Here is a 57671-nt window from a genome sequence, read left to right as displayed (position 1 = left end):
CGCTCGCGAGTTTGGCCTTGACGGTGAATCTCATGTCAGTCTCGTTGGTTCGAATTGGGGTGCTTACGTGTGATCACGCTTCGCTCTTTCGGATTCAGGCGGCGCAGAACGCATCCGGGACGGTGTCGCGGACTTCTGGAACCTCGTCGTTGGCCATCAACTTGGCGAGGTCGAAGATCACGACGAACTTCTCCCCCTTGCGGCCGATTCCAGCCGCATAGTCGGACTGCCATTTTCCGCCGACTTCCGGGATCGGCTCGATCGCCTGTTCATCGATGTCGGTAACCTCGAACACGCAGTCGGCGACAAAGCCGACGCCGACCAGACGGTCCTTCATCGGCACGTCGAGGATGATGATACGCGTCGCCTCGGTCGCGGCCACGTTCGGCAGGCCGAGCTTGGTCCTGAGGTCGACGATCGGATAGCCGCTGCCGCGCACGTCGATCATGCCGAGCAGGAAGCTCGGCGCATGCGGCAGGCGCGAGATCGGCCGCATGTCGAGGATCTCCCGGACATTGCGAATGCTGATGCCGAACGTCTCGCCGGCGAGCCCGAGCGTCAGGTATTGCGAGGTTGCGGCCATGATGCGTCCATTCGATCAAGAGGTTCGAGAGAGGCCCGTTCGGACCGTTTAGCGTTGAAACTCCGCGTCGCGGTCGTCGTCGGCGTCGTCCATTTCAAAGGCAAAGCCGCCACCGCCGACCTTCAGGGCGCGAGCCGGCCTGACAGCCGGCCTCCTGGCGCCGCCATCGGCTGCGGCCATCTTCGCCGCCTTGGCGCGAAGCCGACCGACGGCATGCTCGATCTCCTGCGGAGCAGCCTTGGCCTTCCCGCCTTCCTCGATTCGGAAGAACGAGATCGTCGACTGCAGCTGCTCGGCCTGCGACGCCAGTTCCTCCGACGTTGAAGATACCTGCTCGGACGCGCTGGCATTCTGCTGGCCGACCTTGTCAAGCTGCTGGATCGCCTGGTTGATCTGAGCCGCGCCGACGTCCTGCTCGCGGCAGGCGGCCGTGATCTCCTGGACCAGTTCAGCCGTCTTCTTGATGTCGGGAACGAGTTTGGACAACATGCCGCCCGCTTCCTGGGCGACCTTCACGCTTTCAGTCGAGAGAGTGCCGATCTCGGCGGCTGCCGCCTGGCTGCGTTCGGCGAGCTTGCGCACCTCCGAGGCCACCACGGCGAAGCCCTTGCCGTGCTCGCCGGCGCGAGCGGCCTCTACCGCCGCGTTGAGGGCGAGCAGGTCGGTTTGCCGCGCAATTTCCTGCACGATGGTGATCTTCTCCGCGATGGTCTGCATCGCCTGAACGGCCCGCCCGACGGCCGCGCCGCTCGCCTCTGCGTCCTTGGCCGATTGTGCGGCGATCCGCTCGGTCTGATTGGCATTGTCCGCGTTCTGCTTCACGTTCGAAGCCATCTCCTCCATCGAGGACGAAGCTTCCTCGGCGGATGAGGCCTGCTCGGTTGCTCCCTGCGAGAGCTGTTCGGCACTTGCGGACAGCTCCTGGCTCCCGGCCGAGACGTTCTGAGCCGCGGTCAAGGCTTCGGACACGATCTGCCGGAGCCTCTGCACCATGGTTTCCAGCGCGACGCCGAGCTTGTCCTTGTCAGAAATCCGCTTGGCTTCGACCGTGAGATTGCCGCGCGCGATCTCGTTGGCGACCTCCGCACTGGCATTCAGGCTCGCGATCATGCGTTCGAGCGCAAGTCCCAAAGTGTCCTTGTCGGACAGACGCTTGGCTTCGACGGCCAGATTGCCTTGCGCGACCTCGTTGGCGATCGCCGCCGTCGCGTTGAGGTTCGCAGTCATTGCGTTCAGCGACTTGATGAGATCGCCGACCTCGTCGTTGCTCTTGACCTCGACATTCTGGCTGAGGTCGCCCATCGCGACCGCGTTGGCAAGACCCACTGCGCCGCCAAGCGCACGACTGATCGAGATCGAAATCCACAAAGCAGCCCCGATCGCGATCACCAGCGACACGCCGATCAGCGTCATCAGCATGAACTGTGCCTTCTGCCCCTCCTCTTGCGCGTGGACGGCCTGATCGCTCATCTGTGTCTTCGTATTCTCGACGTAAGCGCTCATCGACTCCAGCGCATCCGCGACGACCTTGCGGCCCTCGTTCATCGAGCGCTCCGTCGCCTTCGCCTTATCCGTCCTTGCCAGCCGGATCGTCTCGTCCTGGTACGCGTTCATCTTGGCGTAGGTTGCGGCGAAGTTGTCGAGCAGCTTTCTACCGGCTTCGCTCGCCAGAGCGTGCACTTCGTCCCGCGTCTTCGTCGCGTGCTCACGACGCTTGGCGGCGTCTGCGGCAAACTGTTCTACATCGGCGCCGGTCGCCAGGATGGCGTTCTTCTCGGCCCGAAGCTGGAGCAGAATGTCCCTCTCGATCTGGGTGGCCTTTTCCATGCGCTTGGCGCGAAGGACCATGCTGTCGGCCGTCGCCATCATATCACCGAATTTCATGTAGGCGACGCCACCGGCAATCATGGACAGGACGATGACGAGGCCGAAAGCACTGGCGAGCTTTGCCTTGACGGTGAATCTCATGTTTCAAGTCCCTTGAGTTCGACCTGGTCTGATTTTGGAAGGAACGCGAGCGCGACTGCCCGCGTCCCGGAGGAGCGTCTATCGCTGAAACTCGGCGTCCCGATCGTCGCCGACCTCATCCATATCGAAAGCGAAACCACCGCCACCGGCGACCTTCAACGCTCGTGCCGGCTTGGCAACGGGCGCCCTGCCGCGGCGATCAGCGGCCGCCATCTTCGCAGCCTTGGCGCGAAGTTGACCAACGGCCCGGTCGACCTCCTGAGGAGCAGCCTTCGAATTGCGCGCGGCGTCATCGATACGGAAGAAGGAGATCGTCGATTGCAACTGCTCGGCCTGCGAGGCCAGTTCCTCCGAAGTCGAGGAGACCTGCTCGGATGCACTGGCATTCTGCTGGCCGACCTTGTCGAGTTGCTGGATGGCCTGATTGATCTGGGCCGAGCCGACATCCTGCTCGCGGCACGCGGCGGTGATCTCCTGAACGAGTTCCGCCGTCTTCTTGATGTCGGGCACCAGCTTGGACAGCATTTCACCCGCTTCCTGCGCGACCTTCACCGTCTCGGTCGACAACGTGCCGATCTCGGCGGCGGCCGCCTGGCTCCGCTCGGCGAGCTTGCGTACCTCGGACGCGACCACCGCGAAACCCTTGCCGTGCTCGCCGGCTCGCGCCGCTTCCACGGCCGCGTTCAGTGCAAGCAGGTCGGTCTGCCGCGCGATCTCCTGCACGATCGTGATCTTTTCGGCGATGGTCTGCATCGCGTGAACGGCACGGCCGACGGCACTACCGCTGGACTCGGCATCACGCGCCGACTGTGCGGCAATCTTTTCGGTCTGGTTGGCATTATCGGCATTCTGCTTCACGTTGGAGGCCATTTCCTCCATGGAGGACGAGGCTTCTTCTGCCGAGGACGCCTGCTCCGTAGCGCCCTGCGACAGCTGCTCGGCGCTGGCGGACAGCTCCTGACTGCCGGCAGATACGTTCTGAGCAGCAGTGAGTGCCTCCGACACGACTTGTCGGAGCTTCTCAACCATCGCATTCAGCGAACGAACGAGGTCGCCGATTTCGTCATTGCTCTTGACCGAGATTGTCTGGCTCAGATCGCCGTTTGCGACGGCTCCGGCAAGGTTGACCGCGCGGGACAGTCCACGGCTGATGCTAAGGGCCATCATGATCGCGGACGTCGCACCAACCAGGAGTGACAATCCGATGACGCTGACCAGAAGAATCTTGGCCTGACCTGCCTCCTGCGCGGATGCCGCCGACATTTCCGCCATCTGCTTCTTCACCAGGCTGATATACTCGCCCGATGTGGAGATTGCCTCGGCCGCATTTGCTCTTCCTTCGACCGCGGCCATCGCCGACGCCTTTATGTTGCCGCCTTCTTTCACGATCTCGACCACGCGGGAGACGACATTGAAGAGACGATCCGTGTAGCTGACAATGTTCGTCGACGACAAGCCGACCGCGGACATGGGAGCGGCGCCCTGCTTGAGTGCGACCTTGAGTGCCTCTTGCTCGTCCGCGATCGCCTTGATCGCGGCATTGAGCTCCTCCATGCTCGACGCCGAGAACGACAGGGCGACCTGCCGTTGTAGACGCACTCCTTCCAGCCTGATGGCATAGATAGCTAGAAGCGCGTTGCTCTTCTCGGGCGAAGCCGTCAAACGATTCAATTCGGCAAGAGAGGCATCGAGAACGTCGTTCCACTGCTTCAGAACCGGCGCTCCATCAGAGGTCCACAATTGGGCGCCCCGATAGTTGGAGTTCTTCAATGCCAGGCTGAGCATAGCGTCCTCGCCGGCATTCATCTTGTCGTAGGCCGCCGAGAATTTGTCCAGCATATGCTTGCCGGCATCCGACGCCGTGGCCTTGATCTCGCTGAGAAGCCGGGTCGCCTCGGAGCGATGCTTCTTGATTTCGTCGACCAGCTTGAGCATCTCCGCATCGCTTGCCGCGAGTATGATGTCTCGCTCAGCCCTGGTCTGATAGAGTACGTTGTTCTGCAGCTCTCCGGCCTTATCTATGCGCGCGGCGCGCACGACGAAATCCGCGGAAACCTCGACTTGTTGCGCGAGCTTCAGATATGCCAGTCCGCCCGTGACTCCTGACAACAGAATGATCACGCCGAACGCACACGCCAGCTTTGCCTTGATAGTGAACCGCATATCGAGCCCCCAAGCCCCCACAGTCTTTCACAGACCGACTTCAATTCAGAATGCGTTCCATGTTCGGAACGATGACGAACTCTTCACGCCACTTCGCGATGAAGCGAATGAACTCCGGCTTCCAGTGCATCCCGACTCGCGGTGTCTGCTGCACGTCGGCTTGCGAGATCTCTGTGACCTCGTAGACCTTGTCCGCGGTTACGCCAACCAGAACCGGCTCCCCGTCGAGATCGAGCTCGATGACAACGATGCGTGTATCGGCAGAATCATCCAGCTGCGGCATCCCGAAGCGGATACGCAAGTCCGCGAGCGGAATGACATTGCCGCGCACGTTGATCACGCTTGGAACGAATGCGCGCGCGCCCGCGACCTTGGTCACGGGAACGGGATCGATGATTTCGCGCACGAGGCCCGCATCGAGCGCGAACTTTTCCTCTCCGAGACCGATCATCACGACCTGCATCGCGCCGGACTGATGCTCGCCCGCCACCCCCTCGTTCATCATGCCGCCTCGCTGATGTGCTGTTTTTCGACCTGGGACTGCGCCAGCGTGACCAGCTGCGCAACGTCGAGGATCAGCGCCGCCGTGCCGTCGCCCAGGATCGTCGCGCCCGAGAAGATCGTGACGTCCGAATGCAGCTTGGACAGCGACTTGATCACCGTCTGGTGATTGCCAATGATCTGGTCGACGACTAGGCCGACCCGGGTTTCGCCTGTGGAGATGATGATCGTCTTCTGGTGCCGGTCGGGTGCGCCCGACGAGGACATGATCTCGCGCAGACGCAGGAAGGGCACGAGATTGCCGCGCACGTTGAGGAAGTTGCGGCCGCGCGAACGCTCGTCCTCCGCGGTCAGCTCGACGCACTCCTCCACCGCCGAGAGCGGAATGATGTAGCGGCCTTCGCCGACCCGGATCAACAGACCCTCGATGATCGCGAGCGTCAGCGGCAGGCGTAGCGTCACGGTGGTACCCTGGCCCGGCCTGGTCGACAGGTCGATAGAGCCGCGCATGTTCTCGATGGTGCGTTTGACTACGTCCATGCCCACGCCGCGGCCCGACAGCGCCGAGATCGTCTGCGCGGTCGAGAAGCCCGGGTGGAAGAGGAACTGGTGGATCTCGTGATCGCTGAGCACGGCACCGGCCGCGATCAATCCCTGCTCTTCCGCCTTCGCACGGATGCGCGCCGTGTTGAGGCCACCGCCATTGTCCTTCACGGTGACGAGCACCTGCGCGCCGGAATGGACGGCGGCGAGCTCGATGCGGCCCTGCTCGGTCTTGCCGTTGGCAGCGCGCGTGGCGGTGTCTTCGATGCCGTGGTCGATGGCATTGCGGATGAGGTGCACCAGCGGATCAGCCAGGCACTCGATCATGGTCTTGTCGAGCTCGGTATCCTCGCCCGAGGTGACGAATTCGACGGGCTTGGAGAGATCCCGCGACAGATCGTGCACGAGGCGACGGAAGCGGCCGAACAGCGAGCCGATCGGCACCATGCGCGCACCCATCGTGGTGTCGCGCAGAGAAGAAGCAAGACGCTCGATTTCCTCAGCGATCAGCTTGATCGAGAGGTCGGAGCCGGAGGCCGCGAGCTGGGTCAATCGCGCCTGGGCGATCACGAGCTCGCCGACGCGGTCCATCAGCTCGTCGAGGCGCTCGGCCTGGACGCGGACCGTGGCGATACCCCGCTCCTGCTTGGCGTCCTCACGGCGGGCGGGCGGCGCTTCACGCTTGATCTCGGCTTTCGGCTCGGTTGCAGCTTCGGCCTTGTGCTCTGCTTTTGCGGGCTGCTCGGCAACGGGCGCGGGAGCCGCCTCCGCCACCACCGCGGCCGTCTCGGCCGGCGGCGCGGGCTCTTCGTCGAGAAGCTGGAGCAACGGAGCCGGCGCGGGCGCTTCGACCTGCTCCAGCGGCGACAGCGTCAGCCTCATCTCGTCCTGAACGAACATGAAGACGTCGTCGATCGCGTCCTTGTCGCAGGCCGCGTGCAGCTTGACGTCCCATTTCAGATAGCAATCCTCTGGCTCCATCTCATCGAGAAACGGGACGCCGTCGGTGACAGGCACCACGAAGCAGGGACCGAGCTTGCAGAGATCTTCCAGCAGATCGAGCGGATTGGAGCCGTTGCGCAGGATATGGGATTCGAATTCCAGATAAAGGTGCCAGCCGGCCCGCTTGCTCTCCACTGGCGCCAGCGGCGGCGCCCCGGCGATCTCGACGACCGGAACGGCGGGCGTGTCGGCCGAGACGAAGCGCTTGAGATCGTCGAGGATGGCTTCGCCGATAATGTCGTCGGTCGACTGCGGATCCTCGATCAACGCTCGGATATAGTCCTTGGCGGCAAGCGCGACCGAGATCAGCTCCTGCGTCGGCTTGATCTCGCCCTTGCGAACGCGATCGAAGGCGGTCTCGAATTCGTGGGTGAACGAGGCGACCTTCTCGAAGCCGAACATGGCGCCCGAGCCCTTGATCGTATGCAGGGCACGAAAGGCGGAATCGACCAGTTCGCGGTCATCGGGACGTAGACCGAGATCGAGCAGCGATCCTTCAAGAACCTCGAAAAGTTCGCTGGCTTCCTGACGAAAGATCTCGGTCGGATCCATCACACTCATGCGCGCACCAGCTTGCCGACCACGGCCAGCAATTGCTCGGGTTTGAAGGGCTTGGTGATCCAGCCGGTGGCGCCGGCGCTCTTGGCTTCCTGCTTCACCGTGTCATTGGATTCGGTGGTCAGGAATACGATGGGCATTCCGACAGCGTTCGGCAGCTTGCGCAGCGCGCGGATCAACTCCAGCCCGTTCATGACCGGCATGTTGAGGTCGGTGATCACGAGGTCCAGCTTGCCGGCTTGCGCCTTGGCCAGCCCTTGGGCGCCATCACCGGCCTCGATCACGTTGTGACCGGCCGGCTCGAGCACGACCTTGATCATCTGCCGGATGCTGGGCGAATCGTCGACGGTGAGAATCGTGGCCATCAGGTGCCATCTTTCTTTTGCGGGAAGTGCTGATCGATCATCGCTTCGCTGGCAAAGCCGGCGCGGCGAAGGGTGTTGCGCAGAGATTGCGAGAAGGAGGTCAGGACCACGGGGCGGCCCTGGGCCTCGCCGGTCTTGGCGGTCGACAGCAGAAGCTGGATCGAGGTCACATCGGCCTTGTCCACGTTCGAGCAGTCGATCTCAAGCCGCTCCTGGCGGCCGAACGCCTCGCGAATGAGGTCATAGACGCTGCGAATGGCGGCGATGCTGCAATCAGCGGGCAACCGCAACGACCATTTTGGCTCCGTGGAATTGAGCGACATCGCTGCATTCGCCTTTGCTAAAACTTCGCTACACGTTTGACGCGAATCGAGTGAGCAAAACCCTAACGCGGCGGTCCGTACAACTACGGGTCACATCCTCAGGGATTTCGCGCAACTTCATGCCGCGGGCACAACCTGCCGAAATTTCAGGCGACGCCTCCGCGCCGGCACTGTTTCCGCGCATTTGCTTCGCGTTAAATTCGCCCGGGTTATGGCTGGGTCTCGTGTCTTTGGCAGTGAAGAGAGCCCCCGCCACCAATGCTGACCCAAGCGCTGCTGGTTGATGACAGCCGCTCCGTCCTCAACTTCCTGAAACGTCATATCGAGGCAGAAGGTCTGGTCGAGGCCACCGCCTTCCTCGATCCCGTGGAGGCGCTGGCTTGCGCGCGGGGGCGCGTCTTCGATCTGGTGCTGGTGGATTACGAGATGCCGCATATGGACGGCATCAGCTTCATTCGCAGCTTCCGCAGGCTTCCCGGCTGCGCCGACATCCCGATCGCGATGGTCACCTCGCGCCAGACCGACGACATCAAGATGGAAGCGCTGCAGGCCGGTGCAACCGATTTCCTGCCGAAGAAGCCACAAAGCCTCGAAATGACGGTGCGCCTGCGGAATTTGATTCAGCTTGGTGCAGCCGTGCGCAAGCTCAACGACCGCGCCGCGCACCTGGCCAGCGAAGTCGCAGCAGCAACGCGAAAGCTCGGCGAGCGCGAAGAGGAGATCATCCTGCGGCTCGCGCTCGCGGTCGAATACCGCGACAATGATACCGGCGAGCACACCCTGAGAGTCGCGCGCTACAGCCGCGTGATCGCCGAACAGCTCGGCCTGCCCGCCCGGCTTTGCCGCGACATCTATCTCGCCGCGCCTCTGCACGACGTCGGCAAGGTCGCCATCCCCGACAATATCCTGCTCAAGCCAGGCAGGCTCACCGAGGACGAGATGGCGGTGATCCGGACGCATGCCGCGATCGGCGAACGAATACTGGCCGATTCCAGCTGCGAGCTGATCCGGCTCGGTGCGCAAATTGCCGCGAGCCATCACGAGCGCTGGGACGGCGCGGGCTATCCGAACGGCCTCAAGGCGGAGGCCATCCCGGTCGCCGCCCGCGTGGTCGCCGTCGCGGACGTCTTCGACGCCCTGACGACGCGGCGGCCATATAAGGAGCCGATGGCGATCGAGATGGCGCGCAACTACCTGATTGAGAATCAGGGCAAGCAGTTCGACCCGGCCTGCGTCCAGGCGTTCCTGTCGCGCTGGGACGAGGTGGTCGGGATCGCCGCCGGTGAGACGCCTCTTCAGAAAAGCGGGGCCCCTCTCGTTCCTGATATAGAGAGTGCGGCCGAGAGCCGCCCGGTGGAGGATCATTCGGCCGAGGCAGCCCCGACCGCCTGACATGACGAACCGACCAACTTCTTGCCCCGGCTCCATTTTCTCTGGTCGCCGGTTTGAACCTGTTCCTGCTAAAGTGGCACCAACAACTAAGAGTGATTCTGGTCACACTTGCTTGGGGCACCCTGCTGTAAGCATCGAACCGGGACGGGCCGGTAGTGCATCGTCGAATTGGATGAGAATTCCCATGAGAAGCCTGATCGGCGCCGTCCTCGGTGCCTTCTGCCTTGCGGCCCCCGCGCTGGCGGAGACTCCTGCCGCGATCGTCGAGGACGTCCAAGGAAAGGTCGACGGCATCGCCTTCATGGACTATGTGGCAGCGGGAAAGATCATCAAGCTCGGGCCCAAGGCCAGCATCACGCTCAGCTACCTCAAATCATGCGAGCGCGAGACGATCAGCGAAGGCGTTGTTCTGGTCGGCACTGAGCAGAGCACCGTGCAGCTGGGCGAGGTCAAGCGGGAGAAGGTGCCCTGCGATACCAATGCGGCAAAGCTGTCGGAACGCCAGGCGAACCAGAGCGCCGCAACGACCTTCCGCAACGTGCGGTCGGACGCCAAGGGCCCCCCGTCCAAGCTGCCGACGCTCTACGGCGTCGCCCCGCTGGTGCAGGCGAAGAGCGGGAGCACGCTGGTCATCGAGCGCACCGACGGCAAGGAACCCACGATCACCGTGCCGCTGAGGAGCGAAACCATGGTCCGTGGCAAGTTCTACGACTTTGCCAAAGCCGGGAAGTCGCTGACCCCAGGAGGAAGCTATCTCGCCATCCTCGGCGCCAAGCGCTACGCCTTCCAGATCGATGCCAGCGCCACCTCTTCGCCGACGCCGATCGTCGGCCGCCTGCTGCGGCTCGAATAGGCGGCCCAGCAACGGGAGATGCGGCGGATCGGCAGGCGCGACATCGTTGCGGCATACCTGACTGCGCTCATCGCGGGCGCAGTCTTCACATCGCCGCCGCTTCAGGCGCTGCAAGGCCTCTCTCTCGACCTCCTCACGGCGCTGCGCGGCAAGACCATTGGCGACCGCCGTGATCCCGCCGCCTCGCCGGTCGTCGTAGTGGCGATCGATGGGGAGACTTACGCGACGCCACCCTTCAAGGGATCGCCGACGCAAACCTGGACACGTGAGATTGGGCGCGTGCTCGGCAGCATCAGTGAGGGCGGCGCCAAGGTGATCGGCTACGACGTCATCTTCCCAAGCTCGATCGAGCTGTCCGAGATTCCGTTTGGCGACGGGCCGCTCGGCTCGCGCATGAGGGGATTCGATCGGGACTACCTGATCGCGCTCCGACAAATCTCCGACAGCGGCAAGCTCGTGCTCGGCGAGGTCCTGAGCAACGACCACCCGGAGCGGCCCTACCAGGCGCAACGGGTGGCGGTGCGAAACAACATCCGCGCCCTCAACGTCCACACCGATGCGGACGATGTCATCCGGCGGATGCCGCTCACCTTCTCCATCGACGGCAAGCCGGTGCCGGCGATGGCCGTCGAACTCGCCGCGCGCGCACTCGGCGCGAAGGTCGAGGTGGCGCCATCCGGTAAGGCCGAGCTGGCCGGCTATGCGATCCCGGGCGTCGTGCCGAACACGCTGACGCTGAATTTTCGAAGCCTTAGCCGCGACGTTCCGACCTACTCCTTCGCCGATCTGCGAGCCTGCGTCGAAAAAGGCGACCACGACTTCTTTCGCCGTGCCTTCGAGGGCAAGGTCGTTCTGCTCGGCACCGTCCTCAACTTCGAGGACCGCAAGCTCACCTCGATGCGTCTCTCCGGCGGATATGACGGGACCCCGGCGCCGCGCTGTGCCATCCCCTCACCTGCAGGCGCCGCGCAGAAGGCCCGCAGCGACGTGGCCGGCGTGTTCGTTCACGCCGCTGCGGTCCGAAATCTGATCGAGCGGGACGCCGTGACCGAGCTCGGCTTCCCCGGGCGGTCCCTTCTCACGATCGCATTCGCTGCCGTCGTCGCGATCGCAGCCTGCATGCTCGCGCCCGGCGCCGCACTGATGGCCTGGTTCGGCCTCACGCTCGTCTACGGGGCCGTCACCGTCAGCGCCTTCGTGCACGCCTTGGCGCTGCCGCTGGCCGAGCCGGCTCTGGCCGGCCTTGCCGCGCTCGCGATCATGATCGGCTACCGCTTCGTGCTGGCCGATCGCGACGAGCGTTTTCTGCGCAAGAGCTTTGCCCTCTACCTCGCGCCCGAGGTCATCGAGACCATGGTCGCCTCCGGCAAGATGCCGGCGCTCGGCGGCGAGATGCGCAACGTCACCATGTTCTTCTCCGACCTCAGCGGTTTCTCGTCCATTGCCGAGACCATGACCCCGGGCGAGCTGGTGACGCTGATGAACGAATATCTGTCCGCCATGACCGACATCATCGAGAATCATGGCGGCTACGTCGACAAGTACATCGGCGATTCCATCGTCGCCATGTTCGGCGCGCCGGCCGACGATCCCGCGCACGCGCGCAACGCGGTTCGCGCCGCGCTGAAATGCCACGAGAAACTGGCTGAGCTCAACGCAGCCCATCCCGCCTTCGCCGGCCACGACATATCGCATCGCATCGGACTGAACAGCGGCGAGGCCGTGGTCGGCAATATCGGCTCGCGGCGCCGCTTCAACTACACCGTGATGAGCGATACCGTGAACGTCGCCTCGCGGCTGGAGGGGGCCAACAAATATTACGGCACAGCCATCATGGCCTCTGAGAGCACCAAGGCGCAGACCGGCGACACCTTCGCCTGGCGCGAGCTCGACGCGATCAGGGTTCAGGGACGCGGCGAAGCAATCAGGGTGTTCGAGCCGCTGGCGGAGAGCGGTGCGGAGAGCACCGAGCAGACGAAGGCAGCTGCCGCGTATGCGGAAGGTCTTGCCTGCTGGCGAGCCAGAGAGTTTGCGAAGGCGGTGAATACGTTCGAGCGGCTGGCGGAGTCCGATCCAGCCTCGGCAATGTTCGCCAAGCGAGCGAAGGCGCTAGCCGAGACGCCGCCGCCGCCGGACTGGACGCCGGTCAATACGCTGGAAGGAAAGTAGCCGCCCCCTTGCCCTCCCTTGGAGGGTACGCGGGGCGACCGCCTAGAACGGCAGCCCCACGTAATTCTCCGCAAGCAGGCGCTGCGCCGTCTCGGACGAGAGCAGATAGTCCAGCTCCGTCTGCTGGAGCCGATCCTCGTAGTCGAGCCGGTCGGGAAAGCTGTGCAGCAGCATCGTCATCCACCAGGAGAAGCGTTGCGCTTTCCAGATCCGCGCGAGCGCCTTGGCGGAGTAGCCTTTGAGACCGGAATCGTCGCCGCCCTGATAATGCGCGAGCAAGGCGTGGTAGAGATAGTAGATGTCGGAAGCGGCGCTGTTCAGCCCGCGGGCCCCGGTCGGCGGCACGATGTGCGCGGCATCGCCTGCAAGGAACAGGCGGCCATAACTCATCGGCTCGGCGACGAAGCTGCGCAAAGGCGCGATGCTCTTCTCGATCGAGGGTCCCGTAATCAGGCGGCCGGCGACCTCCTCCGGCAGGCGGCGCTTCAGCTCGGCCCAGAACGCATCGTCGCTCCAATCCTCCACCTTGTCCGTCAGTGGCACCTGGATGTAGTAGCGGCTGAGCACCTGCGAGCGCAGGGAGCACAGCGCAAAGCCGCGCTCGTGCTTCACATAGATCAGCTCGGGCGATACCGGCTTGGTTCGCGACAGCACCCCCAGCCAGCCGAACGGATAGACCTTCTCGTATTCGCGCAGCACGTCCTTCGGGATCGACTTGCGGCTGACACCGTGAAAGCCGTCTGCGCCGACGATGTAGTCGCAATCGATGCGGATCGTTTCGCCGTTCGAGCGGTAGGTGACGTAGGGACGATCCGATGTCAGATGATGCGGCGTTACGTCCTCGGCATTGTGCACGACCTTGCCGCCGAGCCGGTCGCGCGCCTCGTACAGGTCGCGCGTCAGCTCGGTCTGGCCATAGACCAGCACCGAATTGCCGCCTGAGTGCTTGTGCAGATCGATCTTGGAGAGCACGCCGTCATGGGCGATCTCGAACCCGCGGTGGATCTCCCCCTCGCGGTCCATCCGCTCGCCGCACCGCGCCTCGCGCATCAGCTTGGCAAAGCCGTGCTCGAGCACGCCGGCGCGGATGCGGGCGAGCACGTGATCGCGGCTGTATTTCTCCAGCACGATCGTGTCGATGCCCTTGAGATGCAGCAGCTGGGACAGCAGCAACCCGGACGGCCCGCCGCCGATGATACAGACCTGAACTTTCATTATTGCGTCCTCCCGTCGGCACTTTTTTGCAGACTTTGCGCTGCAGACGGATGGAGGGTTTCGCCTTTGTCTTGTACTATTCGAACATGAGAAGCACAGCCCCTGCCCCGGCGATCCGGGTGTACAATTTGTTCGGCGAGTCCGGCGACCTGCCCGACGTCGTGCACTGCGAGACCATCGCATCCCGTTCGGTGCTGCACGACTGGACGCTGGCCGTGCATCGTCATGCCCGGCTGCACCAGGTCTTGCTGATCGAGCGCGGCGGCGGCGAAGCGACGCTCGACGGGCGCGTGGTGCCCTTGAGGCCGATGCAAATCGTCAACGTACCTGTCGGCCACGTTCACGGCTTCCGTTTCGTACCGGACACTCAGGGCTGGGTGTTGACCATCGCCGCCGAGATCCTGGATGAGGCGCTGCTCGCGGCCGAGGGCTTGCGCGGCGCATTGTCACGATCCGCCGTGGTGCGCGGCACGCCGCAGATCCGCGCCACGATGAAGCAGATCTTCGCCGAGCACGCCGCGCGCGATTTCGGCCGTGCCCATGTGCTCCGCGCCTTGTCCTCGGCCATGATCGGGCTCGTGGCGCGCGCGCTCTCAGGGGAGAGCGGCGGCAACGGCACTGCCGAATCCAGCCTGTTCCGCCGCTTCGAGGCGCTGCTGGAGCAGCATCATCTGGAGCGCTGGAGCGTCGCCGACTATGCCAAGGCGCTGTCGGTGACGTCGACGCATCTCAACCGGATCACGCGAAGGGCGACCGGCGATACCGCCTCGCATTTGATCCTCAACCGGCTGATCCGCGAGGCGCGGCGCAACCTCGTCTACACCAACCTGCCGATCTCGACGATCGCCTACGCGCTCGGCTTCGAGGACCCCGCCTATTTCAGCCGGGTCTATGCCGCAGCCACGGGCCTATCGCCGCGCGCCTTCCGCGCGCAGCTCCATGGCGAAGAGGCGTGAGGCTTCACACGTCGAAGAACACCGTCTCCTCCGGCCCCTGCAAATTGATCGTGAAGGCGTACACGACCTTGCCGGCGCGCTCGCTGCGCGTTGCGATCAAGGTCTTGCGGCGCACCGGCTGTTCGATCAGGTTGAGCACGGGGTCGGCGGCGTTGGCGGCCTCTTCATCCGAGAAGTAGAGCCGCGTGTTGAGGCCGATGTTGATGCCGCGCGCGACGATCCAGACATTGATATGCGGTGCGCATTTGCGGCCCGCCTTGTCGGTGATCGCGCCGGGCTTGATGGTCTCGAAGGTGACGAGGCCGCTGTCGAAGTCGGACCCGGCGCGGCCCCAGCCGCGAAAGCCCTCATCGAGTGCGCCCGCCGAACGGTCCGCCGGATGGTTGTAGCGACCGGCCGCATTGGCCTGCCATATCTCGAGCAGAACGTCGCGCAGCGGCGTGCCGGTGCCGTCGAGCACCTTGCCCTCCAGCGTGATGCGCTCGCCCTTGCTGTTGGGCGTCACCAGCACATTGGAGAAATTCCTCTCGAAGATGTCGAAGCCGGCCATGGCCGGGATCAGGCCGATATGGACGTAGGGCCCGGCGGTCTGCGAGGCTGTTTCCTTGAGATAATTGAGCGGCTGCGGCATGGCTCAGTTCCCCGCGGTGCGATTTTCGAAATAGGTGGAGCGCTGGCCGCGCAGCACAATGTCGAAGCGGTAGGCGAGCGAATCGAACGGGCTGGAGGCGTTGAGGTCGAGCGGCGCCACCAGGCGGCCGAGCGCATCCTTGTCCGGGATCGTCGTCAGAATCGGGCAGATTGGAATCAGGGGGTCACCTTCGAAGTACATCTGCGTGATCAGCCGTTGCGCGAAGCCGGAGCCGAACACCGAGAAGTGGATATGGGCCGGGCGCCAGCTGTTGACATAGTTGCGCCAGGGATAGGGCCCCGGCTTCACGGTGCGGAAATAATAGTAGCCGGTTTCGTCAGTGAGCGCGCGTCCGCAGCCCCCGAAATTCGGATCGATCGGCGCCAGATAGGTGTCCTTTTTGTGCCGGTAGCGGCCGCCGGCATTGGCCTGCCAGAACTCGACCAGCGTGTTCGGCACCCCGCGGCCGGTTTCGTCCAGCACGCGGCCATGCACGATGATCCGCTCGCCGATGGGGTCGCCGTCCTTGGCGTAGTTGCGGATCAGATCGTTGTCGAGCGGGCCGAGATCATTGTGCCCGAACACCGGCCCGGTGATCTCCGAAACCGAGTTTTCCAGCGACAGCAGCGACTGGCGCGGCGAGCGCAGCACCGAGGATTTGTAACCGGGCGCATGCGCCGGCGGATGGATGGAACGATCGCGCTGGAAGAAGCCGCCATCGCCGAGCGGGGGCGTAAAAGGCTCGGGGCTGTTGAGGCGGGGATCCCGCAAGGCTGCTGGCGCCTGGGCGTTCATCGACGTTGTCTCTCCCTGGGAGCCCGGAGGCGGGCGTGGTTATCGGGAGATGATGGGACCCTCTATTCTCAAGGTAAATAGATGAATTATAATGAATCACATGAAGGAAATCGATCATTTGGCCCTCGACGGACATGCCCTCGAGCTATTCCTCGCCGTGCTGGAGGAGGGATCGGTGACGGCAGCCGCGACACGTCTGGGGCTGACGCAGTCGGCGGTCAGCCACGGGTTGAACAAGCTGCGGCGGATTGCCGGCGATCCGCTGTTCGCTAAATCCGGCCGCGGCATCGTCGCCACGGCGCATGCCCAGGCCCTCGCGACGAAGGCGCGCGCGCTGATCGACGAGATGCGCAGCTTTGCCGGCGGCGTCAGCTTCGCGCCGGCGCAGGCCCAGCTGTCGCTGACGATCGCCGCCAATGATTTCCAGCGCGACCTGCTGCTGCCGCGCTTCTTCGACCACGTCGCCGCGCAAGTGAGGAGCCTGAACCTGCGCGTGATCCCCTCGCAATCGCCTTCACCTGCGATGCTGCGCGAGAACCGCTGCGATCTGCTGATCACTCCGCTGCCGCCGTCCGGCGTCGACATCGTGCAGAAGCGGCTGCTGAGGGATCATTACGTGTGCTACTACGATGCAAAGGCCCGTTCGGCACCGGCCAGCCGCAGCGCCTATCTCGCGGCACGTCACGTCACGGTGGTCTATACCGACAACGAACGGCTCGATTTCGACCGCCGGCTGGCAGCAAACGGGCTTCATCGCGATATCGCGATCTCGGTGCCGAGCTTCTCCGGCGTACCGTCCTTCCTGCGGGGGTCGCAGATGCTTGCGAGCATGCCGAGCCTGCTCGCAGCCGGCGTGATGCGCGGGTTTGCGCAAGCGCCGATCCCGCTGGCGTCTCGCACGCGGACCCTGGCCGAGCTGCCGATGTTCATGGTCTGGCACCAGCGTTATCAGAAGGACCCGGCCCACCGATGGATCAGGAGCCAGCTGGAGGCCGTCGCGGCGACGGCCGCCAAGCCGTGATAGCCGGTGCCGCGTTCGACAAGACCGCCCCTCCGCAAACCCACTGGTTGCGGGACGGCCCCCGCGCTAAAATCCCTTCATGACAGTGACCGACATTGCGAGCCGGACCTACAATCACAGCTGGCGGCTGGATCCCATCATCCGCAGCCTGCTTGATACCGACTTCTACAAGCTATTGATGTTACAAATGATTCGGGAAGACTACCCGGATCAGCAGGTGACCTTTTCGGTCATCAACCGCTCGCGCCATGTACGTCTCGCCGAGATCATCGACGAGGGTGAGCTGCGCGCTCAGCTCGATCACGCCCGCACCATCCGCTTCACCAAGAAAGAGCTGATCTGGCTGGCCGGTAACACCTTCTACGGCAAGACCCACATGTTCTCGGCGGACTTCATCCGCTGGCTGGCGGAGTTCCGCCTGCCCGAGTACGAGCTGCGCAAGGTCGAGGGCCAGTACGAGCTGCATTTCCACGGTCCCTGGACCCACACCACGATGTGGGAGATTCCGGCGCTTGCGATCATCAACGAGCTGCGCTCGCGCGCGGCAATGAAGGGCCGCGGCCGCTTCGAACTCGACGTGCTCTATGCCCGCGCCAAGGCCAAGCTGTGGACCAAGGTGGAACGGCTGCGCAAGCTCGAGAATTTGCGGCTCTCCGACTTCGGCACGCGCCGCCGTCACGGCTTTCTCTGGCAGCGCTGGTGCGTCGAGGCGGTGAAGGAAGGCCTGGGTCCGTCCTTCATCGGCACATCCAACGTGCTGCTCGCGATGGACAACGATCTCGAAGCCATCGGCACCAACGCGCACGAACTGCCGATGGTCGCTGCCGCGCTCGCCAGGGACGACGAGGAACTGCGCTGGGCGCCCTACCGCATCCTCGACCAGTGGCGCCAGACCTATGGCGGCAATCTCCTGATCGCACTGCCCGACGCCTTCGGCACCAAAGCCTTCCTGCGCGATGCGCCGGAATGGGTTGCCGACTGGACCGGCTTCCGTCCCGACAGCGCGCCGCCGATCCAGGCAGGCGAAGAGATCATCGCCTGGTGGCAGAGGAAGGGCCGCAACCCCAAGGACAAGCTGCTGGTCTTTTCCGACGCGATGGACGTCGGCTCGATCGAGGAGACCTATCACCACTTCGCCGGCCGCGTGCGGCTCTCCTTCGGCTGGGGCACCAACCTCACCAACGACTTCGTCGGCTGCACGCCGGATGGCTCGTTCAACCTCGATCCGATCTCGCTGGTCTGCAAGGTCTCGTCGGTCGATGGCCATCCGGCCGTCAAGCTCTCCGACAATCCGGAGAAGGCGACCGGCCTTCCATCGGAGATCGAGCGTTACCTGCGCGTGTTCGGCGACGCGGGTCGCGTGCGCAAGCCGGTGATGGTGTAGCACCCCACCAATTCTCTCGATCGAGGCAGCCGCGCACAGGGGATGCGCGGTATCGGATCGTCACCCCCAGCAGTCCCAGTTCACCCGCATTTGAAGCGATTTGCTTGCGCCTGCTTCACGACGGCTTCACCCTCTGACGGAGTCTTCCGCACCTTTCAGATCGAGTTAAGCAACCATCTCGTCTACTTCGTGTTGCAGGCGCAACGCTTCGCTGCGATCGTTGATCGGCTTGGGGAATAAGGTGTTTCGCAGAACAGCGACGTCAGCGGAGCGACACAGCTTCCTTCACGTCATCAAGCTCGTCTCGCCTTTCGTGATGGTCGTCGTGCTCCAGGCGGCGATCGCGGGATTCAGTCTCGAGGTGATGTCGTCGGTCCGCGCCTATGTGGCGGGCGAAGCGCTATGGTCGCGTTCGCAAAAGAACGCCGTCTATTTCCTCAACCGCTATCTGCACTCGGGCGAGGCCAGCCTGTTCGCGCAGTATCAAGCCTCGCTTGCCGTTCCCATCGGCGACGAGTTCGCGCGCTGGGCGCTCGAGCGCGATCCCGTCGACGTCGAGGCCGCCCGCATCGGCTTCCTGCAGGGCGGCAACCATCCCGATGACGTACCAGGACTGATCTGGCTGTTTCGCTACTTCAACCGTGTCAGCTTCCTCCAGGAAGCGATCAGCGAATGGGCCGCCACTGATCCCATGCTGCTGGAGCTCAGCGTGTTCGGCGAGCTCATCCGGTCCGAACTGGAAAACGGCCCCATTGCAGACGATCGCCTGCAGTTTCTTGCGTCGCGGCTCTCGGAGCTCAACAGCCAATTCACGGTGCATGCAAAGCGGTTCTCCACCGTCCTCGGCGAGGGCTCCCGCGCGATCAAGTTGACGCTGACCTGCATCAACTTCCTGACCGCAGCGACGCTGATCCTGCTTCTGATCTGGCATACGCGGCGTTTGGTGCTGCAACGGCAGGCGTTCGAACACGCCTTGCATGCCGAGAAAGAGCGCCTGGCCTGGCAGGCGTCGCACGATGGGCTGACCGGTCTGTTCAACCGCCGCGCCTTCGAGGCCCGCCTGCAAAGCGAGCTGGACGATGCCGCGGCGGGTGCGTTCGGCCTCATCCTGCTCGACCTCGACCAGTTCAAGAGTGTCAACGACAACTGTGGCCACCTTGCCGGCGACCGCCTGCTCTGCGAGGTCTCGCGCCTCCTGCAGCAGGACCGGCATGCACATGATCTTGTGGCTAGGCTCGGCGGTGACGAATTCTGCCTGATCCTGCCGCGCTGCCCGCCCTACGAGGCTGTCGATATCGCCGAGCGTCTGCGCAGATCGCTCGAGATGTTCAATTTCGCCTGGGGCGACCGCTGCTTTTCCGTGACCGCCAGCATCGGCGTCGCCTGCATCACCGACCGCAACACCACGCTCGAAGATGCGATGCGGCGCGCGGATGCCGCCTGCTACCGCGCCAAGGAAAAGGGACGCAACAGCGTTCAGGTCGAGGGCGGGAGACCTGATGTGGTCGTTGTTGCGGCACGGCTCCGCGAGCCGGCGCGCGCTTAAGTAGCTCGTTGTCAGCTCCGGGGCAGAATCCCGAGGCCCGTGAGATGAGTGTCGACAAACTGTTCGATCTGCTGGCGCAGCATCTGCGGCGGCACGGCCACCATGCGCTCCTCGAGGCCGAGCGAGATGATGCCATGCACGGCGGAAAACAGCGTGCGCGACAGCAACGCGATCTTCACGTCATCGGCATCCGGCAATAGCCGCACCAGGGGTGGATGCATCAACGCGAAGGCATCCATCACCATCTGAAGAATATCGTCCGGGTAGGGACGGTCGTCCTCCATCCGATGCTCGAACAGCGAGCGCAGCAGATTGGCGTGCTCGGCAAAGAAATCGAGATAGGTCGCGGCCAAGCCATAGAGCTGGCGAACGGGATCTTCGGCAGGAACGCCCCGGAGCTGCGCCGTGAGCGCCTGAACCGTCTCCCGATTGACGGTCAGGATAACCCCATCGAAGTCTCCGAACTCGTTATAGACGCTGCCGACCGAGCAGCCGGCGGCCTCCGCGACGTCCCGAACCTTCAATGATCTCAGTCCCTTAGCTGAGATGATGCCGCGGGCGATCTCCACGATTTGGAGCCGCCGCCAAAGTTTTTTCTTATCGCGTGGCGATTCGTCTTGAACATTGTTCATTTTCGAGCTACTCACGTGAACATTGTTCAAATTAACCTGGAGACCTGCAAAATGCAAACCCTCGCTGTTGATATCGCCGTCACCTTCGTCGACGACGCCAAGGCTCTCGTCACCGGTCTGTGCCGCGCCGCCCTCAACGCCGCGACGGCGCCCATCAACCGCGTCGCCAATACCTGCGACGTTGCCGGCGTCCTCGAGCAGCGTCGGGCGACCTTCCGGATGTGGCGGGCGAGCCGCGCCCGAGCCCGCCGAGAGCGGCGCCGGTTTAGCCTGCTCGGTCGCTTCTCGCCCTTCCGCCGCCTTGCCCATCTGACCTGAGGCGCGCAGCCGGGACATTCCGATCTGCTCGAATGCGCAGCCCCGGTGCAAGGGGGCACTCACCACGTCCCGACGGTCGCGGCGGATCGGGCGGACTTCACCGGACGCGGTTTAGCTTTCTCATCGCGGCACGATATCCCGATCATGCGATCTTCTGCAGCCGCCACAGCACATAATTGCGAACCTAACGAGACCACTTGTCGACCAACAGGATCGGAGGACGAGGAACAGACCAGGCCGGCGACATTCGTGTCCGGCAAAGGTTGATCCGGTCCGCTTCCGGTCGTGACGCCTCCCGACGATTGAACAACCTCAAGCCGCCTTTCCAAGAACAGGACTAGTCATGATCAGGGAATTGATGTCGTCACGCCGTTTCGCGCCGCTGTTCTGGGCGCAATTCTTTTCGGCGCTCAATGACAATGTGCTCAAGAACGCGCTCGTCATCATCCTGCTTTACAGCGCGGCGACGAGCCACGGCGATGCGCTGGTGACGGTCGCAGGCGCCGTCTTCATCTTCCCCTATTTCATCCTGTCCGGGCTCGGCGGCCAGCTTGCCGACAAATACGTCAAATCCGTCGTCGCAAGGCGGCTGAAATTCGTCGAGATCTTCGCCGCGTGCTTTGCCGCTGCCGGCTTCTTCCTGCATTCGGTGCCGCTGCTGTTCGCAGCGCTCGCGCTGTTCGGCACCATCGCCGCCCTGTTCGGGCCGGTGAAATATGCCATGCTGCCGGACCAGCTCGAGCTCGGCGAGCTCGCGACTGGCAACGCGCTGGTCGAAGGCGCGACCTTCATGGCCATCCTGCTCGGCACCGTCGCCGGCGGCCAGTTCGTGGCCGGCTCCGCACATATGGGCTGGGTCGCCTCCGCCGTGGTCGCGCTGGCGCTGCTGTCATGGGCGTTTGCCGCCCGCATTCCGCAGACGACGCCCTCCGCGCCCGATCTCCCCGTCGATGCCAATCCATGGACCTCGACGATGAGCCTGCTCAGGACGCTCTACGCCGACCATCGCCTGTGGGACGGCACCGTGATCGTCTCCTGGTTCTGGCTGGTCGGTGCGATCGTGCTGTCGCTGCTGCCGGCGCTGGTCAAGGACGTCGTCGGTGGCACCGAGGGCGTGGTGACGCTGTGCCTTGCCATCTTCGCGATCGGCATCGCCATCGGCTCGCTGTTTGCCGCAAGCCTGAGCCACGTACGTCCCAATCTCGCGCTGGTGCCGATCGGCGCCATCATCATGGGATTTGCGGGGCTCGATCTCGCCTGGGCCATCGGTGTCGCTGCCAAGGGGCACGAGATCACTGCGCTCGGCTTTGCGACCTCGTTCGGCGGCCTGCGTATGCTGGTCGACTTCGTTGCCTTCGCATTCGGCGGCGGCCTCTTCGTTGTGCCGTCCTTTGCCGCAGTCCAGGCCTGGTCGCAACCTTCCGAACGCGCCCGCATCATCGCCGCCGGCAACGTGCTGCAGGCCGCCTTCATGGTGGTCGGCTCGCTGTTCGTCGCGCTGTTGCAGGCGGCCGGGCTCCATGTCGGCTGGATCTTTTTCGGCCTCGGCGTCGCCAGCTTCGGCGCGGTGTGGTTCGTGCTCACGAAGTGGGGCAAGGAAGGCGTGCGCGATGCCGGCGGGCTTCTGTTCCGCGCCCTGTTCCGTACGGAGGTGCGCGGACTAGAAAACCTGCCGCCTCCGGGCACGCGCATGCTGATCGCGCCGAACCATGTCAGCCTGATCGACGGCCCGCTGCTGCATGCCGTGCTGCCGATCGACGCGAGCTTCGCGGTCGATACTGGTATCGCCAAAGCCTGGTGGGCCAAGCCGTTCCTACGCGCGGTCAGGCACTACACCATGGATCCGAGCAAGCCGCTGGCCGCGCGCGACCTGATCAAGCTCGTCGCCGCGGGCGAGCCAGTCGTCATCTTCCCGGAAGGACGCATCACCGTCTCGGGATCGTTGATGAAGGTGTATGACGGCACCGCGATGATCGCGGACAAGGCCGATGCCGTGGTTGTGCCGGTCCGCATCGAAGGCGCGCAACGCTCTTATCTCAGCTATCTCAACAGCAGCCAGATCAAGCGGTCCTGGTTTCCGCGTGTGACCGTCACCATCCTGCCGCCGGTCAAGCTCCCGGTCGATGAAACGCTGAAGGGCAAGGCACGCCGCAATGCCGCCGGCGCCGCACTGCAGGACGTCATGATCGATGCCCTCGTGAAGAACGCCATGCTCGATCACACGCTGTTCGAAGCGCTCGGACATGCCCATCGCGACCGCGACACCGGCAAGGTCATCATCGAGGACGCGCTCGGCGCCAGGCTAACCTATCGCAAGCTGATTCTCGGCGCGCAGGTCCTGAGCCGCAAGCTCGAGAGCGGCACCGCCGTCGGCGAGAATGTCGGCGTGCTGCTGCCGAACTCGGCGGGCGTTGCCGTAGTGTTCATGGCGCTGCAGAACATCGGCCGTGTGCCGGCGATGCTCAACTTCTCCGCCGGCCCGGTCAACGTGCTCGCCGCCATGAAGGCCGCGCAGGTCAGGACCGTGCTGACCTCGAAGGCCTTCATCGAGAAGGGCAAGCTCGACAAGCTGATGACCGCGATCTCCGCGGAGGCGCGCGTGGTCTATCTCGAGGACGTCCGCGACACGATAGGCGTCGCCGACAAGATCAAGGGCCTGCTCGCCGGCACGACGCCGCGTGTCGCCCGCCAGGCCAACGATCCCGCCGTCGTGCTGTTCACCTCGGGCTCCGAAGGCACGCCGAAGGGCGTGGTGCTGTCCCACCGCAACATCCTCGCCAATGCGGCGCAGGCGCTGGCGCGGGTCGACGCCAACGCCAACGACAAAGTGTTCAACGTGCTGCCGGTGTTCCACTCGTTTGGGCTGACCGGGGGAATGATGATGCCGATGCTGGCGGGCATTCCGATCTACATGTACCCCTCGCCGCTGCACTACCGGATCGTACCCGAGTTGATCTACCAGACCGGCGCGACCATCCTGTTCGGCACCGACACGTTCCTCACCGGCTACGCCCGCTCGGCGCACCCTTACGACTTCCGCACCTTGCGCCTCGTGATCGCCGGTGCCGAGGCAGTCAAGGATCGCACGCGCCAGGTGTTCATGGAGCGGTACGGCATTCGTATCCTCGAAGGCTATGGCGTCACGGAGACCGCGCCCGTTCTCGCCATGAACACGCCGATGGCCAACCGGCCCGGCACCGTCGGCCGCCTGTCGCCTCTGATGGAAAGCCGACTCGACCCGGTCCGCGGCATCGATGATGGCGGACGCCTCTCGGTGCGCGGGCCGAATGTGATGCTCGGTTATCTCAGGGCCGAGAATCCCGGCGTGATCGAAGTACTTCCCGAAGGCTGGCACGACACCGGCGACATCGTTTCGATCGACGCTGCCGGCTTCATCACCATCAAGGGCCGCGCCAAGCGCTTCGCCAAGATCGCGGGCGAAATGGTCTCCCTCTCCGCGGTCGAGAGCATCGGAGCGACCCTGTGGCCGCACGCCGCTACGGTTGCCGTGTCGATCCCCGACGCACGCAAGGGAGAGCGCATCGTGCTGCTGACGACGGAAAAAAACGCCGAGCGCAGCGCGATGCTGGCTCGGGCCAAGACGATCGGCGCATCCGAGCTCACCGTGCCTGCGACAATCATGGTGGTCGACAAGGTGCCGTTGCTCGGCACCGGCAAGACCGACTATGTCACGGCCACGACGATGGCACGTGAGCAGGCGTCCGCGCCGGACCGGGAGGTGGCATAGGGGCGGCGACCGGTTCCGTCGGTCACGCCGCGGTCCGCCGCTCCTGCGCGTAGCGCACCAGTGCGACGAAGCGGTAGATGCCGTGCACGAACTTGCCGTAGGGCATGGTGATGAACAATGCGAACACGGCGCCGAGATGCAGCGCGAGCAATGGCCCCATCGCGCCTGTCTCGCGCAGGACGAGCAGCAGCATTCCGGTGACGCCGGTCAGGAACAGCATGGCAATGAAGCCGACATCCATGCCGTAGCGGGTCTCGTCGAGCAGCGCGGGATCGCGCCGCATCTTGGCCATGAACAGACCGATCGGCCCAACGATGAGGCCGATGCCGCCCAGCGTGCCCAGCACCACGGGCAGGTCCCACCACGGATACGGCGCCTCGCGGCCGAGCAGATAGTGATACAGCGTCGCCACCGACGTCGCGGCAAAGCACAGCAGGAAGCCGTAGAAGGTCAGATGATGATAGCTTTTCCGCCGGTCGGTGGGCTTGTCGTCCTCGTTGTAGCAACCGACACCGCCGCCATGGAGATAGCGCAGCTCGCCGGCATCGCGGATCGCCTGGAAGATCGAGCCCCCGTCGACGCGGCCGTCAATGGGCGGGCCGATGTCACGCCAGAAGGCGCGCACGCTCATAAAAAGCGCAAAAACGGCATAGAGAAAGGCAGCACCGAACAGTCCGGCCATCATATTGTGCGGCATCAACTTGTAGAAGGCGCCAGGGCCGGTGTGCACACCAAACAGAACGCTCCGGTCATTCAAGGCGGCGAAGCCGAGGATGAAGGCCGCCATGCTGAGCGCTGCGACAATGCTGATGACGAGGCCGTTGCGCGCGAACGCGCCGGAGAGCGCCTGAGGCCAGGCATAGGCCGCATAGGATTCCGCGCGCGCGACAGCCAGCGTCTTCGGGACATTGACGTTGAACTCGTGCGGCGGCGAGAACTGGCAGTCGACGTAGCAGGCGCCGCAGGCATGGCAGAGATTGGCAAGGTAGTTGAGGTCGCCGTCAGAGAAGGCGCGGCGCATTTCCATCGCCGGAAATACCGCGCACAGGCCCTCGCAATAGCGGCAGGAATTGCAGACCGTCATCAGACGGTCGGCTTCGTCCAAGATCCTAGTTCCGTGCATGTTTTGCCGCTTCCCGTCCCGCGATCCGCCCGAACACGCTGCCGATGGTCATGCCCATTCCGGCCGCATAGCCCTTGCCCAGCACGTTGCCGGCCATGATCTCGCCGGCCGCGAACATGTTGGCGGACGGCTTGCCGTCCTTCATCAGCATCCGCGCCTCCTTGTTCACGCGCGTCCCGAGATAGGTGAAGGTGATGCCCGGCCTTACCGGATAGGCGAGATAGGGCGCTGTCTCGATCTTGCGCGCCCAGTGTGTCTTGGGTGGCGTGATGCCCTCGGTCACGCAGTCATCCAGAATCGTGTGGTCGAACGTGCCGGGCCGCACTGCGGCGTTGAACTCGGTGATGGTCTTTTCCAGCGCGGCCGGATCGAGTTCGAGCTTGCCGGCCAGTTCGGCAACCGTCTGCCCGGCGATCGGCGGAAACAACGTCGGCATGAAGCTGGTGACGACGGTGGAGTCGAAGATGATATAGGCGATCTGGTCGGGCTGCGCCGCAACCAGTCGGCCCCAGATCGCATAGCGCTTCGGCCAGATGTCCTCGCCCTCGTCGTAGAAGCGCTGCGCGTGCTTGTTGACGACGATGCCGAACACCACCGAGTCGTGGCGCGTGATGATGCCGCCGTCGAATTTCGGCGCGCGGGCGTCGATCGCGACCGCGTGGCACTGGGTGGGATCGCCGACCTCCTGCACGCCCTTGTCGAGCAGAATCTTCAGGATCGACCCGCGATTATAGGGCGTGCCGCGAATGAGGAAGTTGTCAGCGGCCTCGCCCCAATATTGCTTGAGCCATTCGATGTTGGCTTCGAAGCCGCCGGCTGCGGCAACCAGCGCGGTGGCGCGGATCTCGGTCTGCCCGTTGATCGGCCGCTTGAGGCGCGCCGCGAGGAACATGCCGTCCTCAATCTCGAGGTCGGTGACCTCGGCGTCGTATGCGACGTCGACGCCGAGCCGCTCCGCCGTGAGATAGAGCGCATTCAGCATCGCGCGGCCACCGCCGAGAAAGAAGGAGTTGGTGCGGCCGAGGCTCAGCGTGCCGCCCAGCGAGGGCTGCCAGCGCACGCCCTGCTCCACGATCCAGTTCAGGATGTCCTTGGACTCGCGGATCATGTGGCGCGCCAGCATCTCGTCGGTCTGCCCGCCGGTGACGCGCAGCAGGTCCTCCCAGAACTCGTCCTCGGTGTAGGGGCCGGTCAGGATTTCGGTCGCGGCATCATGGGCGCAGCGCATGTTGCGGGTGTGGCGGGTGTTGCCGCCGCGATAGAACTTCGGCGCGCCTTCCAGCACGAGCACCGAGGCGCCGCCGCGCCTGGCGCTGATCGCCGCGCACAGCGCCGCATTGCCGCCACCGATCACCAGCACGTCGTATTTGCTGCCCATACCGTCTGCCCGATGCGACGCAGTTGGAGACATTCTACCCGCAGGCGGCCTGGACCCGCCATTGCGCACGTTTGTATACAAAGATATACGAGAATGGAGCAACCGGCATCTCTGCATGGGCAGGATGCGCCCCGGGGAAACCATGGCAAGGCGTCCGGCGAAGGCAAGCGGATCGATCGCGCGCGGCGGCGGTGTCGCATTGGGCGAAGCCGTATTCCGCTCGCTGTGCGAGGCGCTGCAGGCCGGCAGCTACCGCGCCGGCGACCGATTGCGCGAAGAGGAAGTGGCGCAGCGGCTGAACGTGAGCCGCACGCCCGTGCGGGAAGCCCTGGGGCGCCTCGCCGCGCGCGGCTTCGTCGAGCCAGCCGGTGGCCGCGGGCTGATCGTGCGCAATCTCGACATTTCCGAGGTGCTCGAGCTCTATGCCATGCGCGAGATCATGGAAGGGGCCGCGGCGCGCCTCGCTGCCGAGCACGCCTCTACCCCGGAGATCGACGCGCTCGGGGATATCGAGCAGGCTTTCGTCGCGGCGGCCAAGACCGACAAGGCCGAGATGGCAAGGCTCAACCGGGCTTTTCACGAAGCCATCTGCCGGGCGGCGCGCAACCGCTATCTCGACAATGCGTCGCGGGAATTGCAGGACTGGATCGCCCTGCTCGGCCCGACCACCTTCACGGTGACCGGACGCCCCTCGACCAGCCATAGCGAGCATCAGGCGATCATCGCCGCGATTGCGGCGCGCGACGGCGACAAGGCCGAGCAGCTCGCGCGGGCGCATATCCGCGAGGCGCTACGCTGCCGGCTGAAGCTGCTGCAGAAACAGTAGGCCCCCTAGCGCCTCGCCCCTCGCGCGGGACGCACATCTTCAGCCGAAGCCGATAAGGCACTGTCGAGCAGCTCGGTCGGGCCACCCAGCGCACGCGTCAGGCGGACGGCGGCTCTCAGCAACAGCGACGCCATCGCCTTGATATTGTCCCGCGTGAAGCGCGGCTTCGGCCCTGAGAGCGACAGGGCACCGACGCATTTGCCGCCAGGACCGAACACCGGGCAGGCAAGCCCGGCGCAATCGGGATCGCGCTCGCCAAAGGACACTGCGATGCAACCCTCGCGAATCTCGTCGTAGGCCTCGCCCTTCTCCCCGTCGAAGGCCAGGATAATCCGTCCGGCCGCGCCGCGGTCCAACGGCAGCAGCATGCCGGCCTCGACGCGGTCGAGCGTCGAGTGTTGGGAATCGACCCGGAAGACGCAGAGCCTGCGCTTCGCATCATGCCGCACGTGATACGATGGACTTTCCGTGCCGTCGGCGACGAGCTGACGCAGCAGCGGCACCACGCGATCATGCAGATTGTTGCTGCGCTGGTAGACCGCGCCGAGCCGGAACGGTGTCGGCCCGAGATGGTAACGACCGTCGGCGAACTGCACGAGGTAGCCGAATTCCTGAAGAGACGTCATCAGCCGCAACAGCGTGCTTTTGTACATCTTGGTGCGCCGGGCGAGCTCAGCGAGCGTCATCGGCTCCGGCGCGTCCTCGAAGGCGGCCAGGATGCTCAGGGCACGGTCGACGGCTGCGACGCCGGGCGAAGGCATGGCGTGTCCTATTGGGGAAATCCGGAGGGGTCGATGAGCTTTGCGATAACGGGAAAATACGCATCGCCCATGCCCTTGTCGATCGTCTCCTGGAAGATGGTGCGCATCAGCGCCGCGCCGCGCAGATTTAGCCCGGCTTGCGCGCCAAGCTCCAGCGCATAGGAAAGGTCCTTCATTGCATATTCGGTGGAGAACGCCCGCAGAGGAAAATCCTTGGCAACGATCGCCTTCATGCCGTGATTACGCAGCGCAAAGCTGTCCGCTGACCCCTTGGACAGCGTCTCCAGCAGCAGCTTCGGCTCGACGCCGCTGTGCTTGGCGATCGCGACCGCCTCCGCCAGCGCATTGACGGTCTCGAACAGAACCATGTTGTTCAGGATCTTCGTCACCTGTCCGGCCCCGGTGCCTCCGCAGAGGGTGACGTCCGTTGCGAAATGCCGGATCAACGGCTCGACCCTGGCAAAGTGCTCGGGTGTGGCGCCAACCATGACGCTGAGCGTGCCGTCCTGCGCAGCCTGGCGCGTGCGCGCGATCGGGGCGTCGATCCAAAGCGCACCCTTGTCAGCGAGCTGCTTGGCGAACGACCGCGTTAGGCCGACATCGGAGGTGCCGAGATCGATCACGGTCTGGCCATTTCTGATCACCGGCAAAATGCCCTCGAAGACCGACATCACGTGCCTCGCGCTAGGCAGGCACAGGAAGATGGTCTCTGCGCCGGTGACGAGATCCCCGATCGACTTCGCCGCCGTGGCCCCGTCGTCCACGATCCGCGCCAGCGGCTCCGCGGCAAGGTCGAACGCGAGCACCGCCCGGCCGCTCTTGCGCAACAGGTTGCGGCAGATCGGCTCGCCCATGACGCCAAGACCGATGAACCCAATCGAACCAGACATTCCGTACTCTCCTCGAAATCTTCCGGCCGGGCAGGTACAGCCTGCCCGGCCGACGCGGTTACTTCACCAGCGGGCAGCCGCCTTCGCTCATCGGGCGGAACACTTCTTCGCCCGGCTTGGAGCTGACGACCCGGTAATAGTCGAACTTATACTTGGACTCCTCCGGTTTCTTCACCTGCACCAGGTACATGGTATGCAGCACGCGTCCGTCCGGGCGGATCGCAACGTCCTTGTTGTACATATCATTGACCTTCAGCTCGTGCATCTTGGCGGCAACGGCGGTCGCATCGGTGGTACCGGCTGCCTTAACGGCTGAAAGGTAGTGGTGGACGCCGCTATAGACGCCGGCCTGCACCATGCTGGCGACCTTGCCGTCCATCTGCGCGGCGTAGCGCTTCGACCAGGCACGGGTCTGCTCGTTGAGGTCCCAATAGAACGAGGTCGTCACCTGCAAGCCTTGGGTGACCTTCAGGCCCAGCGAGTTCACGTCCGTGATGAAAACGAGCAGACCAGCGAGCTTCTGGCCACCCTCGACGATACCGAATTCACCAGCCTGCTTGATAGCGGTCTGCACGTCTGCGCCCGACGTCGCAAGCCCAACAACGTCGGCCTTCGAGCCCTGCGCCTGCAACAGGAAGGACGCAAAATCAGCGGTGCCGAGCGGATGGGCGGCCGAGCCGATCACCTTGCCGCCCGCGGCCTCGATGAATTTCGTGGCATCGCGTTGAAGCGCGTGGCCGAAAGCGTAGTCGGCCGTCACGAAGTACCAGGTTTTGCCGCCGGCCCGCGTGATCGCGTCACTGGTGAGCTTGGACAGCGCGTAGGTGTCGTAGTTGAAGTGGAAGCTGACCGGCGAGCAGGATTTCCCGGTGAAGTCGGACGAGCCGGGGCCAGAGATGACGAAGATCTTGTTCTTCTGTTTCGCAACTTCGAGGATGGCAAAGCCGGCCGACGAGGCCGCGCCGTCCGCAATCATGTCGACGCCTTCATTGTCGAACCATTTGCGCGCGGTGGCCGATGCGATGTCGGGCTTGTTCTGATGGTCGGCCGAAATGATCTCGATCTTCTTGCCGAGCAGCTCGTTGCCGAAGTCCTCTGCGGCGAGCTTTGCAGCGACCACCGAGCCGCGCCCGCCATTGTCGGCGAACACGCCCGACTGGTCGTTGAGCACGCCAATCCTGATCACATTGTCGGCTGCAAACGCAGTGCTCGCTTGTGCGGCCAGAATCGCCGCCATCATCCAACGCAACTTCATAACTACGCTCCCTTTCAATAATTCTGCTTATCGAGGATGTCTTGCAGCACCGGCGCGATGTAGCGCCGGAACTGTTCCGGGTTCTCACTCATCGGAAAGTGGCCGAGCCGCTCCATCACCGTCGCCTTGGCACCGGGAATGCCGGCGGCGGTGCGCAGCGTGTCTTCCGGCGTGCAGGAGAAATCGTACTCGCCGGTGAGGAGATAAAGCGGGCACTGGTTGACGTCGATGTCAGAGGTGCGCCCGCGCAGATCGCCGTCGACGCGATAGAAATAGAGATCGCCCTTGAAGATGCCGGGGCCACCCTGCTTGTAGCCCCACAGCGTCTCGTCGCGCGAGGCTTCCGGGCCGTTGGGCGCGATCAGCCCGGAGACCAGCGCGGCGCAGACCTCGCCGCCATGAACGTCGGGCCGGTTCAGCCAAGCCGTGTCGTACCAGGGTTGCTGGAAGTCCGCGGCCTCCAGCCCGATCAATGCGCGAAACTCGCGCGCATGCTCGATGGCCAGATTGAGCACGATACGGCCGCCGATCGAGCACCCCATCACCACCGGGCGCTCCAGCTTCAGCGCGTTGCAGAACGCGCGGATGGTTGCCGTGTAGCTCGCGGTGGTCAGCCGATACTCGGTGCCATATTGGCTGTCAGGCGGATTGGACTTGCCGTGCCAAGGCATGTCGAAGGCGACGACGCGGAAATGTCCGGTGAACTCGGGATCGGTCAGCAAGTGGCGCCATTGCCGCGCGTCAGAACCGGCGGTGTGGAGGCAGACCAAGGGAATGCCGCTGCCGTTCTCCTCGAAATAGATCCGGTTGATCTCTCCATTGATTTCGACGTGCACGTAGCGCCCGACGATCGGCTCGATGAAGCCGTTCATGACGCACCTCCGAAACCGCTCCGCCGGGGCAACGCCAGCAGATCCTTGAAATACTGAAGATGCGTCATGAAGGGATGCAGATCCCCTTCAAGGGTCGCCTGTCCGCGCTTGGTCAGCGCGAGCAGGTCATGCCAGCCGGCCGGTGGCATCTGCTGCCAATGGGCAGCAAGTGCAGCCGGCGTCGCACGATAGGCGAACCGCCAGGTGCGCATCAGGACAGGTGCCGGCGTCATATCCACGATCTGCCCGGCGCGGATGGCGACGTGAAATGGCTGGGTGCTCGGGCCGAGCAGGCAGTCGACGTCGAGCCAGCGTCCGCGGACGGTCAAATCAGCGTCGTGTGCCAGCAAGTCCGGGATCGTCTTGAAGGCTGCGATGACGGCGTCCGGCGCGAACGGCACCGGATCGGTGTCGTGACGAACCAGTCTCGATTCCATCGTCTCGCCTCCCTTATTCTGCTGTACAGAACGTCATTCTATTTATATTCTAGTTCTATACAGGCCTCCCGCCCGAACTCAAGTGGGTGTGATGCTCAAGGAGCCGCATGCCGTCGCGAGGGGCTTCAACAGGAGGGCTGTCTCGGGAGTTGTCGGCTCGAGATTAGGCCTCGAAGACGCGCGCAAGCAACCAATAGCCGCCAAGCACGCCGATGATCGCGGACAGCGCGTAGACCAGCGCCGGCGCCCTCACCGGTTCGGAACGGTCTTCAAGGCTGGGTCGGTCGGCCAAACGGAGGATCGGCAACGCGATCGCAACGATGGCAACCTGTCCGATTTCGACGCCGATATTGAAAGCGGCAAGCGCCGTCGCCGCTGCGTTCGGCGGCAGCCCGATCTCGCGAAGCACGCCGGCGAAGCCGAAGCCGTGGATCAGTCCGAACAGAAACGCCGCGCGCCAACGCTTGTCGACGTCGCGCGAGAAGAAGTTCTCCACGGCGACGAAGACGATCGAGGCTGCGATTGCGGGCTCCACGATGCGGCTCGGGATGACGAGAACGTCAAGTGCGGCGAGCGACAAGGTGATCGAATGGGCGATGGTGAAGGCAGTCACGATCTTGACCACAGGAATGAGCCGTCTTGCCCACAGCACCACGGCAACCAGAAATGCGACGTGATCGTAGCCGAGAAAGATGTGTTCGATCCCGGTGAGGACATAGCGCTGCATCGTCGACAGCAGCGACGGCGGCGCGGCTGAAAGCGTGACTGTCGTGTTGCCTGCATCGAGCAAGGCCTGCGCCTCCGACCGGCCTTGCGCAATCAGTACGATTTGACGTGCGGCCGGATCCTTATCGGTCAACACGGTCGAACGATAGACGATGTCGCCGGCGGCATCAGCGCAGGCAAAGCCGTTGCGATAGATGATGCCGTCGCCGTCGGCCAGGATCGCCGCATCTCCGGCCGCACAGGGCTTGGCACCGCCCGTGACAGCTAGGTGCGTGCTCATATAGGCGAGGATGGCGGATTTGGCTGCTTCGACCGCGGCGGGATCGACCGCGTCTTGCCTGGGGTCGTACGTACGCAAACCGATCAGGCGATCGACATCGCTGCCCTTCAGTCCAAGTTCGATGCTGACCGCGCGATCGGGGCTCAACGCCACGCGCGCCGTGACGAGGTTGACCTGATGCGCCTCAGCCGGGACACAGATGCCGAGCAGGACCGCAAGCCACGGCAGAAGCAACCGCCTCATGACCCCGCTCCATCCCGCTCACGCCAGCACATCCGCCACGACCGCGTTGAGGACGCCCCGAGCATCGGCCGGCTTCAGCCGCACCTGCAAGCCGCGTTGACCGCCATTGAGATAGACCATGTCATGCGCGAGCGCACTCCGCTCGATCACGGTGCGCGCGGGCTTACGCTGCCCGAACGGGCTGATGCCACCGACCTTGTAGCCGGTGACGCGTTCCGCCTCGGGCGGCTTCATCATCTGCGCCGACTTGCCGGCCATGGCGGCGGCGAGCTTCTTCATCGAGACTTCACGGTCGGACGGCACGACCACGCAGACCGGCTTGCCGTCTACCTGCGCCATCAGCGTCTTCAGGACGCGCGCGGGATCCTCACCGAGTGCTGATGCAGCTTGCAGCCCGATGCTCTCGGCGTCGGGATCGTAGTCGTAGGCGTGGATGGTGAAGGCGACACCGGCGGCGGTGAGCGCTCGCGTGGCTGGGGTGACCCTGGACATGGGCCATATCTACCACCGACACTGCGAGGAGCGAAACGGCGAAGCAATCCAGGATCCCACCGCGGACAGTCTGGATTGCTTCGCTACGCTCGCAATGACGGTGTGGGCGCAGACGAGGGTCACACCTCCGGCGTCCCCTACTCCGCCGCGTCCCGCATCTCGGCGCGCTCAGCCCGCGCCGCGCAGAACTTGAACTCCGGGATCTTGCCAAACGGATCGAGCGCCGGGTTGGTCAGCAGGTTCGCGGCCGCCTCCGCATAGCAGAACGGCATGAACACCATGTTCTCCGGCACATCACGGTCGGAGCGGACCTTGACCTCGACCGCGCCGCGGCGCGTCTCCAGGCGGATGAAGTCGCCCGGCATCAGCCTCTTCTTGCGCATGTCCTTTGGCGACATGAACGCGACCGCCTCGGGCTCGATCTGGTCGAGCACCTGTGCGCGGCGCGTCATCGAGCCGGTGTGCCAGTGCTCCAGCACCCGGCCGGTCGACAGCACCATCGGATATTCATCGTCCGGAATCTCGTCCGGCGGGATCACCTTGGCCGGCACGATCTTGCCCCGGCCGTTCGCGGTCGGGAAGCCGGTGGTGAAGATGATCTCGTTGCCGGGCTTGTCCGGATCGTCGACGGGGTAGGTGACCGCGCCTTCGCGCACGAGACGTTCCCAGGTGATGTTCTTGAGCGACGGCATCAGTTGCGCCATCTCGGTGAAGACGTCGCCGGGCCCGGAATAATTCCATGGCAAGCCCATGCGCTTGCCGATCTCCTGGATGATCCAGAGATCCTGCCGCGCATCACCGGGCGGCTTGACCACCTGGCGTGCGAGTTGCACGCGGCGGTCGGTGTTGGTGAAGGAGCCGTCCTTCTCCGCGAAGGCGGACGCCGGCAGGATCACGTCGGCATGGAACGCGGTCTCGGTGACGAAGAGATCCTGCACCACGAGGTGATCGAGCATCGCCAGCGCCTGACGCGCATGCTGGAGATCCGGGTCGGACATCGCGGGGTTCTCGCCCTCGATATACATGCCCTTGATCTCGCCGGCGTGGATCGCATTCATGATCTCGACCACGGTCAGGCCGCGGACGGGATCGAGATCCTGCAGCCAGAGCTTCTCGAAATTGCTGCGCATGTCGTCGCGCCCGACCGGCTGATAGTCCGGCAGGAACATCGGGATCAGGCCGGCATCGGAGGCGCCCTGCACGTTGTTCTGGCCACGCAGCGGATGCAGGCCGGTGCCGGGACGGCCGACCTGGCCGGTGATCAACGCCAGCGCGATCAGGCAGCGCGCATTGTCGGTGCCGTGGACGTGCTGGCTGATGCCCATGCCCCAGAAGATGATGGACGACTTTGCGCGGGCATAGGTCCGCGCCACCTCGCGCAGGGTCTGCGCCGGGATACCGCAGATCGCCTCCATCTTCTCCGGCGTGAACTCCTTGATCTTCTCCTTGAGCTCGTCGAACCCTTCGGTGTAGCCGGCAATGTACTGGTCGTCGGTCAGACCCTCGGTGATAATCGTATTGATCATCGCGTTGAGCATGGCGACGTCGGAGCCAGGCTTGAACTGCAGATGCTTGGTGGCGTGGCGCGACAGCGTCTGCCGGCGCGGATCCATCACGAACAGTTTTGCGCCATTCTGCTTGACAGCGTTTTTGATGAAGGTCGCCGCAACCGGATGGTTCACGGTCGGATTGGCGCCGATCACGATGATGACTTCGGCATCCATCGCCGCGGCAAACGGCGCCGACACCGCGCCCGAGCTCAGGCCTTCGAACAGCGCCGCCACCGACGAGGCGTGGCACAGCCGCGTGCAGTGGTCGACATTGTTCGAGCCGAAGCCGGTGCGCACCAGCTTCTGGAACAAATAGGCCTCTTCGTTGGAGCCCTTGGCCGAGCCGAAGCCGGCGAGCGCCTTCACGCCGTTCTCGTCGCGGATCTTGACGAGCCCCTTGGCGGCGATATCGAGCGCTTCCTCCCAGCTCGCTTCGCGGAAATGCGTGAACGGATTGGCCGGGTCGACCTGGTCATTGGCATCCTTCTTCGCATTCGGCAGCCGCACCAGCGGCCTGGTGAGACGATGCGGATGATGGATGTAGTCGAAGCCGAAGCGGCCCTTCACACAAAGCCGATTGTGATTGGCGGGGCCGTCGCGGCCCTCGGCGTAGATCACCTTCTCGTCCTTGACGTCGTAGGTGACCTGGCAGCCGACGCCGCAGAACGGGCAGAGCGAATCGACCTTCCTGTCGGGAAAGGTGACGCGGGTCTGCTTGTCGTCCAGCATCACGGCCGGCATCAAGGCGCCGGTCGGACAGGCCTGCACGCACTCGCCGCAGGCGACGCAGGTGGACTCGCCCATGGGGTCGTCGAAGTCGAACACGACCTTTGCGCCGTGGTTACGATAGGCCATGCCGATGACGTCGTTGACCTGGACCTCGCGACAGGCGCGCACGCACAGGCCGCACTGGATGCAGGCATCGAGATTGACGCGCATCGCCGGATGGCTGGCGTCGGTCGTCCACCGCTCGGCGGCGGGGAAGCGGCTCTCGGTGATGCCTGTCGTTTCGGCCCAATGCCAGAACTTCGAGTCTGGATCGTGCGAGGTCTCGCGCGCCGGCTGGTCGGCGACCAGCAGCTCCATCACCATCTTCTGCGCGGACACTGCACGCGCCGACTCGGTCTTCACCTTCATGCCGACCGATGGCGTGCGCTTGCAGGACGCCGCCAGCACCCGCTCGCCCTCGATCTCGACCATGCAGGCGCGGCAATTGCCGTCGGGGCGATAGTCCGGCGCCGGCGAATAGCACAGATGCGGAATCTCCCGCCCCTGGCGTTTTGCAACCTGCCAGATCGTTTCGCCGGGATTGGCCTCGACCTGCTTGCCGTCGAGCTCGAACGTAATCTTGGTCATTCGGCCGCTTCCTTGAACTCGTCAGGGAAATATTTGATCACGGATGAGAGCGGATTCGATGCCGCCTGTCCGAGCCCGCAGATCGAGGCATCGCGCATCGCCTGGCTCAATTCTTCCAGCAAGGCACGGTTCCAGACCGGCTTCTGCATCAGCAGCGCCGCCTTTTGCGTTCCGACGCGGCACGGAGTGCATTGGCCGCAGCTCTCGTCCTCGAAGAACTTCATCAGGTTCAGCGCCGCTGCGCGCACGCTGTCCTTCTGAGACAGGATCACGATCGCCGCCGATCCGATGAAGCAGCCGTATTTCTCCAGCGTGCCGAAATCGAGCGGAATGTCGTCCATCGACGCCGGCAGGATGCCGCCGGACGCACCGCCCGGAAGATAGGCGTAGAACTGATGGCCGTCGGCCATGCCGCCGCAATATTCGTCGATCAGCTCGCGTACGGTGATGCCGGCGGGGGCGAGCTTCATGCCGGGATCCTTCACGCGTCCCGAGACCGAGAAGCTGCGGAGACCATGACGCTCGTGGCGACCATGGCCCCTCCACCATTCGGCGCCCTTCTCGACGATGTCGCGCACCCACCACAGCGTCTCGATATTGTTGATGAGCGTCGGCAGCCCGAACAGGCCGACCTGGAACGGATAAGGTGGCTTGTGCCTGGGCAGGCCGCGCTTGCCCTCGATGCTCTCCAGCAGCGAGGATTCCTCACCGCAGATGTAAGCGCCGGCACCGCGCCGCAGGTGCAGCGTCGGCCCGCCCGGCGGCAGCTTTGCGATCTCGCGCTGGAGAATCTCGCGCGAGGCCGGATATTCGTCGCGAAGATAGATGTAGACATCGGAGGCCTGCACGACATGCGCGCCGATCAGCATGCCCTCGATGAAGCGATGCGGATCGGTTTCGAGGTAATGACGGTCCTTGAACGTGCCGGGCTCGCCCTCATCGCCGTTGATCGCCATCAGCCGCGGCCCTGGCTCGCCGAGCACGGCGCGCCATTTGCGCCCTGTGGGAAAGCCCGCGCCGCCGAGTCCGCGCAGCGAAGCGTCGTCGAGCGCCTTCAGGAGATCGTCCTTCGACAGCTCGCCCGAGCGTACGCGATCGAGGAGCCTGTAGCCGCCGGCGGCGACATAGGCCTCATAGCCGGTATATTCAGGCAGATGCGCGTGAGTGTCGCCGGCCTTGGCCGCCTTTATCACATTGGCGACGGTGGCATGGTCGACGAAGTTGTGACCGACCTCTGCCGTGGGCGCGGTATCACAACGGCCGACGCAGGGCGCGCGCACGACGCGGATGCCAGGCCCGGACGCGCTCTGCAGATCCTCGAGCAGCTTCTCGCCGCCAAGCATCGCGCAGGTCAGCGAATCGCAGACGCGGATCGTCAGCGGCGGGATGTCCGGCTCGCCTTCCTTCACCACGTCGAAATGCGCGTAGAAGGTTGCCGTCTCGAACACCTCTGCAAATGAGAGCTTCATCTCGTCGGCGAGCGCGGCCAGATGCGCAGCCGAGATCTGGCGGTACTTGTCCTGGATCAGGTGGAGATATTCGATCAGGAGATCGCGACGCCGCGGCCTGTCGCCAAGCAGAAGCTCGATCTCGTGCGCGGCGGTCGGATCAATCTGGCGCCCTTTAGGGGTGGCCTTGGCGCGCCGGCGCCCCTCGCCCGGATGCTCGAACGGGCGGACCTCATGCACGTCGTGGCTCATCGATTGGTCCCGATCTCGTCTCTTTCTAGAACGACTGCAGTTCTAGCTTCTGGCATGCCAGATGCCAAGCAGGTTATCATGCTGGCGGAAGCAGTTGAGCGCAGCAACGCACCCCTGGAGCGCGCGCGGACACGTCTTGCGTTGGTCCGACACGCCGACTGACAGAAGGAAGCCTGAATTAGTCCGGAGATCAATAAAGGCGTCCTATGCTGCGATAGCGAAATCAAATCGCGCTCCCGCCCCAAGCTAGGCGGAAGCGCGGATGGTGCTCTCCCGCGGTGAATGCGCGATCAGAAGATCTTGATCGCGCTCTCCAGCGTCTTCCACACACCCCAGGCCAGGGGAATGCCGACGAAGGCCCAGAACAGCGCCGCCTTGGCATCGAGCCCGCCAAAGCCGATGCCGTAGGAGCCGTGCGGTCCCGCGGCTGCTGCGCTGGCGCTCGCCGCCTGCAGCTTGGCAACGTCGGCGTCCTTCATGTGCCATTTCGAGTCGACCGGCTTGATCAGATAGTTGCAGATCAGGCCGGCGATCAGCATGGCGCAGAGAATGTACATCGTCGTGTTGTAGAGCTGGTCGCGCGGCACGCCGGCCGCAAGCTGGAACTCGCGGATGTAGTTCACAACCACGGGACCAATGATGCCCGCGGTCGACCACGCCGTCAGCAGCCGGCCGTGGATGGCGCCGACGAACTGGGTGCCGAACATGTCGGCAAGATAGGCCGGCACGGTCGCAAAGCCGCCGCCATACATCGACAGGATGATGCCGAAACCGACCACGAACAGCAGCTTCGAGCCCATCGCCGCGAAGGTCGGCGCCAGCGCATACAGCACGATGCCGAGGATGAAGAACGTGTAGTAGGTGTTCTTGCGTCCGATCTTGTCCGACAGCGAGGCCCAGAAGAAGCGGCCGCCGATATTGAACAGCGAGAGCAACCCGGCGAAGCCCGCAGCGATCGCTGCGATCTGCGCCTTCTGTCCTGCATCAAGCGCATTGAAGCCTACGTCCGGCAGGCCGATCAGCTTGCCGCCGAAGATCTCCTGCAGCATCGGCGAGGCCATGCCGATCACGCCGATGCCAGCCGACACGTTCAGGCACAGGACCCACCAGATCAGCCAGAACTGCGGCGTCTTGTGCGCATCATTAAGATGGACGTTGTTCTTCGAGATCATCGCGTTGGCCTTGGACGGCGGGGTCCAGCCCTCGGGCTGCCAGCCCGCCGGCGGCAGGCGATAGCGGAATGCGCCGATCATCATGAACACGAAGTAGATGACGCCCATCGCGACGAAGGTCTCCCAGACGCCGACCGAGCTCGGACTCTTGAAATAGTTCATCAGGAGGTTCGCCAATGGCGCGCCGATCATGGCGCCGCCGCCGAAGCCCATGATGGCCATGCCGGTCGCCATGCCGCGACGGTCCGGAAACCATTTCACGAGCGTCGACACCGGCGAGATATAGCCGAGGCCGAGACCGATGCCGCCGATCACGCCCGACCCCAGCCACAGCAGCCAGAGCTGATGGGTGTAGATGCCGATCGCGCCGAGGAAGAGACCGCCGCACCAGCACAGCGCCGAGACGAAGCCGGCCTTGCGCGGGCCGACGCGCTCCAGCCAGCCGCCCCAGACCGCAGCCGCGATGCCGAGCAGCACGAAGAACAGCGTGTACATCCAGCCCATGCTGGCGACCCGCCAGTCGCAGGTGGTCGTAAACAGCTCCTGGACCAGCGACATGTCCGGACATGCCTTCGGCGCGGTCACGCCGATCGCGCGCGACAGCGGCAGCCAGAAGACCGAGAAGCCGTAGGCCATGCCGATGCACAGATGGATGCACAGCGCCGCAGGCGGCACCAGCCAGCGATTGAAACCGGCGGTCGCGATCGTGCGTTCACGATCGAGCAAACCGGGAGCACCAACCGGTGCAAGAACGGTATCAGCGGTCGTCATAAGCATTCCCTCCCAAGTGCGGCCTTGCCGGCACACCGATTTGAGACCGGCCATGCGTGCTCGGCAGCCGCGCATGACAGGTCGGATTTCGCGTCGAAGCGGAATGCGCAGGCGCGCTCGCGTCATGTGCGCCGAGCAAGCAGCTGATCGCGGCGACATCCCTTCGCCTCGCCAGCAGCGTTGCAGTCGTGCTCTCGCGCCCTCATCCCCCTCTACACCTTGTCCCGAGATGAGCAACGCGCGTGCCAGAAGTCGCATCGTGACGATTCAACGACTTCCCGCAGCGCAATGTGCTGCGCCGGACAGAATGTCCGGACCTCATCGGACAAAATGTCCAATCAGGAGGCTTCCGGCAGCCAGACCGTGAACGTGCTTCCGAGGCCGACGCGGCTTTCGGCGGTGATCTGGCCGCCCTGTCGCTCGATCAGCGTCTGGCTGATGGAGAGTCCGAGCCCGGTGCCTTGCCGCCGTTTCGTCGTGTAGAAGGGATCGAAGATCTTCTCGATCACCTCGGTGCTCATCCCGATGCCGGTGTCGGCAACCGCCATGGCGACGCCCGGATGGCCGTCGCGCTCGGCATCGAAAGAGCGGAGCGTCAGGGTTCCGCCGTCCGGCATGGCGTGAATCGCGTTGACGATGAGATTGATCAGGACCTGCTGCAACTCGTTGCGGTTCATCAGCACGAGCCGGCTGGCGCGGTCGTCCCTGACCACGGCGATCTCGGTCTTGTTCAGAAGATGCTGCACCAGCGGCAGACAGTCGGAGATCACGCTGGCTGGCGCATGGCGCTCGACGTAGCCGGCATATTCCTCCGGCCTTGCGAACTGCAGCAGCTTGGTCACGATCTGGCTGATGCGATGGATCTGCTCGTCCAGCAGGCGAAACTCGACCTTCGCCTTGTCGGCATCGGCACCGAACACGCTGCGGATGACGTCGAGATTCCCCTGCATCACCGCGATCGGGTTGTTGATCTCGTGCGCAACGCCGGCAGTGACCTCCCCGATCGCAGCCAGCTTCTCGGACATGATGAGCTGCTTGGTGGTCGCCTCGAGCTTGAGATTGGCGTGCTCGAGGTCGCGGGTGCGCTCCCGCACGCGGACGTTCAGCTCCTCATTCCATTCCCGGAGCTGCCGGTCGCGTTCCTGGATCTGGTCGAGCAGGCTGTCGAGATGGACGGCGACGCGACCGATCTCGTCACCCGACACCGGCATCTTGGTCCGGGCGGAGAGGTTGCCACGCTCCACCTCGGAGATCGTCGCCGTGACGCGCTCCAGCGGCATGAAGATGGAGGACGCCCAGCGCAGGAAGATCGGCACGGTCGCGGCCGTGATGGCGACGAACGCTGCGACGATGATCACCAATGTCTGGTACTTGGCTTCGCTGAACGGCTTCTCCAGGAAGCCGACATAGAGCATGCCGACCCGCTTGCCGTAACTGTCGACCAGCGGCTCGTAGGCGGAGATGTACCAGTCGTTGACCACGAAAGCGCTGTCGAGCCAGGTCCGCCCCTCGCCCAGCACGGCCGAGCGCACCGCCGCCGAGACGCGGGTGCCGAGCGCGCGCCGTCCCTCGAACAGACGGACGTTGGTCGATATCCGCACGTCGTCCAGGAACAGCGTCGCGGTGCCCTGACTGCCCTCAGGCAGGCTCGCCGCGCGATAGACGAGATCGTTGATCGTGTCGATGAATTCGAGATTCTGATTGAGCAGTGTGCCGCCGACCAGCGCAGCGGCGCCGCCGTCGGGCAACATCGCCCGGCTCGCCGCATGCACGACCATCCCGCGCGTCTCGGTGCTGCGGTCGGTCGGCACCGCGTTCGGCGTCGGCACGATGTCCAATCGCGCGCGCTCGGCCAGGACGGGCGAAATTGCGGCGAGCTCGTCATTGTCGAAAATGTCGACCCCGGTCGCGGGGACCTCGCCCGACAGTGCCGACTTGATGATCGGCCAGTCACTTCTCGGCCGATGCTGTAGCGGCGGCGATGCTGCCAGGACGTCCCCGCGACCGTTGGTCAGATACAGAAAATCGAGACCGATCTCCTTGCGGGCCTCGTCGAGCAGATCCTGCAGGGGGCCGCGCGCATCCGACGCCAGCACCTCGTGGAAGCGGGCCGACAGGCTGAGCGCCCGGATCTGTACGCCGGTCTTTTCCAGGATGCGGGCGAGATATTGGTGAGCGATGGTGAGATCGCCGTTCACCTTGGAGATCAGGGTCGCATCGAATTTCGCGTTCCAGCGATAGATCGCAACGCCGAGCAGGAGCGGCAGGATGACCAGCATCGGCAGCAGCGCGATCGCGAGCAGGCGAAAGCGGACGGAGCGCCCCCGCACCAGTTCGGCGCTGCGGCCGGCGGCTTCAGGCATCCCACAACGCGCATTTGCGGTCGATGGTCTTGCGCGAGATACCGAGGCGCCGGGCCGCCTCCTCGCGATTGCCGTTGACCTCCTTCAGCACGCCGAGAATGTGACGGCGCTCGAGCTCCGCAAGACTGTCGGCGGGCGCCGGCTGCGTGTCGTTGCGGGGACCGGCGAAATCGTCGGGGAAGGCGCCGAGGATGAGCGTCCGCTCGATCAGATTGCGCAGCTCCCGCACATTGCCGGGCCAGTCGTAGCTGACGAGCGCCGCCCGCACCGAGGCGTCGATCGGCACCGGCGGCATGCCGAGCTGCACGGACAGCTTGCTCATGAAGATGGTGGCAAGCTCCTGCACGTCGTCGCCGCGATCCTTCAGCAGCGGCAGGCGGATCTGCATCACGTTGAGCCGGTAGAACAGATCGGCTCGGAAACGGCCCTTTTCGACCTCCTTCTGGAGCTCGGCATTGGTTGCGAAGATGAAGCGCAGGTCGACCGGCACTTCACGCTCGGAGCCGACCGGACGGACGCGGCGATCCTCGAGCACGCGGAGCAGCTTGCTTTGCATCGGCAGCGGCAGCTCTCCGATCTCGTCTAGGAACAGCGTGCCGCCATGCGCATACAGGAACAGGCCCTCGCGCCCCGAATCGGCGCCGGTGAAGGCGCCCTTGATGTGTCCGAACAGCTCGGCCTCGATCATCTCGGGCGGGATAGCCGCGCAATTGACGGGCACGAACGGCTTGTCGGCGCGGTCGGACAACGAGTGGATCGAGCGCGCCGCCACTTCCTTGCCGGTGCCGGATTCACCGGTGAGCAGAACCGAGGTCGGCAGGCGCGCGACGCGCGCGATGGTCTCGCGCACGCGCAGCGTCGCTGCCGACTGTCCAATCAGATTGTCGCGCAGCAAGGTGCGGTCGGACGAGGCACGCAAAGCATAGCGCAGGACATAATTCTCGCGCTGGAGGCGGACGCGGTCGAGGCACCGTGCCACGGCGTTGAGAATCTGGTTGGAGCGGAACGGCTTCAGCACGAAATCGGCCGCACCGGCGCGCAGGGCCTGGATCGCGGTGTCGAGGTCGGCATAGGCGGTGATCAGGATGGCGTCAGCGAAAAAGCCCACGGCGCGCTGCTCGGCGAGCCAGTCGACGCCATTCTTGCCGGGCATGATGTTGTCGAGAATGACGACGTCGTACCGATTGGAATCGAGCTTGCGCGAGGCCTGGTCAGTATCGGCCGCATCGTCCACCAGCTTGCAGCGCGGGGCAAGCGTGCGCATCAGGAAATTGCGCATGCCCGGCTCGTCGTCGACGATCAGGATCGAGGCTTGCGCCAGGGCACTGAACTCCGGCCCTGCAGCCGTCTTGCCGAGCTTGATGGCGGGCTCGCGGCTCCCCGCGGGACTTGCGGCTGCCCTCGATGTTGAGAAAGTCATGCCCGATGTCTTAGGTTCGAGAACTTGGGTTTGAGATCATCTACCGCAACAATCGGCGCGCTTTCGCATTGCAGCGAAGGCTCCGGCCGTTTCCGCCGCAGGCGCAGCATAGTCAAACCACGCCGTCGTGAACATTCGCCTTTCTACAAGGCGCCGCCCTTTTCGACCAGGAACACGATGCGCGCCTCGTTGCGCTCGGTAATTTCGACCTTGTCGCCGGTCTCTCGGATCAGGTTCGGAATGTCAATGACCGACAAGGGATCGGTGCAGTGAACCTCGAGCTGATCGCCCGGCTGCAAAGGCTTGAGCGCCTTGCGCGTCTTGAGGGCCGGCAACGGGCACTTAAGCCCGGTGAGATCGAGGGTCGTTCGGGTCATGGCCGCAACATGGCGGGACGAAGCGATGGCGTCAACGGAGTGCCTCTAGAGCAGGTCGGCATAGGACAAGAAGCCCACGTCCTGCCCCGGCTCCACATTCGTGATGTCCTCACCGAGCGCGACGAGACCGTCGGTCTCGACCAGCGAGGACAGCAGCCCGGCCCCCTCGCGCGGGAACTTGATCGCCTCGAGCCGGCCGTCCTGCGCGCGCCGCAACGAAGCGCGCACATACTCGCGCCGCCCCGCCTTCTTCTTGTAAGCAAACGCCGCGCGCACCGGGATGGGCAAGAGCGGCTCCGGCAGACTACCCGCAAGGGCCAGCACCGTCGGCCGCACCACATGCACGAAGGTGACGAAGCTCGCGACGGGATTCCCGGGCAATCCGATCAGCGGTGTGCCGTCGACGATCCCCATCGCCACGGGCCGCCCGGGCTTGATCGCCATCCGCCACAGCACCAGCGAGCCGATGCTCTCGACCGCCGCCTTGACATGATCCTCCTCACCGGTCGAGACGCCGCCGGTCGTGAGGATCAGGTCGTGGCGGCCTGCGACCTGCTTCAGGCCGCTCGCGAGCGAGGCGCGCTCGTCGCGCAGGATGCCGAGATCGCTGACCTCGCAGCCGAGCCGGCGCAGCATCGCCACCAGCATGAAGCGGTTGGAATCGAACAGCTGCGAGGCTGCGCGCGCCTCGCCGGGCGAAGCCAGTTCGTCGCCGGTCGAGAACACGGCAACTCGGATGCGCCTGACGACGTCGAGCCTTGTCAGGCCGAATGCGGCGGCAAGCGCGACATGCTGGGGCCGCAAACGCTGCCCGCCACGAAGCGCGACGTGACCTTGCGCAATATCCTCACCCGCCGGACGGACATTGGCGCCAGGCTTCAGCCCCGGCGGCAGCACGATCTTGCCGGACTCATCGACGCGGACATCCTCCTGCATGAAGACGGTCTCCGCATCCGGCGGCATCGGCGCGCCGGTGAAGATGCGCGCCGTGTGGCCGGGCTTGATCGGCGCCTGTGCGCGGCCGCCGGCCTGGATCCGGCCATCGAGCGGGAACGATTGCTCCGTGCTTTTCGGAAGATCTGCGTTGCGGACGGCATAGCCGTCGACGGCGGAGTTGGTGAAGGGCGGCAGCGGCAAAGGTGCTGCCACATCGCGCGCGAGCACGCGTCCGTCCGCATCGACGAGCGCAACCGTTTCGAGATCCGCGATTGCGTTGACGCGCGTCGTGATCAAGCCGACTGCGTCGTCGACCGACATCATCGGTCCGCCAAAGGCAAAGCAATCGTCCGACAGTTGCGCCATGGTGCCTCGTCAGCGCATCGCCGCGCTTTTCGCCACTGCTTCCTCGACCGGCATCGCCGCGCGCAGCATCAATGCGGCGGCGCCCGCGACATCGTCGAGATGGACAGTCGGGAGGCTTGTGTCAATCGCGACGTCGCTCGCAATGCCGGCAATCCCGGTATCCTCGGGGAACAGCAGCGGCTTGCCGTTTGCGGCGCGATGCACCTCGATCTTGCGATGCGGCTCGCGCTTGAAACCCTCGACCACGACGAGATCGACCGCAGACAGCTTGCCGAGCAGCTCCGGCAGCCGCGGCTCCGCCGCCCCGCGCAACTCGTGCATCAGGGCCCAGCGGTTCGACGAGGCAACCAGCACCTCCGCGGCTCCGGCCTCGCGATGGCGCCAGGAATCCTTGCCGGGCACATCGACGTCGAACCGGTGATGCGCATGCTTGATGACCGAGACGCGCAAACCTTGCGCGTTGAAAAGCGGAATCAGCCGCGTCAACAGCGTCGTCTTGCCCGCACCGCTCCAGCCTGCAAGGCCGATGACTTTCATTCCAGCTCCGTCTGGGCACGCGATCCGGCCCTTGTGGAACCGCTCTCTCCACCGTCATTGCGAGCGTAGCGAAGCAATCCAGATTGGATCTGGGGGGCGTTCCTAGATTGCTTCGCTGCGCTCGCAATGACGGCAAGGCGGCATTTCGCTCTCTCGCCGCCATGCATATATCGGCCTCGACCGAATGTCATGCTAACCTCTCGGCCATGATGAAGATCGACAAAGCCCCCGTGCCGCTGATCGTCCCCAACCCGGACGACCCACGCCTGACCCAGAGCGTGACCGGGACCGACCAGACCGGCGCCACGGTCGAGATCAAGGTTCCGATGGAGCGACCGCTGACGCTCTACCTGAACGCCCAGGAGATCGTCACAATGATGACGATCGGCGACTATCCGGAATATCTGGCGCTCGGCTACCTGCTGAACCAGAACATGCTGAAATACAACGACGTGGTCACCGAGGTCGAATATGACGACGACCTCCAGGTCGTCGTCGTGCGCACCGAGCATCACACCAACTTCGAGGCCAAGCTGAAGAAGCGCACGCAGACCTCGGGCTGCGCGCAGGGCACCGCTTTCGGCGATTTGCTGGAGGCGGTCGAGAGCGTCGCGTTACCCAGGGCGGAGCTGCGCACCTCCTGGCTCTACCAGATGACGCAGACCATCAACACCATGCCTTCTCTCTACCTGGAGGCCGGCGCGATCCATGGCTGCGTGCTGTGCCAGGAAGGGGTCCCGCTCTGCTACACCGAGGACGTCGGCCGCCACAACGCGGTCGACAAGATCGCGGGCTGGATGTATCGCCACGGCGTCGATCCCGGCGACAAGATCCTCTACACCACTGGGCGCCTCACCTCGGAGATGGTGATCAAGACCGTCCGCATGGGAATCCCGATTCTGGTGTCGCGCTCCGGCTTCACCGCCTGGGGTGTCGATCTCGCAAGGCAGGTCGGACTGACGCTGGTGGGACGCACCCGCGGCAAGCGCTTCATCGCACTCGCGGGCGAGGAGCGCATCGTTTACGATCAGAACCTCGCTTATGTCGAGGAGGAGTCGGCCAAGCACAAGCGCAAGGGTGAAGGTGGTGACGACTGAATTGCCGGGGAGGACGAGTGTTCCGCCGACTGTCGGCGTGCTGCTCGCCGGCGGCCTCGCCCGGCGCATGGGTGGCGGCGACAAGCCGATGCGCACCATCGGCGGCCGCACCATTCTGGAGCGCGTGATTGCGCGGCTGTCGCCCCAGTGCAGTGGGCTGATCCTCAACGCGAACGGCGATCCCGCACGTTTCGCCGCGTTCGGCTTGCAGGTGGTCGCCGACGATGTGCCCGGCTTTCCGGGCCCGCTCGCCGGCATTCTCGCGGCGCTGGACTGGACCGCGGCGAACCGACCGGAGACCGAATGGGTGCTCAGCGCCGCCGGCGATTGCCCGTTCCTGCCCCGCGATCTCGTGGCGCGACTGCATGAGGCGCGTGCGCGCGAGAACGCGCAGCTCGCGGTAGCAGCATCAGGCGATCAGTCGCATCCGGTGATCGGGCTGTGGCGAGTCGCCTTGCGCGAGGAGTTGCGCCAGGCCCTGGTCGTCGAAGATCTCCGCAAGATCGATCGGTGGACCGCGCGCTATCCGCTCGCGACCGTGACGTGGCCGGCCGAGCCGCTCGATCCGTTCTTCAATGCCAACACGGTCGAGGACATTGCCGATGCTGAACGGCTGGCAGCACTGGACGATGCATCCTAGCGATCTCAGGACTTCGCGAACTCGTTGAGGAGCTGCGCCCAGATGATCGCGAAGGCGATCAGGCCAGAGAGGCCGACGATGGTGGTGAATCGCGGCAACCGGCCGATCGCGACCAGCAGCCAGGCCGGCAGGAAGAACAGGCCGAAGACAATGCCGAGCGGGAAAACCGCGAGCCATTGAAAGCCGGTGCCGTCCCCGGGCGGGACATTCGCAATGTAGTAGAAGGTGTAGAGCCAGAACAGCGTACCCGTCGCGGCAACGAGTGCAGCGATCCTGCGGAAATTGAGCGGTGTGGGCGCGCTCATGACTTGGCTCATGCTGCTTGGTCGCGACAGCGGTCACACAACTTCATGACGTCGCCGCCCAGGCTGCCAGCGTCACCGACCAGGCGTCCTGGCCGCAGACCAAACTGGTATCTATGCGGGCCGGAAACCCGCGCGCTCGAGTGCGGCGCGCGCCGCGTCCGAGCCAAGCGCGTCGAGAAAGGCCTGCACCGCCGAGCGGTCCTTGCGAGCCGTCACCAACGCGAAGTCGTAATGCTCTTCCGCGAAGGGGATGAAGCCGAGTCCGACTGCGTGGGCGACCGGCGCGATGGTCATGCCCCAGTCGGCGCGGTGCTGCGCCACGGCCGCCGCAACCGCATTGTGCGAACGAGGCTGGTTCCAGTAGCCCTCCGGACGCGCACCGCCGAGCAGGCGGTCGATCAGGATGCGAGTGCCGGCGCCCTGGTTGCGGTTGACCATGATGCAGGTGCGGTCAGCGAGTGCCGAGGCAACCGCTTCCTTCGCGTTCAGGCCCTCGAAGCGCGTATCGCCCTTGCGGAAGACAATGCCCTGCATCCGCCGCCACCCCGGCACGAGCTTGAGCCCCTCGACGAGATAAGGCGCGTTGTAGATCTCACTTCGATCGTCGAACAGATGGATCGGCGCGAAATCGCACTCGCCACGCTTTGCTGCCGCCAATCCTCCGAGGCTGCCGACCGCAATCGAGCGCACGGTCAGGCCGGCATGTGCAAGCTGTGCGGTCACGAGGTCGAGACCAGTGCAATGGCTGCCGACGATGACGAGATCGGGCACGCGCACATGCGGCGTGAAGAGCGTCACCTCGGTCTCGGTCCCGGCCGACATCTGGTCGGCGAGGGCATCGATGCGCAGGAATCCATCGGCCTGCGCAAAAGACGTGATCGCGCCAGACCCCTTGCCGGAGGGATAGGCGATCAGGCCGCCCTTGCCCTCGACCAGCGAGACCATGACGAATTCGGTGCGACCGAGCTCGGAGGCGATGCGGACCGGCACCGTCGCCTTCACCTTGGCGTCGGTGCGCGGCGGCTGTCCGGCCATCCTGCGCAGCACCGGCACGATCATGTCATGGAAGGTGAACATCGCCGAGGTCGGGAAGCCCGGCAGGATCACCACCGGCTTGCCATCGCACACCGCAAGGCACAGCGGCTTGCCGGGCTTGAGCGCAACGCCATGCGCGATGATGCCGGGCGCGCCGAGCCGGCCGATGATGCGATGGGAGAGATCGCCCGCGCCTTTCGAGGTGCCGCCCGACAGCACGAGCATGTCGCAGTCCGCAAGGGCGCGGCGCATGGCCGGTTCGAGCTTTGCTTCGTCATCGGGAATGGCACCGAGGAAGACCGCTTCACCGCCATTCTCGTCGATGGCGGCGGCGACAATGGCGCCGTTGGTATCGTAGATGTCGGCAGCCCCGAGCGATTGGCCGGGCTGAACCAGTTCGTCGCCGGTGGAGATCACGGCAACCCGCGGCTTGCGCGCGACACCCACCTCGGCAATGCCGCAAGCCGCGAGCATGCCGATCTCGCGCGAGCCGATGATGGTGCCGGCACGCAGCAGCGCCTCGCCGCGCGCGATGTCGGACCCGGCATACGAGATGAATTGTCCCGGCGAAACCGCGCGACGCACCTCGATCGCATCCGGTCCATCCGGCTGGGTGTGTTCCACCATGACCACGGCATCGGCGCCCCGCGGCAGCGGACCGCCGGTGGCGATCGGGGTCGCGGTCCCCGGCGCCACCTGCAGCGTCGGCGCGGTGCCGCAATGGACGGTCTCGCCATTCGGCGCGAGGCGCACGGGCGCGCCCTCGCCGGCCGCCGCAAGGTCGGCGGAGCGCACGGCAAAACCGTCGACGTTGGAGCGGTCGAATGGCGGCACGTCGATCGGCGCCGTGATGTCTTCGGCGAGGGCTGCGCCGAGCGCAGCAGCGAGCTTGCGGCTTTCGCTGAGGAGCGCTCGCGGGAACAACGCCGCCTCGAAGCGCGCCAGCGCCTCCTCGCGCGACAGGATGGTGAGGAACTGCTCCTGTTCGAGCGCGCTGCGGTCTGGTGATTTCGGGATCATCGTCATGCCAGGACCCATATCATGTCCGCATGAGATGGGCATCGACCGGCGTACCCGCCGCAAATCCCTCGTGGCTGGCCGGGATCAGCAGCCATGCGTCCGCACGGGCGATGGCTTGAAGGGGCCAGTCGCCCACGGCAAGCGGCACCCAGGCACGATGTTCCTCCGCCAGCAAAGCAATCTCTGCGATGCCGACGACGGATGCGATCTTTCGCGCGAGCGGCAGGGACACTTGCGGGTGGCGACGACGCGCCGACAGACGATCCACGAGCGGCAGCACGAGCGCCAGCCACACCGCAAGCGCATGATCGGGGGAGCCGGGCAAGGCGACGACGGGCACCTGGCCGAGCCGTCCGACCGCGGCAGTGCGGCCGGGCTGGAGGGCGAGGCCGTGCGCCATCACCGCGCCGCGCTGCGCCAGCGCCGTGATGGCGGCATCCTGGCGGCCGACGCCGCTGCCGCCGATCGTCAGCAGGAGATCGCAAGAGGACACATCAAGCGCATCGGCAATCGATGCTTCACCGCGTGCACGCGTTTGGCAGGTGTCCACCTCCAACCCCGCTGCGCGCGCCATCCCGGCGATCATGTCCATCGTTGCCGTTGCGCCGGGCACGTTGACGATGCGCAACCGGGGCCGCCGCACGCCGAGTTTCTCCAGACCCGCCACGCTCGCAATCAGCAGATCAGCAGCACCGATCGGATCGCCTTCGGCGGCCGCTGGCGTGCATTCGGGGATGTCGCTTCCGGCGCGCCTGACGCCCTGTCCCGGCACGCCCTCTGCCAGCACCTGAGGAAGCGGCCCCGACAGCTCGATCGCGCCGGCATCGAGCACGCAGTCGCATCCCATCGGCATCGCATCGCCGACCTCGACCCATGCAGGGGCCATCGTCAGTGGCAACGGCGAATAGGAGGACGCGCCGACGAGATCGTTGGCGGATAGCGCCCAGCCGTCCGCCGCCGCGATGCCGTGCGAAGGATAAGCTGCAATCGGCGGCGTGCCCGCAGCGATGCAACCGATCGCGTCTGCCAGCGGCACTTCTACCGGTGCGACAGCATCAACGCTTTGCAGCAATGCCGCGAGCGCGGTGTCGAGCGGCGTGAGCGAGGGCGGCAGGCGCTGGGTCATGTGCCATGATGGATCATGCATCGCCCGGTTTGGCAACCGTCGGCGATGCGGACGTCAGCCGCCCGACCTGTCCGAATTGGGGAAGAACAGCTGCTGCCCCTCGACCTTGTAAGCGGCGATCGCCGTCTGTCCCTCAGGCGACGTCAGCCAGTCGATGAAGGTCTGCGCGAGGTCTTTCTTCACGTTCGGAAACTTCGCGGGGTTCACCAGCATCACGCCGTACTGGTTGAGCAGCCGCCTGTCGCCCTCCACGAGGACGTCGAGATCGCCGCGATCTTTGAACGCGATCCAGCTGCCGCGATCCGACAACACATAGGCTTTCGCAGCACGCGCCGCATCGAGCGCGGAGGCCATGCCCGGCCCGACCTCGCGATACCAGGGGCCCTTGGCCGCGGTGATATCGATCCCGGCGACGATCCACAGCGCGAGTTCTGCGGCGTGGGTGCCCGACCGATCGCCGCGCGTGACGAACGGCGCGCCCTTGGCTTCGATAGCCTTCATCGCCGTCGCGATGTCCTTGCCCTTCACACCGGCAGGATCGCTCTTCGGCCCGATCAGCACATAGTCGTTGTACATGACGTCGTAGCGCTTCACGGCAAACCCGTCGGCGACGAATTTCTCCTCCTGGGGCCGCGCGTGCATCAGCACGACGTCGACTTCGCCTCGTCGCGCACCGTCGAGCACTTCGTCGGCGCGCCGCGCGATCACAGTGACATCGATGCCCGTCTTGTCGCGGAAGATTGGCAGGAGATAGTTGAGCAGGCCGGACTCCTGCGTCGCCGTCGTCGAGGCGAGGACTATGCCGCGGTCCTCCGCGAATGACGCCGCGACGCCCGCAGCGAGCCCGCAGAGAAGCGCAAGTGCAACGGACAGGCGGCGCATGGTCGGGTTCCCTAATTGTGACGCGTCATGATGATGGTCGATTGCGCCGCGCTCGTGACGCGTTGTCGCGCCGACAAGCGGGAAATCTCGGCAACGTCGCGAAGGTGGACGCGCGCGCGTTGGTTCGAGATCGTTCACCAAAGCAAAATTCGCACGTGCGGATATGTTGCAAAGCGGCGAGATGATCGGGCATGGTTCCCGCGGGCAAAAAATCTGAAATGCAGAATTTCCCCTGCGTCGGACGTCAAAAAGAAGCAAGAATTTGCATAGGAATGCAGGATGGAATTCCTGACGACCAGCGAAGCCGCCGACTATCTTCGGCTCGGCGAACGCAAGCTTTACGAACTCGTCACAACCGGTGCGATCCCCTGCAGCAAGGTGACGGGAAAGTGGCTCTTCCCGCGGCACGAGCTCGACCTCTGGGTGCTGTCGGGCCTCTCGCGTCCGGCCGGCATGCTGATCGCCGAGCCGCCGCCGGTCGTGGGCGGCAGCCAGGACGAGCTCCTGGATTGGAGCCTGCGCGAGTCCGGCTCCGGCCTGGGATCGATGAGTGAAGGCAGCGCGCGCGGGCTCGAGCGCCTGCAGCGCAACGAGGTGATGGCTGCGGCGGTGCACTTCCACAGTCTGGATGCCTCCAACAATCTCGCCGGCGACGCCAGTGTCGAGGCGCTGCGGGCCGCTCCGGACCTGCATGATGCGGTGCTGGTCGCGTTCGTGCGCCGCGAAGAGGGCCTGGTGCTGCCACAGGGCAATCCCAAGCGGCTGCACGGCCTCACCGACGTGCTCGCGCTCGGCGCCCGGATGGCGATGCGGCAACAAGGCACGGGCGCGCAGATGCTGCTCGACGTGCTGCTGAAGCGGGCGGGCGCCTCGACGCGGGACTTGCGCCGCATCGAGACGCCGGCCCTGACCGGCCCGGATCTCGCCGAACTGGTTCGCGGCGGCCAGGCCGATTGCGGCATCGGGACGCGCGCCGTCGCGCGCTCGGCCGGGCTCGACTTCGTGCCGCTGGCCTGGGAGAACCTCGATCTTGCGATGCGGCAGCGCAGCTATTTCCGTCCTGCCATGCAGGCCTTGCTCCGGTTCCTGAACGAGCGGCGGCTGCGCCAGCGCGCCGACGAGCTGACCGGTTACGATCCCTCGACCGCAGGACAGATCCGCTTCGCGGCCTGACGTTGACGCCCGCCCCCGAATAGTTGCAAAAGAAACCAATTCAGCCGGGCATACCCGGATGCAACACCGGCCAACGAGCCGGCTCAGGGGAGGACAAACGTGAATCCAACCAGATTTGGACTGCCGCTAGCGGCCGCCTTGGCGACACTGCTTCCAGGTGCGGCGTCGGCGCAGCTGTCCGACGACGTCGTCAAGATCGGCGTGCTCACCGACATGAACGGCCCGGCCTCCGCGCCGACCGGCCAGGGCTCGGTGACCGCCGCGCAGATGGCGATCGACGATTTCGGCGGCACCGTGCTCGGCAAGCCGATCAGCGTCGTGATCGGCGACCACCAGCTCAAGGCCGATATCGGCGCTTCGCTGGCGCGGCGGTGGTACGACGTCGAGCAGGTCGACCTGATCGTCGACGTGCCGGTCTCCGCGGTCGGCCTCGCCGTGCAGAACATCGCGAACGAGAAGAAGCGGCTGTTCATCACCCACTCCACCGGCACCGCGGATTTCCACGGCAAGTTCTGCTCGCCTTACGCGATCCAGTGGGTGTTCGACACCCGCGCGCTCGCGGTCGGCACCGCGGATGCGGTGGTCAAGCGCGGCGGCGACAGCTGGTTCTTCATCACCGACGATTACGCCTTCGGCCATTCGCTGGAGCGCGACGCCTCCGCCGTCGTCACCGCCAATGGCGGCAAGGTGCTGGGCTCGGTGCGGCCGCCGCTGGCAACGCCCGACCTCTCCTCCTTCGTGCTGCAGGCGCAGGCCTCCAAGGCCAAGATCATCGGCATTGCCGCCGGTCCCCCCAACAACATGAACGAGATCAAGACCGGCGCCGAGTTCGGCGTGTTCAAGGGCGGCCAGCAGATGGCGGCGCTGCTCGCGCTGATCACCGACATCCACGGCCTCGGCCTGCAGGCGGCGCAAGGCCTGCTCCTGACCACGTCGTTCTACTGGGACATGGACGACAAGACCCGCGAATGGTCGAAGCGCTATTTCGCCAAGATGAACAAGATGCCGTCGATGTGGCAGGCCGGCGTCTATTCCAGCGTGATGCACTATCTCAACGCCATCAAGGCGGCCGGCAGCGACGATCCGCTCAAGGTCGCCGCCAAGATGCGCGAGAAGCCGATCGAGGATTTCTTCGCCCGCAACGGCAAACTGCGCGAGGACAATCTGATGGTGCACGACCTCTGGCTGGTGCAGGTGAAGACGCCGGAGGAGAGCAAATATCCGTGGGACTATTACAAGATCCTCACGACCATCTCCGGCGACAAGGCGTTCGGTCCGCCGGACCCGGCGTGTGCGCTGGTGAAGAAGTGACGATAGCGTAAAGCGATCGTCATTCCGGGGCGGTGCGTAGCACCGAACCCGGAATCTCGAGATTCCGGGTCTGGTCCTTCGGACCATCCCGGAATGACGGTTGCTTACGCGATAATCACTTCACCACGCCGATTTCGCGGAAATATTTCATCGCGCCCGGATGGATCAGCTCCGTCTTCGGCGCGGCCGCGATCGTGTTCGAGGCCGTCGTCTCGCAGGCCTGGGCGAGCTTCCGGCAGAACGCCGGCTCGACACCGTGCAGCGTCTTCGCGAGGCGATAGGCGACATCGTCGGGCAGGTCCTCGCGCGTGAGGACAAAGCTCCACGAGCCCAGCGAGGCGATCGGCGCGGTCTGCTTGGGATAGCTACCCGCCGGCACCAGCAGCGGCTTGAGGAACCCGTGCTTGGCGCGGATGCGCGCCATCTCCTCGACATCGGGTGCGATGAAGCGCGCGCCTGCCGGGCTCGAGGCCACCGCGGCAAAGCCGGGCCAGCCGATGCCGGCGCCCCAGAGCGCGGCGACGCGGCCGTCCTCGACCATCGCGGGGCCATCGCCGGCGCGGTCGAGATAGACCGCCTTGAAGTCCTCGTCCTGATTCAAGCCGAGACCATCCAGCATGTAGCGCGCCAGAATCGGCAGGCCCGAACCTTTCGCCCCGAAGGCCACCGGCTGGCCGACGAGATCGCGGATGGTCCTGTAGGGACTGTCGGCGCGCACCACGAACAGGCCGGGGTTGGAATAGATCGCAGTGAGGATCTTCAGGCGCACGGGCGCGCGGCCGATGCCGGCGAAGGCCTCATAGGCCGGCTCGCCCGCGACCAGCGCGAGATCGAGCTCGCCCTTCTCCAGGAGCGGGATGTTCTCGCTGCTGCCCTTGGTGTTGCGGGGAACGATGGTCGCCAGCGGATCGGCCGCGTTCATCACCTCGGCGAAGGCATTGCCGTAGAGCGGGAAGCCGCCGCCGGGCGTCGCCGTTCCCAGGCTGATCGTCTGGCTGGTCGTCGCGGGCGGAATGGCCGTGCCTCCGGTTTGGGCGGCGGCGGGGCCGGCAAGCAGCGCCGCGCCGAGCAGGATGGGACAGGCGAATCTCATGGTCGTCCCTCGCGGGCCGGCGTCAACACCGACTTGCGACGGTGTAGGCAGCGGCCCGATTTTGTGAAAGCATGCAGCCAACCACAATAAAGCAATGGGAGGCGTCATGTTGCGAATGTTGCGTCGCGGTCTTTTCGGACTTGCAGTTCTTTCGGTTCTTTTCAGCACCACACCTCCCGCCTCCGCCGCCTATCCCGACCGTCCCATCCACTGGCTGATCGGCTTCTCCGCCGGCGGCCCCGTCGACATCGTGGCGCGGATCATGGCGCAGTGGCTGTCGGAGCGGCTCGGCCAGCAGGTCATCGTCGAGAACCGCACCGGCTCCGGCGGCAACATCGCCGCCGCCGCGGCGGTCAACGCCCCGCCGGACGGCTACACGCTGCTATTCGTCGCGCCCAACAACGCGATCTCGACCTCGCTCTACAAGAAGCTGCCGTTCGACTTCCTGCGCGACACCGTGCCGGTGGCCAGCATCATGCAGCTCACCAACATGCTGGTCGTCTCCAATGCATTCCCGCCGAAGTCGGTCAAGGAGTTCATCGACTATTGCCTCGCCAACCCCGGCAAGATCTCCTATGCCTCGTCCGGCAACGGCACCTCGGTGCACATGTCGGCCGAGCTGTTCAAGGTGATGACGAAGTGCGACATGGTGCACGTGCCCTATCGCGGCTCGGCCATCGCCTTCCCCGACATCATCTCCAACAAGGTGCAGCTGATCTTCGACAACCTGCCCTCGGCGATGGAGCAGGTGAAGGGCGGCAACGTCCGCGCCCTCGGGGTGACCTCGCCGAAGCGCTGGCCGAGCGTGCCCGACGTGCCCGCGATCGCCGAGACCGTGCCGGGCTTCGAATCGGTCGGCTTCTACGGCATCTCCGCGCCGAAGGGCACGCCGCCCGAGGTGATCGAGACCCTCAACAAGGCCGTCGGCGAAGCGCTGAAGGACCCGCAGCTGGTGGCGAAGCTCGCCGCGACCGGCGGCATTCCCAAGCCGATGACATCAGCCGAGTTCGGCAAGCTGGTCGCGGACGAGACCGCGAAGTGGCGCAAGGTGGTCGAGTTCGCCGGGGTCTCGGTGGACTAGGCCGCGGCCCGGCCGCGCGGCATCGCCCGCCGGCACGACGCTTGAGGGGGCCAGCAGGCCCTCTCAAGACCAAAGTTCGAAAACAACCCCATGCACAGTAGAAGACGCGAGCAATCGCAGGGGCTTGGCGAAACACTGCGGACAGCCACCCGCCGAACGCCTCATCCTTTGACCCGTCGGGCAAAACAGTGGCAGAATGCGACTATTCCGAATTCGGCGGCCATCACCGCACCGCGCGTTCCGCACACCCCCTGGCGTTCCCTCGATCAGCCCCGTTCCACGCATTGCCCGACGCGGGCCGAGACCCGCTTCGCCTTGAAAACGCTTGAGGATTGCACCCCCGCCTCAGGCCCTGTAAACGAACCGCGCACCGTTGCCGGCCGCCCTTGATGCGGCCGCCTCGCGGCGGGG

General features: G+C 64.8%; 48 protein-coding genes and 1 tRNA gene (2 of these 49 only partly in view). 15 read left to right on the top strand and 34 right to left on the bottom strand.

Annotated elements, in window-relative coordinates; all coding sequences use genetic code 11:
* The 8 genes from ASG57_RS10495 to ASG57_RS10460 form a co-directional block, all read right to left on the bottom strand.
* A protein-coding gene (locus tag ASG57_RS10495) for a HAMP domain-containing methyl-accepting chemotaxis protein (RefSeq protein WP_057196203.1) crosses the window boundary here: on the bottom strand, positions 1-34 show its 5' portion. It extends 2135 nt beyond the left edge of the window; only the first 34 of its 2169 coding nucleotides appear in the window; it begins with the start codon at positions 32-34; its stop codon lies off the left edge, out of view.
* Between the two features lie 60 nt (positions 35-94).
* Positions 95-583 (bottom strand): chemotaxis protein CheW, encoded by a 489-nt coding sequence (locus tag ASG57_RS10490; RefSeq protein WP_024341601.1) that lies wholly within the window; start codon positions 581-583, stop codon positions 95-97.
* Between the two features lie 48 nt (positions 584-631).
* Positions 632-2551: a HAMP domain-containing methyl-accepting chemotaxis protein gene (locus ASG57_RS10485; RefSeq protein WP_057196202.1), complete on the bottom strand. Its 1920-nt coding sequence runs from the start codon at positions 2549-2551 to the stop codon at positions 632-634.
* 78 nt (positions 2552-2629) lie between these two features.
* Positions 2630-4714, bottom strand: coding sequence for a HAMP domain-containing methyl-accepting chemotaxis protein (locus tag ASG57_RS10480; RefSeq protein ID WP_057196201.1), 2085 nt, complete (start codon positions 4712-4714; stop codon positions 2630-2632).
* Positions 4715-4754: 40 nt separating this feature from the next.
* Complete coding sequence (locus tag ASG57_RS10475; protein ID WP_024341604.1) at positions 4755-5219, bottom strand: chemotaxis protein CheW; 465 nt, start codon at positions 5217-5219, stop codon at positions 4755-4757.
* Positions 5216-7321, bottom strand: coding sequence for a chemotaxis protein CheA (locus ASG57_RS10470; RefSeq protein WP_057196200.1), 2106 nt, complete (start codon positions 7319-7321; stop codon positions 5216-5218). The genes ASG57_RS10475 and ASG57_RS10470 overlap by 4 nt, the downstream gene beginning before the upstream one ends.
* Positions 7318-7683: a response regulator gene (locus tag ASG57_RS10465; protein WP_024341606.1), complete on the bottom strand. Its 366-nt coding sequence runs from the start codon at positions 7681-7683 to the stop codon at positions 7318-7320. Before ASG57_RS10465 ends, ASG57_RS10470 begins: the two co-directional genes overlap by 4 nt.
* A complete protein-coding gene (locus tag ASG57_RS10460) occupies positions 7683-8006 on the bottom strand; it encodes an STAS domain-containing protein (protein WP_024341607.1) in 324 nt (107 codons plus the stop codon). Before ASG57_RS10460 ends, ASG57_RS10465 begins: the two co-directional genes overlap by 1 nt.
* Before the next feature lie 258 nt (positions 8007-8264).
* Here ASG57_RS10460 and ASG57_RS10455 point away from each other — a divergent pair, with 258 nt between their 5' ends.
* From ASG57_RS10455 to ASG57_RS10445, 3 genes are all read left to right on the top strand, one after another.
* Positions 8265-9398, top strand: coding sequence for an HD domain-containing phosphohydrolase (locus ASG57_RS10455; RefSeq protein WP_057196199.1), 1134 nt, complete (start codon positions 8265-8267; stop codon positions 9396-9398).
* 184 nt (positions 9399-9582) lie between these two features.
* Positions 9583-10251, top strand: a complete 669-nt coding sequence (locus ASG57_RS10450; RefSeq protein ID WP_024341609.1) for a hypothetical protein — start codon at positions 9583-9585, stop codon at positions 10249-10251.
* Between the two features lie 18 nt (positions 10252-10269).
* The gene (locus ASG57_RS10445; protein WP_057196198.1) at positions 10270-12420 is read left to right on the top strand and encodes an adenylate/guanylate cyclase domain-containing protein; all 2151 of its coding nucleotides are present in this window, start codon (positions 10270-10272) and stop codon (positions 12418-12420) included.
* A 42-nt stretch (positions 12421-12462) separates the two neighbouring features.
* On the opposite strand, the gene pobA is transcribed toward ASG57_RS10445, so the two are convergent.
* Complete coding sequence (pobA, locus tag ASG57_RS10440) at positions 12463-13635, bottom strand: 4-hydroxybenzoate 3-monooxygenase (protein ID WP_057196197.1); 1173 nt, start codon at positions 13633-13635, stop codon at positions 12463-12465.
* A gap of 50 nt (positions 13636-13685) precedes the next feature.
* Here pobA and ASG57_RS10435 point away from each other — a divergent pair, with 50 nt between their 5' ends.
* Complete coding sequence (locus ASG57_RS10435) at positions 13686-14591, top strand: helix-turn-helix domain-containing protein (RefSeq protein WP_057196196.1); 906 nt, start codon at positions 13686-13688, stop codon at positions 14589-14591.
* Positions 14592-14595: 4 nt separating this feature from the next.
* On the opposite strand, the gene pcaG is transcribed toward ASG57_RS10435, so the two are convergent.
* Together pcaG and pcaH are read right to left on the bottom strand one after the other, a co-directional pair.
* Entirely contained in the window at positions 14596-15222 is a 627-nt protein-coding gene (gene pcaG, locus ASG57_RS10430; RefSeq protein WP_057196195.1) for a protocatechuate 3,4-dioxygenase subunit alpha, read from the bottom strand.
* A gap of 3 nt (positions 15223-15225) precedes the next feature.
* Positions 15226-16017, bottom strand: coding sequence for a protocatechuate 3,4-dioxygenase subunit beta (gene pcaH / locus ASG57_RS10425; protein ID WP_057196194.1), 792 nt, complete (start codon positions 16015-16017; stop codon positions 15226-15228).
* A 91-nt stretch (positions 16018-16108) separates the two neighbouring features.
* Here pcaH and ASG57_RS10420 point away from each other — a divergent pair, with 91 nt between their 5' ends.
* From ASG57_RS10420 to ASG57_RS10410, 3 genes are all read left to right on the top strand, one after another.
* Complete coding sequence (locus tag ASG57_RS10420) at positions 16109-17038, top strand: LysR family transcriptional regulator (protein ID WP_024341615.1); 930 nt, start codon at positions 16109-16111, stop codon at positions 17036-17038.
* A gap of 79 nt (positions 17039-17117) precedes the next feature.
* Complete coding sequence (pncB, locus tag ASG57_RS10415; protein WP_057196193.1) at positions 17118-18422, top strand: nicotinate phosphoribosyltransferase; 1305 nt, start codon at positions 17118-17120, stop codon at positions 18420-18422.
* A 241-nt stretch (positions 18423-18663) separates the two neighbouring features.
* Positions 18664-19968 (top strand): sensor domain-containing diguanylate cyclase, encoded by a 1305-nt coding sequence (locus ASG57_RS10410; protein WP_057196228.1) that lies wholly within the window; start codon positions 18664-18666, stop codon positions 19966-19968.
* Between the two features lie 11 nt (positions 19969-19979).
* On the opposite strand, the gene ASG57_RS10405 is transcribed toward ASG57_RS10410, so the two are convergent.
* The gene (locus ASG57_RS10405; RefSeq protein WP_082528909.1) at positions 19980-20600 is read right to left on the bottom strand and encodes a TetR/AcrR family transcriptional regulator; all 621 of its coding nucleotides are present in this window, start codon (positions 20598-20600) and stop codon (positions 19980-19982) included.
* Positions 20601-21261: 661 nt separating this feature from the next.
* On the opposite strand from ASG57_RS10405, the gene ASG57_RS10395 reads away from it, so the two are divergent.
* Positions 21262-24666, top strand: coding sequence for an acyl-[ACP]--phospholipid O-acyltransferase (locus tag ASG57_RS10395; protein WP_057196192.1), 3405 nt, complete (start codon positions 21262-21264; stop codon positions 24664-24666).
* A 22-nt stretch (positions 24667-24688) separates the two neighbouring features.
* Here ASG57_RS10395 and tcuB read toward each other — a convergent pair whose 3' ends face one another.
* Both tcuB and tcuA read right to left on the bottom strand, forming a co-directional pair.
* On the bottom strand, positions 24689-25789 hold the full coding sequence (gene tcuB, locus ASG57_RS10390) for a tricarballylate utilization 4Fe-4S protein TcuB (protein ID WP_057196191.1): 1101 nt from the start codon (positions 25787-25789) through the stop codon (positions 24689-24691).
* Positions 25776-27167 carry an FAD-dependent tricarballylate dehydrogenase TcuA gene (gene tcuA, locus ASG57_RS10385; RefSeq protein WP_057196190.1) on the bottom strand — a complete coding sequence of 464 codons (1392 nt, stop codon included), beginning with the start codon at positions 27165-27167 and terminating at the stop codon, positions 25776-25778. Before tcuA ends, tcuB begins: the two co-directional genes overlap by 14 nt.
* A 142-nt stretch (positions 27168-27309) precedes the next feature.
* Here tcuA and ASG57_RS10380 point away from each other — a divergent pair, with 142 nt between their 5' ends.
* The gene (locus ASG57_RS10380) at positions 27310-27993 is read left to right on the top strand and encodes a GntR family transcriptional regulator (RefSeq protein WP_024341623.1); all 684 of its coding nucleotides are present in this window, start codon (positions 27310-27312) and stop codon (positions 27991-27993) included.
* 5 nt (positions 27994-27998) lie between these two features.
* Here the strand turns inward: ASG57_RS10380 and ASG57_RS10375 are convergent, their stop codons facing one another.
* The 15 genes from ASG57_RS10375 to mobB form a co-directional block, all read right to left on the bottom strand.
* A complete protein-coding gene (locus ASG57_RS10375; protein WP_057196189.1) occupies positions 27999-28754 on the bottom strand; it encodes an IclR family transcriptional regulator in 756 nt (251 codons plus the stop codon).
* Between the two features lie 8 nt (positions 28755-28762).
* Positions 28763-29644 (bottom strand): NAD(P)-dependent oxidoreductase, encoded by an 882-nt coding sequence (locus ASG57_RS10370; protein WP_024341625.1) that lies wholly within the window; start codon positions 29642-29644, stop codon positions 28763-28765.
* Positions 29645-29702: 58 nt separating this feature from the next.
* Positions 29703-30899: an ABC transporter substrate-binding protein gene (locus ASG57_RS10365; RefSeq protein ID WP_057196188.1), complete on the bottom strand. Its 1197-nt coding sequence runs from the start codon at positions 30897-30899 to the stop codon at positions 29703-29705.
* 14 nt (positions 30900-30913) lie between these two features.
* Positions 30914-31771, bottom strand: a complete 858-nt coding sequence (locus tag ASG57_RS10360; protein WP_057196187.1) for an alpha/beta fold hydrolase — start codon at positions 31769-31771, stop codon at positions 30914-30916.
* Positions 31768-32208 carry a hypothetical protein gene (locus ASG57_RS10355; protein ID WP_057196186.1) on the bottom strand — a complete coding sequence of 147 codons (441 nt, stop codon included), beginning with the start codon at positions 32206-32208 and terminating at the stop codon, positions 31768-31770. The genes ASG57_RS10360 and ASG57_RS10355 overlap by 4 nt, the downstream gene beginning before the upstream one ends.
* Before the next feature lie 163 nt (positions 32209-32371).
* Positions 32372-33457 (bottom strand): HupE/UreJ family protein, encoded by a 1086-nt coding sequence (locus tag ASG57_RS10350; RefSeq protein ID WP_057196185.1) that lies wholly within the window; start codon positions 33455-33457, stop codon positions 32372-32374.
* Between the two features lie 18 nt (positions 33458-33475).
* Positions 33476-33949 carry a Cys-tRNA(Pro) deacylase gene (gene ybaK, locus ASG57_RS10345; protein ID WP_057196184.1) on the bottom strand — a complete coding sequence of 158 codons (474 nt, stop codon included), beginning with the start codon at positions 33947-33949 and terminating at the stop codon, positions 33476-33478.
* A 137-nt stretch (positions 33950-34086) separates the two neighbouring features.
* On the bottom strand, positions 34087-36855 hold the full coding sequence (gene fdhF / locus ASG57_RS10340) for a formate dehydrogenase subunit alpha (RefSeq protein ID WP_057196183.1): 2769 nt from the start codon (positions 36853-36855) through the stop codon (positions 34087-34089).
* Positions 36852-38555: an NADH-ubiquinone oxidoreductase-F iron-sulfur binding region domain-containing protein gene (locus ASG57_RS10335; RefSeq protein ID WP_057196182.1), complete on the bottom strand. Its 1704-nt coding sequence runs from the start codon at positions 38553-38555 to the stop codon at positions 36852-36854. Before ASG57_RS10335 ends, fdhF begins: the two co-directional genes overlap by 4 nt.
* A gap of 290 nt (positions 38556-38845) precedes the next feature.
* The gene (locus ASG57_RS10330) at positions 38846-40498 is read right to left on the bottom strand and encodes an L-lactate MFS transporter (RefSeq protein ID WP_057196181.1); all 1653 of its coding nucleotides are present in this window, start codon (positions 40496-40498) and stop codon (positions 38846-38848) included.
* A 338-nt stretch (positions 40499-40836) separates the two neighbouring features.
* On the bottom strand, positions 40837-42861 hold the full coding sequence (locus ASG57_RS10325) for a sensor histidine kinase (protein ID WP_057196180.1): 2025 nt from the start codon (positions 42859-42861) through the stop codon (positions 40837-40839).
* Positions 42854-44281 (bottom strand): sigma-54-dependent transcriptional regulator, encoded by a 1428-nt coding sequence (locus tag ASG57_RS10320; RefSeq protein ID WP_082528908.1) that lies wholly within the window; start codon positions 44279-44281, stop codon positions 42854-42856. The genes ASG57_RS10325 and ASG57_RS10320 overlap by 8 nt, the downstream gene beginning before the upstream one ends.
* Positions 44282-44424: 143 nt before the next feature.
* Positions 44425-44658 carry a sulfurtransferase TusA family protein gene (locus tag ASG57_RS10315; protein WP_024341636.1) on the bottom strand — a complete coding sequence of 78 codons (234 nt, stop codon included), beginning with the start codon at positions 44656-44658 and terminating at the stop codon, positions 44425-44427.
* A 45-nt stretch (positions 44659-44703) separates the two neighbouring features.
* Complete coding sequence (locus ASG57_RS10310) at positions 44704-45960, bottom strand: molybdopterin molybdotransferase MoeA (protein ID WP_057196179.1); 1257 nt, start codon at positions 45958-45960, stop codon at positions 44704-44706.
* Between the two features lie 9 nt (positions 45961-45969).
* Positions 45970-46497: a molybdopterin-guanine dinucleotide biosynthesis protein B gene (mobB, locus tag ASG57_RS10305; RefSeq protein WP_024341638.1), complete on the bottom strand. Its 528-nt coding sequence runs from the start codon at positions 46495-46497 to the stop codon at positions 45970-45972.
* Between the two features lie 206 nt (positions 46498-46703).
* On the opposite strand from mobB, the gene ASG57_RS10300 reads away from it, so the two are divergent.
* Positions 46704-47594, top strand: a complete 891-nt coding sequence (locus ASG57_RS10300; protein ID WP_024341639.1) for a formate dehydrogenase accessory sulfurtransferase FdhD — start codon at positions 46704-46706, stop codon at positions 47592-47594.
* Positions 47575-48234, top strand: a complete 660-nt coding sequence (gene mobA, locus ASG57_RS10295; protein ID WP_057196178.1) for a molybdenum cofactor guanylyltransferase MobA — start codon at positions 47575-47577, stop codon at positions 48232-48234. The genes ASG57_RS10300 and mobA overlap by 20 nt, the downstream gene beginning before the upstream one ends.
* A gap of 5 nt (positions 48235-48239) precedes the next feature.
* On the opposite strand, the gene ASG57_RS10290 is transcribed toward mobA, so the two are convergent.
* From ASG57_RS10290 to ASG57_RS10275, 4 genes are all read right to left on the bottom strand, one after another.
* A complete protein-coding gene (locus ASG57_RS10290) occupies positions 48240-48539 on the bottom strand; it encodes a hypothetical protein (RefSeq protein WP_230646638.1) in 300 nt (99 codons plus the stop codon).
* 111 nt (positions 48540-48650) lie between these two features.
* Positions 48651-50600 (bottom strand): molybdopterin biosynthesis protein, encoded by a 1950-nt coding sequence (locus ASG57_RS10285; protein ID WP_057196226.1) that lies wholly within the window; start codon positions 50598-50600, stop codon positions 48651-48653.
* 13 nt (positions 50601-50613) lie between these two features.
* Positions 50614-51720, bottom strand: a complete 1107-nt coding sequence (locus ASG57_RS10280) for a molybdopterin-binding protein (protein WP_057196176.1) — start codon at positions 51718-51720, stop codon at positions 50614-50616.
* 54 nt (positions 51721-51774) lie between these two features.
* The gene (locus ASG57_RS10275; protein WP_057196175.1) at positions 51775-52602 is read right to left on the bottom strand and encodes an ABC transporter substrate-binding protein; all 828 of its coding nucleotides are present in this window, start codon (positions 52600-52602) and stop codon (positions 51775-51777) included.
* Positions 52603-52881: 279 nt separating this feature from the next.
* Between ASG57_RS10275 and ASG57_RS10270 the strand changes: the two genes are divergently transcribed.
* Positions 52882-53775 (top strand): substrate-binding domain-containing protein, encoded by an 894-nt coding sequence (locus ASG57_RS10270; protein ID WP_057196174.1) that lies wholly within the window; start codon positions 52882-52884, stop codon positions 53773-53775.
* 99 nt (positions 53776-53874) lie between these two features.
* Positions 53875-55086 carry an ABC transporter substrate-binding protein gene (locus ASG57_RS10265; protein WP_057196173.1) on the top strand — a complete coding sequence of 404 codons (1212 nt, stop codon included), beginning with the start codon at positions 53875-53877 and terminating at the stop codon, positions 55084-55086.
* Positions 55087-55201: 115 nt separating this feature from the next.
* On the opposite strand, the gene ASG57_RS10260 is transcribed toward ASG57_RS10265, so the two are convergent.
* Entirely contained in the window at positions 55202-56179 is a 978-nt protein-coding gene (locus ASG57_RS10260) for a TAXI family TRAP transporter solute-binding subunit (protein WP_057196172.1), read from the bottom strand.
* Between the two features lie 106 nt (positions 56180-56285).
* Between ASG57_RS10260 and ASG57_RS10255 the strand changes: the two genes are divergently transcribed.
* Positions 56286-57260: a Bug family tripartite tricarboxylate transporter substrate binding protein gene (locus tag ASG57_RS10255; RefSeq protein WP_057196225.1), complete on the top strand. Its 975-nt coding sequence runs from the start codon at positions 56286-56288 to the stop codon at positions 57258-57260.
* A gap of 408 nt (positions 57261-57668) precedes the next feature.
* Positions 57669-57671, top strand: a tRNA-Ile gene (locus tag ASG57_RS10250); it runs 73 nt beyond the window's last position.

The organism is Bradyrhizobium sp. Leaf396 (assembly GCF_001424605.1).
Taxonomy (GTDB): domain Bacteria; phylum Pseudomonadota; class Alphaproteobacteria; order Rhizobiales; family Xanthobacteraceae; genus Bradyrhizobium; species Bradyrhizobium japonicum_C.
Note: the sequence above shows the minus strand (reverse complement) of the source record. Positions and strands in the feature narration are given on the sequence as shown.

What these genes read in the sequence shown, in the direction of transcription:
- pcaH (WP_057196194.1), bottom strand. Translation starts at nt 16,017, where the DNA reads ATGAACGCCCAGGCGCCAGCAGCCTTGCGGGATCCCCGCCTCAACAGC.
- ASG57_RS10300 (WP_024341639.1), top strand. Translation starts at nt 46,704, where the DNA reads ATGATGAAGATCGACAAAGCCCCCGTGCCGCTGATCGTCCCCAACCCG.
- ASG57_RS10485 (WP_057196202.1), bottom strand. Translation starts at nt 2,551, where the DNA reads ATGAGATTCACCGTCAAGGCAAAGCTCGCCAGTGCTTTCGGCCTCGTC.
- ASG57_RS10375 (WP_057196189.1), bottom strand. Translation starts at nt 28,754, where the DNA reads ATGCCTTCGCCCGGCGTCGCAGCCGTCGACCGTGCCCTGAGCATCCTG.
- ASG57_RS10365 (WP_057196188.1), bottom strand. Translation starts at nt 30,899, where the DNA reads ATGAAGTTGCGTTGGATGATGGCGGCGATTCTGGCCGCACAAGCGAGC.
- ASG57_RS10445 (WP_057196198.1), top strand. Translation starts at nt 10,270, where the DNA reads ATGCGGCGGATCGGCAGGCGCGACATCGTTGCGGCATACCTGACTGCG.
- ASG57_RS10280 (WP_057196176.1), bottom strand. Translation starts at nt 51,720, where the DNA reads ATGACCCAGCGCCTGCCGCCCTCGCTCACGCCGCTCGACACCGCGCTC.
- ybaK (WP_057196184.1), bottom strand. Translation starts at nt 33,949, where the DNA reads ATGTCCAGGGTCACCCCAGCCACGCGAGCGCTCACCGCCGCCGGTGTC.
- ASG57_RS10490 (WP_024341601.1), bottom strand. Translation starts at nt 583, where the DNA reads ATGGCCGCAACCTCGCAATACCTGACGCTCGGGCTCGCCGGCGAGACG.
- ASG57_RS10290 (WP_230646638.1), bottom strand. Translation starts at nt 48,539, where the DNA reads ATGAGCGCGCCCACACCGCTCAATTTCCGCAGGATCGCTGCACTCGTT.
- mobB (WP_024341638.1), bottom strand. Translation starts at nt 46,497, where the DNA reads ATGAAAGTCATCGGCCTTGCAGGCTGGAGCGGTGCGGGCAAGACGACG.
- ASG57_RS10450 (WP_024341609.1), top strand. Translation starts at nt 9,583, where the DNA reads ATGAGAAGCCTGATCGGCGCCGTCCTCGGTGCCTTCTGCCTTGCGGCC.
- fdhF (WP_057196183.1), bottom strand. Translation starts at nt 36,855, where the DNA reads ATGACCAAGATTACGTTCGAGCTCGACGGCAAGCAGGTCGAGGCCAAT.
- ASG57_RS10330 (WP_057196181.1), bottom strand. Translation starts at nt 40,498, where the DNA reads ATGACGACCGCTGATACCGTTCTTGCACCGGTTGGTGCTCCCGGTTTG.
- ASG57_RS10480 (WP_057196201.1), bottom strand. Translation starts at nt 4,714, where the DNA reads ATGCGGTTCACTATCAAGGCAAAGCTGGCGTGTGCGTTCGGCGTGATC.
- ASG57_RS10405 (WP_082528909.1), bottom strand. Translation starts at nt 20,600, where the DNA reads ATGAACAATGTTCAAGACGAATCGCCACGCGATAAGAAAAAACTTTGG.
- ASG57_RS10455 (WP_057196199.1), top strand. Translation starts at nt 8,265, where the DNA reads ATGCTGACCCAAGCGCTGCTGGTTGATGACAGCCGCTCCGTCCTCAAC.
- tcuB (WP_057196191.1), bottom strand. Translation starts at nt 25,789, where the DNA reads ATGCACGGAACTAGGATCTTGGACGAAGCCGACCGTCTGATGACGGTC.
- ASG57_RS10260 (WP_057196172.1), bottom strand. Translation starts at nt 56,179, where the DNA reads ATGAGATTCGCCTGTCCCATCCTGCTCGGCGCGGCGCTGCTTGCCGGC.
- pncB (WP_057196193.1), top strand. Translation starts at nt 17,118, where the DNA reads ATGACAGTGACCGACATTGCGAGCCGGACCTACAATCACAGCTGGCGG.
- ASG57_RS10380 (WP_024341623.1), top strand. Translation starts at nt 27,310, where the DNA reads ATGGCAAGGCGTCCGGCGAAGGCAAGCGGATCGATCGCGCGCGGCGGC.
- ASG57_RS10310 (WP_057196179.1), bottom strand. Translation starts at nt 45,960, where the DNA reads ATGGCGCAACTGTCGGACGATTGCTTTGCCTTTGGCGGACCGATGATG.
- ASG57_RS10435 (WP_057196196.1), top strand. Translation starts at nt 13,686, where the DNA reads ATGGAGGGTTTCGCCTTTGTCTTGTACTATTCGAACATGAGAAGCACA.
- ASG57_RS10355 (WP_057196186.1), bottom strand. Translation starts at nt 32,208, where the DNA reads ATGGAATCGAGACTGGTTCGTCACGACACCGATCCGGTGCCGTTCGCG.
- ASG57_RS10325 (WP_057196180.1), bottom strand. Translation starts at nt 42,861, where the DNA reads ATGCCTGAAGCCGCCGGCCGCAGCGCCGAACTGGTGCGGGGGCGCTCC.
- ASG57_RS10335 (WP_057196182.1), bottom strand. Translation starts at nt 38,555, where the DNA reads ATGAGCCACGACGTGCATGAGGTCCGCCCGTTCGAGCATCCGGGCGAG.
- ASG57_RS10395 (WP_057196192.1), top strand. Translation starts at nt 21,262, where the DNA reads ATGATCAGGGAATTGATGTCGTCACGCCGTTTCGCGCCGCTGTTCTGG.
- ASG57_RS10475 (WP_024341604.1), bottom strand. Translation starts at nt 5,219, where the DNA reads ATGATGAACGAGGGGGTGGCGGGCGAGCATCAGTCCGGCGCGATGCAG.
- pobA (WP_057196197.1), bottom strand. Translation starts at nt 13,635, where the DNA reads ATGAAAGTTCAGGTCTGTATCATCGGCGGCGGGCCGTCCGGGTTGCTG.
- ASG57_RS10270 (WP_057196174.1), top strand. Translation starts at nt 52,882, where the DNA reads ATGGAATTCCTGACGACCAGCGAAGCCGCCGACTATCTTCGGCTCGGC.
- ASG57_RS10460 (WP_024341607.1), bottom strand. Translation starts at nt 8,006, where the DNA reads ATGTCGCTCAATTCCACGGAGCCAAAATGGTCGTTGCGGTTGCCCGCT.
- ASG57_RS10420 (WP_024341615.1), top strand. Translation starts at nt 16,109, where the DNA reads ATGAATCACATGAAGGAAATCGATCATTTGGCCCTCGACGGACATGCC.
- ASG57_RS10465 (WP_024341606.1), bottom strand. Translation starts at nt 7,683, where the DNA reads ATGGCCACGATTCTCACCGTCGACGATTCGCCCAGCATCCGGCAGATG.
- ASG57_RS10360 (WP_057196187.1), bottom strand. Translation starts at nt 31,771, where the DNA reads ATGAACGGCTTCATCGAGCCGATCGTCGGGCGCTACGTGCACGTCGAA.
- ASG57_RS10255 (WP_057196225.1), top strand. Translation starts at nt 56,286, where the DNA reads ATGTTGCGAATGTTGCGTCGCGGTCTTTTCGGACTTGCAGTTCTTTCG.
- pcaG (WP_057196195.1), bottom strand. Translation starts at nt 15,222, where the DNA reads ATGCCGCAGCCGCTCAATTATCTCAAGGAAACAGCCTCGCAGACCGCC.
- ASG57_RS10315 (WP_024341636.1), bottom strand. Translation starts at nt 44,658, where the DNA reads ATGACCCGAACGACCCTCGATCTCACCGGGCTTAAGTGCCCGTTGCCG.
- ASG57_RS10275 (WP_057196175.1), bottom strand. Translation starts at nt 52,602, where the DNA reads ATGCGCCGCCTGTCCGTTGCACTTGCGCTTCTCTGCGGGCTCGCTGCG.
- tcuA (WP_057196190.1), bottom strand. Translation starts at nt 27,167, where the DNA reads ATGGGCAGCAAATACGACGTGCTGGTGATCGGTGGCGGCAATGCGGCG.
- ASG57_RS10285 (WP_057196226.1), bottom strand. Translation starts at nt 50,600, where the DNA reads ATGACGATGATCCCGAAATCACCAGACCGCAGCGCGCTCGAACAGGAG.
- ASG57_RS10320 (WP_082528908.1), bottom strand. Translation starts at nt 44,281, where the DNA reads ATGACTTTCTCAACATCGAGGGCAGCCGCAAGTCCCGCGGGGAGCCGC.
- ASG57_RS10350 (WP_057196185.1), bottom strand. Translation starts at nt 33,457, where the DNA reads ATGAGGCGGTTGCTTCTGCCGTGGCTTGCGGTCCTGCTCGGCATCTGT.
- ASG57_RS10470 (WP_057196200.1), bottom strand. Translation starts at nt 7,321, where the DNA reads ATGAGTGTGATGGATCCGACCGAGATCTTTCGTCAGGAAGCCAGCGAA.
- ASG57_RS10370 (WP_024341625.1), bottom strand. Translation starts at nt 29,644, where the DNA reads ATGTCTGGTTCGATTGGGTTCATCGGTCTTGGCGTCATGGGCGAGCCG.